The sequence below is a fragment of the Tenacibaculum sp. 1B UA genome (assembly GCF_033978845.1).
Lineage (GTDB): Bacteria > Bacteroidota > Bacteroidia > Flavobacteriales > Flavobacteriaceae > Polaribacter.
Window position 1 is genome coordinate 57,672 of sequence record NZ_JAKVUA010000004.1, and the last position, 57,671, is coordinate 115,342.

At 31.2% G+C, this 57,671-nt stretch carries 46 protein-coding genes and 2 pseudogenes (1 of these 48 only partly in view); 18 read left to right on the plus strand and 30 right to left on the minus strand.

The window, feature by feature from the left end; all coding sequences use genetic code 11:
- Window positions 1–15 precede the first annotated feature (15 nt).
- The 8 genes from MK851_RS05365 to dnaB form a co-directional block, all read right to left on the minus strand.
- Window positions 16–810 carry a patatin-like phospholipase family protein gene (locus MK851_RS05365; protein ID WP_320242094.1) on the minus strand — a complete coding sequence of 265 codons (795 nt, stop codon included), beginning with the start codon at window positions 808–810 and terminating at the stop codon, window positions 16–18.
- 40 nt (window positions 811–850) lie between these two features.
- Window positions 851–1,981, minus strand: coding sequence for an N-acetyl-alpha-D-glucosaminyl L-malate synthase BshA (gene bshA, locus MK851_RS05370; RefSeq protein ID WP_320242097.1), 1,131 nt, complete (start codon window positions 1,979–1,981; stop codon window positions 851–853).
- Between the two features lie 139 nt (window positions 1,982–2,120).
- Window positions 2,121–2,966, minus strand: coding sequence for a transketolase (locus MK851_RS05375; protein ID WP_320242099.1), 846 nt, complete (start codon window positions 2,964–2,966; stop codon window positions 2,121–2,123).
- Window positions 2,967–3,313: 347 nt separating this feature from the next.
- Entirely contained in the window at window positions 3,314–4,225 is a 912-nt protein-coding gene (locus MK851_RS05380; RefSeq protein WP_320242102.1) for a hypothetical protein, read from the minus strand.
- A gap of 87 nt (window positions 4,226–4,312) precedes the next feature.
- Window positions 4,313–5,356 carry a hypothetical protein gene (locus MK851_RS05385; protein ID WP_320242104.1) on the minus strand — a complete coding sequence of 348 codons (1,044 nt, stop codon included), beginning with the start codon at window positions 5,354–5,356 and terminating at the stop codon, window positions 4,313–4,315.
- A 317-nt stretch (window positions 5,357–5,673) separates the two neighbouring features.
- A complete protein-coding gene (locus MK851_RS05390) occupies window positions 5,674–6,933 on the minus strand; it encodes an asparagine synthetase B (protein WP_320242106.1) in 1,260 nt (419 codons plus the stop codon).
- A 17-nt stretch (window positions 6,934–6,950) separates the two neighbouring features.
- Window positions 6,951–7,574: a hypothetical protein gene (locus tag MK851_RS05395; protein WP_320242107.1), complete on the minus strand. Its 624-nt coding sequence runs from the start codon at window positions 7,572–7,574 to the stop codon at window positions 6,951–6,953.
- 71 nt (window positions 7,575–7,645) lie between these two features.
- Window positions 7,646–9,160, minus strand: coding sequence for a replicative DNA helicase (gene dnaB / locus MK851_RS05400; protein ID WP_320242108.1), 1,515 nt, complete (start codon window positions 9,158–9,160; stop codon window positions 7,646–7,648).
- Between the two features lie 127 nt (window positions 9,161–9,287).
- On the opposite strand from dnaB, the gene MK851_RS05405 reads away from it, so the two are divergent.
- The 3 genes from MK851_RS05405 (at window position 9,288) to lysA (ending at window position 13,158) form a co-directional block, all read left to right on the plus strand.
- Window positions 9,288–10,361, plus strand: coding sequence for a DUF3810 domain-containing protein (locus MK851_RS05405; protein WP_320242109.1), 1,074 nt, complete (start codon window positions 9,288–9,290; stop codon window positions 10,359–10,361).
- Between the two features lie 70 nt (window positions 10,362–10,431).
- A complete protein-coding gene (gene pepT, locus MK851_RS05410; protein WP_303508133.1) occupies window positions 10,432–11,670 on the plus strand; it encodes a peptidase T in 1,239 nt (412 codons plus the stop codon).
- 282 nt (window positions 11,671–11,952) lie between these two features.
- Window positions 11,953–13,158 (plus strand): diaminopimelate decarboxylase, encoded by a 1,206-nt coding sequence (gene lysA / locus MK851_RS05415; protein ID WP_320242111.1) that lies wholly within the window; start codon window positions 11,953–11,955, stop codon window positions 13,156–13,158.
- 244 nt (window positions 13,159–13,402) lie between these two features.
- Here lysA and MK851_RS05420 read toward each other — a convergent pair whose 3' ends face one another.
- The 4 genes from MK851_RS05420 to rpsF form a co-directional block, all read right to left on the minus strand.
- A complete protein-coding gene (locus tag MK851_RS05420; protein ID WP_320242113.1) occupies window positions 13,403–16,570 on the minus strand; it encodes a carboxypeptidase regulatory-like domain-containing protein in 3,168 nt (1,055 codons plus the stop codon).
- 106 nt (window positions 16,571–16,676) lie between these two features.
- Complete coding sequence (gene rplI, locus MK851_RS05425) at window positions 16,677–17,123, minus strand: 50S ribosomal protein L9 (protein WP_115901608.1); 447 nt, start codon at window positions 17,121–17,123, stop codon at window positions 16,677–16,679.
- Window positions 17,124–17,138: 15 nt separating this feature from the next.
- Window positions 17,139–17,435 (minus strand): 30S ribosomal protein S18, encoded by a 297-nt coding sequence (rpsR, locus tag MK851_RS05430; RefSeq protein WP_028892048.1) that lies wholly within the window; start codon window positions 17,433–17,435, stop codon window positions 17,139–17,141.
- Between the two features lie 3 nt (window positions 17,436–17,438).
- Window positions 17,439–17,780, minus strand: coding sequence for a 30S ribosomal protein S6 (rpsF, locus tag MK851_RS05435; RefSeq protein ID WP_099214475.1), 342 nt, complete (start codon window positions 17,778–17,780; stop codon window positions 17,439–17,441).
- A 123-nt stretch (window positions 17,781–17,903) separates the two neighbouring features.
- On the opposite strand from rpsF, the gene MK851_RS05440 reads away from it, so the two are divergent.
- A complete protein-coding gene (locus MK851_RS05440; protein ID WP_320242126.1) occupies window positions 17,904–18,800 on the plus strand; it encodes a sterol desaturase family protein in 897 nt (298 codons plus the stop codon).
- A 63-nt stretch (window positions 18,801–18,863) separates the two neighbouring features.
- Here the strand turns inward: MK851_RS05440 and MK851_RS05445 are convergent, their stop codons facing one another.
- From MK851_RS05445 to MK851_RS05455, 3 genes are all read right to left on the minus strand, one after another.
- Window positions 18,864–19,925, minus strand: a complete 1,062-nt coding sequence (locus tag MK851_RS05445; protein ID WP_320242127.1) for a hypothetical protein — start codon at window positions 19,923–19,925, stop codon at window positions 18,864–18,866.
- Window positions 19,926–19,988: 63 nt separating this feature from the next.
- Window positions 19,989–20,768 carry a hypothetical protein gene (locus tag MK851_RS05450; protein ID WP_320242128.1) on the minus strand — a complete coding sequence of 260 codons (780 nt, stop codon included), beginning with the start codon at window positions 20,766–20,768 and terminating at the stop codon, window positions 19,989–19,991.
- Complete coding sequence (locus tag MK851_RS05455) at window positions 20,755–21,315, minus strand: sigma-70 family RNA polymerase sigma factor (protein WP_320242130.1); 561 nt, start codon at window positions 21,313–21,315, stop codon at window positions 20,755–20,757. The genes MK851_RS05450 and MK851_RS05455 overlap by 14 nt, the downstream gene beginning before the upstream one ends.
- Before the next feature lie 332 nt (window positions 21,316–21,647).
- Between MK851_RS05455 and MK851_RS05460 the strand changes: the two genes are divergently transcribed.
- The 4 genes from MK851_RS05460 (at window position 21,648) to MK851_RS05475 (ending at window position 26,247) form a co-directional block, all read left to right on the plus strand.
- Window positions 21,648–23,864 (plus strand): bifunctional (p)ppGpp synthetase/guanosine-3',5'-bis(diphosphate) 3'-pyrophosphohydrolase, encoded by a 2,217-nt coding sequence (locus MK851_RS05460; RefSeq protein ID WP_320242132.1) that lies wholly within the window; start codon window positions 21,648–21,650, stop codon window positions 23,862–23,864.
- A 74-nt stretch (window positions 23,865–23,938) separates the two neighbouring features.
- Complete coding sequence (locus MK851_RS05465) at window positions 23,939–24,388, plus strand: Fur family transcriptional regulator (RefSeq protein WP_115901602.1); 450 nt, start codon at window positions 23,939–23,941, stop codon at window positions 24,386–24,388.
- A gap of 23 nt (window positions 24,389–24,411) precedes the next feature.
- A complete protein-coding gene (locus MK851_RS05470) occupies window positions 24,412–25,683 on the plus strand; it encodes an adenylosuccinate synthase (RefSeq protein ID WP_303508141.1) in 1,272 nt (423 codons plus the stop codon).
- A 33-nt stretch (window positions 25,684–25,716) separates the two neighbouring features.
- Window positions 25,717–26,247 (plus strand): DUF1572 family protein, encoded by a 531-nt coding sequence (locus MK851_RS05475; protein WP_320242136.1) that lies wholly within the window; start codon window positions 25,717–25,719, stop codon window positions 26,245–26,247.
- A gap of 55 nt (window positions 26,248–26,302) precedes the next feature.
- On the opposite strand, the gene MK851_RS05480 is transcribed toward MK851_RS05475, so the two are convergent.
- From MK851_RS05480 to MK851_RS05495, 4 genes are all read right to left on the minus strand, one after another.
- Entirely contained in the window at window positions 26,303–26,908 is a 606-nt protein-coding gene (locus MK851_RS05480; RefSeq protein WP_413788383.1) for an SCO family protein, read from the minus strand.
- Window positions 26,909–27,012: 104 nt separating this feature from the next.
- Window positions 27,013–27,789: a formylglycine-generating enzyme family protein gene (locus MK851_RS05485; RefSeq protein ID WP_303508144.1), complete on the minus strand. Its 777-nt coding sequence runs from the start codon at window positions 27,787–27,789 to the stop codon at window positions 27,013–27,015.
- A 29-nt stretch (window positions 27,790–27,818) separates the two neighbouring features.
- On the minus strand, window positions 27,819–29,273 hold the full coding sequence (gene nirK / locus MK851_RS05490) for a copper-containing nitrite reductase (protein WP_320242140.1): 1,455 nt from the start codon (window positions 29,271–29,273) through the stop codon (window positions 27,819–27,821).
- 141 nt (window positions 29,274–29,414) lie between these two features.
- On the minus strand, window positions 29,415–30,845 hold the full coding sequence (locus MK851_RS05495) for an aspartate aminotransferase family protein (protein WP_320242143.1): 1,431 nt from the start codon (window positions 30,843–30,845) through the stop codon (window positions 29,415–29,417).
- Between the two features lie 138 nt (window positions 30,846–30,983).
- Between MK851_RS05495 and MK851_RS05500 the strand changes: the two genes are divergently transcribed.
- From MK851_RS05500 to MK851_RS05510, 3 genes are all read left to right on the plus strand, one after another.
- A complete protein-coding gene (locus tag MK851_RS05500; protein ID WP_320242144.1) occupies window positions 30,984–32,624 on the plus strand; it encodes an OstA-like protein in 1,641 nt (546 codons plus the stop codon).
- Between the two features lie 5 nt (window positions 32,625–32,629).
- On the plus strand, window positions 32,630–33,808 hold the full coding sequence (locus MK851_RS05505) for an aspartate aminotransferase family protein (protein WP_320242147.1): 1,179 nt from the start codon (window positions 32,630–32,632) through the stop codon (window positions 33,806–33,808).
- 480 nt (window positions 33,809–34,288) lie between these two features.
- Entirely contained in the window at window positions 34,289–34,621 is a 333-nt protein-coding gene (locus MK851_RS05510) for a helix-turn-helix domain-containing protein (RefSeq protein WP_320242149.1), read from the plus strand.
- A 281-nt stretch (window positions 34,622–34,902) separates the two neighbouring features.
- Here MK851_RS05510 and MK851_RS05515 read toward each other — a convergent pair whose 3' ends face one another.
- From MK851_RS05515 to MK851_RS05530, 5 genes and pseudogenes are all read right to left on the minus strand, one after another.
- Complete coding sequence (locus tag MK851_RS05515; protein WP_320242151.1) at window positions 34,903–35,742, minus strand: hypothetical protein; 840 nt, start codon at window positions 35,740–35,742, stop codon at window positions 34,903–34,905.
- A 578-nt stretch (window positions 35,743–36,320) separates the two neighbouring features.
- Window positions 36,321–37,043 (minus strand): hypothetical protein, encoded by a 723-nt coding sequence (locus tag MK851_RS05520; RefSeq protein WP_320242152.1) that lies wholly within the window; start codon window positions 37,041–37,043, stop codon window positions 36,321–36,323.
- Between the two features lie 39 nt (window positions 37,044–37,082).
- Complete coding sequence (locus MK851_RS05525; protein ID WP_320242154.1) at window positions 37,083–37,709, minus strand: hypothetical protein; 627 nt, start codon at window positions 37,707–37,709, stop codon at window positions 37,083–37,085.
- 276 nt (window positions 37,710–37,985) lie between these two features.
- Window positions 37,986–38,160, minus strand: a pseudogene (locus tag MK851_RS15655) (integrase core domain-containing protein); the annotation flags it as partial.
- Between the two features lie 349 nt (window positions 38,161–38,509).
- Window positions 38,510–39,760: a DUF6161 domain-containing protein gene (locus MK851_RS05530; protein WP_320242156.1), complete on the minus strand. Its 1,251-nt coding sequence runs from the start codon at window positions 39,758–39,760 to the stop codon at window positions 38,510–38,512.
- Between the two features lie 716 nt (window positions 39,761–40,476).
- Between MK851_RS05530 and MK851_RS05535 the strand changes: the two genes are divergently transcribed.
- From MK851_RS05535 to MK851_RS05550, 4 genes and pseudogenes are all read left to right on the plus strand, one after another.
- A complete protein-coding gene (locus tag MK851_RS05535) occupies window positions 40,477–42,909 on the plus strand; it encodes a PAAR domain-containing protein (protein WP_320242158.1) in 2,433 nt (810 codons plus the stop codon).
- A gap of 64 nt (window positions 42,910–42,973) precedes the next feature.
- Window positions 42,974–43,903, plus strand: coding sequence for a hypothetical protein (locus MK851_RS05540; protein ID WP_320242160.1), 930 nt, complete (start codon window positions 42,974–42,976; stop codon window positions 43,901–43,903).
- A 117-nt stretch (window positions 43,904–44,020) separates the two neighbouring features.
- A complete protein-coding gene (locus tag MK851_RS05545) occupies window positions 44,021–44,923 on the plus strand; it encodes a hypothetical protein (protein WP_320242163.1) in 903 nt (300 codons plus the stop codon).
- A gap of 47 nt (window positions 44,924–44,970) precedes the next feature.
- A pseudogene (locus MK851_RS05550) lies at window positions 44,971–45,093 on the plus strand (aspartate aminotransferase family protein); the annotation flags it as partial.
- Window positions 45,094–45,137: 44 nt separating this feature from the next.
- On the opposite strand, the gene MK851_RS05555 reads toward MK851_RS05550, so the two are convergent.
- The 4 genes from MK851_RS05555 to MK851_RS05570 form a co-directional block, all read right to left on the minus strand.
- On the minus strand, window positions 45,138–45,635 hold the full coding sequence (locus MK851_RS05555; protein ID WP_320242165.1) for a hypothetical protein: 498 nt from the start codon (window positions 45,633–45,635) through the stop codon (window positions 45,138–45,140).
- Window positions 45,636–45,789: 154 nt separating this feature from the next.
- Complete coding sequence (locus tag MK851_RS05560; protein WP_320242167.1) at window positions 45,790–46,512, minus strand: hypothetical protein; 723 nt, start codon at window positions 46,510–46,512, stop codon at window positions 45,790–45,792.
- 1 nt (window position 46,513) lies between these two features.
- A complete protein-coding gene (locus MK851_RS05565; protein WP_320242169.1) occupies window positions 46,514–47,740 on the minus strand; it encodes a radical SAM protein in 1,227 nt (408 codons plus the stop codon).
- A 215-nt stretch (window positions 47,741–47,955) separates the two neighbouring features.
- On the minus strand, window positions 47,956–48,312 hold the full coding sequence (locus tag MK851_RS05570; protein WP_320242171.1) for a hypothetical protein: 357 nt from the start codon (window positions 48,310–48,312) through the stop codon (window positions 47,956–47,958).
- Between the two features lie 333 nt (window positions 48,313–48,645).
- Between MK851_RS05570 and thrA the strand changes: the two genes are divergently transcribed.
- From thrA to thrC, 3 genes are read left to right on the plus strand one after another with little or no spacing between them, the layout of a single operon-like run.
- Window positions 48,646–51,090 (plus strand): bifunctional aspartate kinase/homoserine dehydrogenase I, encoded by a 2,445-nt coding sequence (thrA, locus tag MK851_RS05575; protein WP_320242173.1) that lies wholly within the window; start codon window positions 48,646–48,648, stop codon window positions 51,088–51,090.
- Window positions 51,091–51,092: 2 nt separating this feature from the next.
- The gene (locus MK851_RS05580; protein ID WP_320242175.1) at window positions 51,093–52,022 is read left to right on the plus strand and encodes a homoserine kinase; all 930 of its coding nucleotides are present in this window, start codon (window positions 51,093–51,095) and stop codon (window positions 52,020–52,022) included.
- Window positions 52,023–52,071: 49 nt separating this feature from the next.
- Entirely contained in the window at window positions 52,072–53,352 is a 1,281-nt protein-coding gene (gene thrC / locus MK851_RS05585) for a threonine synthase (protein WP_320242177.1), read from the plus strand.
- Window positions 53,353–53,402: 50 nt separating this feature from the next.
- Here the strand turns inward: thrC and MK851_RS05590 are convergent, their stop codons facing one another.
- A complete protein-coding gene (locus tag MK851_RS05590) occupies window positions 53,403–56,960 on the minus strand; it encodes an ABC transporter permease/M1 family aminopeptidase (RefSeq protein ID WP_320242179.1) in 3,558 nt (1,185 codons plus the stop codon).
- 3 nt (window positions 56,961–56,963) lie between these two features.
- Window positions 56,964–57,671 carry the 3' portion of an ABC transporter ATP-binding protein gene (locus MK851_RS05595; RefSeq protein ID WP_320242181.1) on the minus strand. The gene runs 174 nt beyond the window's last position, so only the last 708 of its 882 coding nucleotides appear in the window; its start codon lies off the right edge, out of view; the stop codon is at window positions 56,964–56,966.

Here is a 57,671-nt window from a genome sequence, read left to right on the forward strand (position 1 = left end):
TTACACCTCTTTTCTTTATTTTAGTCTTCCATTTATATAATTTTTAGCTGTTTCATAAATAGCATCTACTTCTTTTGTACTAAATCCACTGTATTCTCCTAGAGGAAAACAAATAGTAGCGTATGTTTTAAAAAACTTATGCTCTTCAGAGGATAACATCAGTAGTTTAGATGTATGGGCTAAAACTTTTAAGGTGGTATTCAACTCTTCGCTTGTTTTTTCTGAAGGATACACCACATAACTTCCAATAATGGGATATTCTGAATCTTTAAATGGTGTGGTTGGAAAGTTATCTATAATTCCACCATCAGAGTAAAGCATACCATCTATCCTTATAGGGTTGAATAAACCAGGTAATGCACATGAGGCTAATACTGGTTTTAGTAAATCACCTTCATGAAAATACTGAGTGGTTCCTCTATTTAAATTAGTTGTGGAAACCGTTAAGGGTATCTTTAACTCTTCAAATGTGGGTTTAATTTTGTCTTCTATTAATCTTGCATAATTAGAAGAATTAAAAATTCCTGGTTTAGCTATTGTTATCCAAGAAAATTGAAATATCTCAGTCGTTTTAAAAAAGTTTAATATTTCTTTTGGTCTCATACCAGAAGCATACATAGATCCTACTAAAGAACCTGAACTACAAGCCGAAATAGCATTAATTTTAATATTTAACTCTTCCAGTTTTTCTAATAAAGCAATATGTGCTACTCCTTTTTCTGCTCCTCCACTTAGCACTAAATTTATAGGTACTTTAGTGTCTAAAGTTTTTATTTTTTCAAGAGAACATTGGTACTTTTCTTTAATCATCTTTCTCTATTTATTAGCTTTTTTTAAGATAATATAATTTTTATGCTTCTACTGAACATTTTTTATAGAGTTTCTCATAAGCTGGTAGAATATTATCTAGTGAAAATAGCTTAATATGTTCTTTAGCGTTTTCTTTAAATTTATTTAAAACCACATCATCTTTCAAAATATCAATAGTATTGTTAGCCATACCATCAATATCGCCTAATTCGCTTAAAAAACCTGTTTTACCATTAATGTTTACTTCTGGTAACCCTCCTGTATTAGTAGAAATAACAGGTGTACTTGCCGCCATGGCTTCTAAGGCTGCCAACCCAAAACTTTCCGTTTCAGACGGTAATAAAAACACATCTGTATAGCATAATATTTTTGCAACTTCTGTACTATTTCCCATAAATAGTACTTTATCTTCTATTTGTAATTCTTTAGCTAAATTTTCAGCTTTTAAACGTTCAGGACCATCACCAACCATTAGTAATTTTGAAGGAATTTCTTTTTGAACCTTATTAAAAATTCGAATTACATCATCGGTTCGTTTTACAGGTCTAAAATTACTTATATGTGTTAAAATTCTCTCTTCAGATTGTGCCAACGCTTCTCTTTTACACTCTCCTTCATGCGCCTTGTCATATTTTTCTCCATCAATAAAGTTGTATACTACTTTAATATCTTTTTCAATATTAAATAATCGAAGTGTATCTTCTTTTAAGCTATTGGATACAGCTGTTACTTCATCTGATTTGTTTATACTAAACTCTACAGCAGTTTTATAAGTTGGATGACTTCCTACCAAGGTAATATCCGTACCGTGTAGTGTTGTTACTACTTTTATATCAATACTTTTATCTTCAAGCATTTTTTTTGCCATATAGGCAGCGTATGCATGCGGAATAGCATAATGTACATGTAACACTTCAAGTTCATATTTTTGAACTACTTCTACCATTTTACTTGATAAAGCTAATTCATAAGGCTGATATTGAAATAGTGGATATTCTTCTAAAACAACTTCATGAAAATGTAAACGATGAGAAAAGAAATCTAATCGAACAGGCTGATTGTAAGTTATAAAATGTACTTCATGCCCTTTATCTGCTAATGCCATTCCTAATTCGGTCGCCACTACTCCACTTCCTCCAAAGGTAGGGTAACATACAATTCCTATTTTCATCTGTATCTGTTGATTATTTTTTGAATATGATTACAGACGTAAATTTACGGTATTACTTACTTTTTTTTGTAAAGTTTTTCATAAAAAAAAGCCATTACGTAATTCGTAATGGCGTTTATGGTATTGATTATATCTTTTCTTAGTAATCTCCTAAGGTTTCTGGATTTTGAGCTAAGGCAACCTCTAATTGCTCATCGTTTGGTGCTTTACCATGCCATGCATGTGTATGCATCATAAAATCAACTCCGTTCCCCATTTCGGTACGTAATAATACGCAAACTGGCTTTCCGTTTCCTGTACGTGACTTTGCTTCTGCCATTCCTGCTAAAACAGCGTCTATATTATTACCTTCAGCAATTTCTACAACATCCCAACCAAAAGCTTCAAATTTAGCTTTTAAGCTTCCCATAGCTAAAACTTCATCCGTAGAACCATCAATTTGTTTTTCGTTTACATCTACTGTAGAGATTAAGTTGTCGACTTTTTTAGCTGCAGCATACATTACAGCTTCCCAAACTTGACCTTCTTGTAATTCCCCATCACCATGTAATGAATATACCACTTTGTTGTCGCCGTCTAACTTTTTTGCTTGGGCTGTACCAATAGCAACACTCATACCTTGACCTAACGATCCTGAAGCAATGCGTATTCCTGGTAAATGCTCGTGTGTAGTTGGGTGTCCTTGTAAACGAGAGTCTAATTTTCTAAAAGTAGCTAACTCCGCTACCGGAAAAAATCCGCTACGAGCTAAAACACTATAATAAACTGGCGAAATATGCCCGTTTGATAAAAAGAATAAATCTTCGTTTTTACCATCCATAGAAAAATCAGTAGAATAATCCATGATTTCTTGGTATAAACACGTAAAAAATTCTGCACATCCTAAAGAACCTCCTGGATGTCCTGAATTTACAGCATGTACCATGCGTACGATGTCTCTACGAACTTGTTGTGTAAACTCTTGTAATTGTTGTGTTGTTGGCATTATTGTTTTGTTTTATGCCCACAAATGTAATTGATTATGTAAAAATGAGCAATTACTTTTTTATTTAAGTAAAAAGAAAAAGGGTTCAAGTGAGTTACGTTTTCTTTTTCGTTTAATTTTCCCTTTCTAAATGAATCTTTATTGAACCCTTTATTTACGTGATTCAAATAACTTATTTGTTTGTTTGATACACAAATAGTTGTACTCTGTTTTTATAAAAATCGACTTCTAAAAACAAGCAAAAAATTCATTTATAGATAATTATAAAAATAAGAAAATCATGTCTTTTTGATACTTTTAGATTCTAGTAAAGGTAAAAGACCATAAGTCTTCTTAATTTTTAAGTATTAGGTTAACAATTCTTCTACATTTTGATACTGAACTCCAAAAAGATAGTATTCGTTATTTTTAGGAACTTTTAACGTTATTGTTAAACTTTTGTCAGTTCCTAAAGTGTACTCTATTGTAGCTCCATTTATTTGCTGATAAAAAGGGAATATTACTTGTTCTGGAATAGATGTTAGTAAGTTTACTGTTTCTTCTGTATATGTTCCAGAGATATGAATTTTTATTGTCATATCTGAAACAGCAGATACATAAGAATTAATGTTTTTTAATATTCCTGTTTTGGGATTAAAAACTTCATCCCAAGATATTACAGAGTCATCCCAATTGCTTGGAGTATGATATGCGTATAAAAAAGCAGCAGATGAAAACCAATTTCCAAAGTTAATTTTCTGTGTAGTAGATTTACTAAAAGCTATGCTTACTGTTACAACTGATTTTGCTACTTCATTAGTAAAATTATCTAAAGAGGTATTTACAACTAAAACAGGAAATTCTGGGTAAACAGGAATGCGTATAACTTGTTCGTTTGATTTTACAATAATTTTTGACTGTGAGGAGTTTCCTATTACTCCTTTAAAAGTATTTAAGCTAGGTGTATACTTTGGTATTGTATATGGGACTATCCAGTTTGTTGCGTTATTATAATCATTCAACCCTATTTGAATCGCTAAAGGTTGGTTTATTTGAGCATTTAAAATTCTCCCATACACCTCACTAAAATAATTTAGTGGAAGGGCGCTATCAAAAAACTCAGTTCCTACTGGAATAGTATCTAATAAAACTGAGAAATCAGCTTCGTTTGTGGGTAAATTTGGTAAAGATGCATAGAATGTAAAATTACTTAATTGTGCGTTAAATAACTCTGCCAGTTCGTTTAATACTAAATAATTAAAACTCTCGGGGGACTTCATTATTCATTATTTTAAATTAACTATAATAAATTTATGTAAAAGGTTAAGTAGAGCACATGGTTTTCATGTGCTCTCTTAACTATAAGATTAAATTAATCTTGAAGGTGCTTTTAAAGCATGATTTGTGCTACCACCTGTTACAGCTCTATCTGTTGGAATTACTCCCATACCAAAAATTTGTAAATCTCCTGGTGCAGATGTAATTGTTACAGAAATCGTTTTATCATCATTAAATTTATAGCTAGATGTAGCTTTTGACGATGATCCTGATGTATAGAATGGCCATACATTGGTCTCTGTACTTTTTTCAATTTCTTCAAAATCAGATTGACTATAAGTTGCCCAAGATTTTACAGTAATTGTGTAACCAGAAACAAGTAAAGCTTGGTTGGTTACTCTTTGTAAAGAACCAGATGGACCAAATAAATTATTCCAATCATCTTGATTTTGAAATTGATCAGGATTTTGGTACATATCAGTAAAATAACCAGAGAAAAACCATCCTCCTGCTCTAACAGCTAGAAAAGCATACTTATTAAAATTCATATCTACAGTAATTCTACTTGCAGAAGCTTTTTCATTTAATGATTTTGAAACACTATTAGACTTCTTTCCCCAGAAACCAACTCCTGAAGAACCGTTGCTTTGTGCCCATGAGTTTTGAATATCATCATTAGACGTTTGAGAATCAAAATGAATTGCTGCAGAAGAACCTTTTTCAACTTGTAATTTTAACTCTTCAAAGGCTGGAGTGTATATAGGGTTAGTTCCCATGTTACCTCCAATCCAATTGTTAGAGTTTGTATAATTACTCATTGCTATTTTATACAAGAATGTACCTGTATCTTCTGTTTTACTTAGCATTGTAGCGTAATTACCGCTTAAAGTATTTAAAGGGTTACCTTCATACAATACTCCTACAGATTTTGGGGGAACACCATCAAAATAGTTATATAGTTCTGACGCTGAACTTTGGACTGGTAATACACCTTGTATCATTTGAAAACTTTTGTCACTTAAGTTTAATGATTGACAAAGGGTATTATACATTCCATTAGTTGGAGTTTCCATATTTGCTCCAACTTGTTCTTTTACGACACCATTAGATGGTTCTGTAAGTTTTGTTGCCATGATAATTTAGTTTTAAGTTTAGTTTTTACCTACTCTATTTAGGCTTTTCGGTATACGCCTAAAAATCCAAAACTATTTAACAGATGATCAAGCTATTAAATTAAAGAATGAGGTATGAAGTATAAAGTTGCGCGCTAATCATAAACCATACAATACAAGTTTTGGTTTTACTCTTACTAAATTATATAAATAACAAACGAATCACTTTACAAAAACCTTAAACGTTGTTTATTAATACGTTAAGTAGTATTAAATAGGTACAAGGCTTAACCAAAAACAATATAAGACACTAAAAAACAGATAATTACACATATGGATTATGTTTTCTGTTTTTTCTTTTTAGCTGCAGGAAATAATACATTGTTTAATATTAAACGATATCCAGGAGAGGTTGGGTGTAAGTCTAACTCTGTTTTAGGGTCTCCTACTCTATGCTGATAATCTTCAGGATCATGACCACCATAAAAAGTAAACATTCCTTTCCCTTTAGTTCCGTGAATATAGCGCCCCTCTCCATTGGTTTTATTGCCTCCTAAAACAATGACTGTAGATTTTATTGTATTAGGGTCAAAAGAAGTTGTTTGTCCCATAAAACCTTTAACTAACATAGTATGATTTTGGGTAAGCATTGTTGGAACTTGATCCCATTTTGCCGAAAACTCTTTCAATACAAAATAGTCTACCTCTTTTCTTATTCTTCGCTTACGAGTCATATCTATTGAAGAAAACTCATAGGTAGTAGGGTTACGAATCAATTCAAAATCTTTAAACGCAAGTGTTTTATTAAAGTTAATTTTCGATTGATAATTAGGCTCTGAAGCATCTCCATCAAACATTCCTTCACAAATATCTACCCCATCAGCAGCTAGTGCAATATCAAAGCTATCAGTTGCAGAACACATCGCAAACATAAACCCTCCGCCAACTACATAATCTCTAATTTTTTTGGCTACTGCTCCTTTTTCTTCAGACACTTTACTATACCCTAATCTTTTCGCTAAAGCTTCAGCATCTTTTTTTTGTTGAATATACCAAGGAGCTGTTCTAAAAGCTCCATAAAAACGTCCATACTGCCCTGTAAAGTCTTCATGATGTAAATGCAGCCACTCATACAATAACAATTTATCATTCAACACCTCTTCATCATATATTACATCAAAAGATATTTCAGCATACGTTAATACCATCGTTACCGCATCATCCCACGGCATTTTATCTTTAGGAGAATATACCGCTATTTTTGGTGCTTTTTCTAAAGTTACTGCTTCTTGGTTTTTTGAAGGTGAAGAAATTTCTTCTAAAATTAATGCTGATTTGGCATCTGAAATAATTTGATACGACACGCCACGTATTTTGCATTCTTTTTCTACTGCTTCATTATTTTCAATTAAAAAAGCGCCTCCATCATAATTCAATAGCCATTTGGATTTTAAACCATTTTCTAAGGCATAGTACACAATGCCGTATGCTTTTAAATGATTTTTTTGATTTTCATTGCTCATAGGTACATAAATAAAAGAAGCCCATAACGAGTTTGAAAAAAGGAAAAATGTTAGTATGTAAAGAAATTGTTTCATTTATGAAGTTATTTTGCCTAAAAAGGTTTTCCTAAGTTAGTTAATGAATAAAGCTCTCCTAAAAAAATACCATCCAAAGGACCTGATACTATACTACTTGAAAAACTCATATTATGTAACTCTTTTAATAACCCTAACCTTAGTAGATTATCTATTAAAACTAATTTAATTTCTTCATTAAAAGCTTCTATTTCTTCTTTTAATAAGTGTCTATCTGATTTGTCTAAATCTGATAATTCGTTAATTGATAATAATAATTTTATTTCATCTAAAGAAATTTGATTTAGTATTTGAATAAATATATTATTACTATCAAATCTATTTTCTGGGTTTAAAGAGTTTGAAAGTAAATTAGCCCAACTATTTTTCATTAAATTATCTTCTTCATATGAACTATATTCTAGTAGTGTTGATAAATCCTTTACAGGAATTTTCTTTGGAGTTTCAATGCCTTTTAATTTTAAAAACTCTTTAGCTTTTAAAATTATGCCTACTTTATTTTTAAACCTCCAATACTCTACTTTATCAGTAAGTATTCCTGTTCCTTCAATCAAAGGAGCAGCTATTATTTTCTCAATAAAGTTTAACGCTTTTTCTGCTGCTAAGCCAATTCCATTAATTTTTTCTAACTCATCTTTCATTATAAAACTAAAATACACAATTACTTTGAAGTAATTGTGTATTCTGTAATATTTTAAGTTTTATTTAAATATTAAAATGGAACATCATCGTCACTTGGACCAAAAGCATCTTCTGGTGAAGCAAAATTACTTGATGCTACTTCATCGTTAAATCCTGAGTTCATACTCGATTGGAATTCACTACTAAATCCTTCTTCTAAATCCGAGAATTTTGCCAAATGTCCTGTAAACTTCAAACGAATATTATCCAAACCACCGTTACGGTGTTTTGCTACGATAAACTCCCCTTGTCCTTCACATGGTGAATGATCGTCATCGTCCCATTCAGTCATTCCGTAGTATTCAGGACGGTAAATAAACGATACAATATCGGCATCCTGCTCAATCGCTCCAGATTCACGAAGGTCGGATAGTAATGGACGTTTACTTCCTCCACGGGTTTCAACCGCACGCGATAACTGAGAAAGTGCAATTACAGGTACATTTAATTCTTTACCTAGTGCTTTTAAGTTACGTGAAATCGTCGAAATTTCTTGTTCACGGTTACCTCCTGCTCCCCCAGCTGTCATTAACTGTAAGTAATCAATAATTAATATTTTAACTCCATGTTGTGACACTAAACGACGAGCTTTTGCACGTAAATCGAAAATAGATAATGCAGGAGTATCATCAATAAAAATAGGTGCATCAGAAAGTTTTTTCACTTTCACGTTTAACTGCTCCCATTCGTGTGGCTCTAAATTTCCTTTACGTAATTTTTCTGATGTCAATCCTGTCTCAGAAGAAATCATACGGGTGATTAACTGTACAGATGACATCTCTAATGAAAATACAGCTACCGCATGATTAAAATCAATTGCCATGTTCTTTGCCATCGATATTACGAAGGCTGTTTTACCCATACCAGGACGAGCTGCAATGATAATTAAATCGGAAGGCTGCCAACCTGATGTTAAAGCATCTAGTTTTGTAAATCCAGTGGCCAAACCACTCATTCCTTCCTTGGTAGAAATCTCTTGGATTTTATTAATCGATTGTTGTACTAACGAATCAGCTCTTTCTGCTCCTTTTTTAAGGTTTCCTTGTGTTACTTCAAATAGTTTTCCTTCGGCGTCATCTAATAAATCAAAAACATCTACAGTTTCATCATACGCATTTTCAATAATTTCTGAAGAGATAGTAATTAGCTTACGCTGAATGAATTTTTCAAGAATAATTCTAGAGTGAAATTCAATATGTGCAGATGAGGCTACTTTTTGAGTTAAACCGATTAAGTAAAAATCTCCTCCTGCTAAATCTAATTTTCCATTTTTCTTTAACTGATTTGATACTGAAAGTAAATCAATTGGTTCTGAGTTTTGAAAGAGCGCATAAATTGCCGCATAAATTTCTTGATGTCTCTTATCATAAAAAGCGTCAGGGTGTAAAATATCAATTACTTCATCAATCCCTTTTTTGTCAATCATCATAGCACCTAAAACAGCCTCTTCTAATTCTAAAGCCTGCGGTGGTAATTTCCCTTTTTCTAAGCTTATAATTCTAGCTTTATCTATTTTTGTTCCTCTAAGAGATTGGGTTTTTTCCATAACAGCAAAAGTAAATTTTTAAGATGATATTTATAGAGACTATGCTCAATTTTCTTTATGCACATTTTTTGTAAATAAACTGTTATTAACTTGTTGATAACGTTACAACTTTCTTATTTTTGAGGGCATGCATAACCTAAAAAAATATTTTTTTGTCGCTTTATTTTTACCTATTCAGGTGATTTTAGTACTTTTTTTAAGTCAAAAATCACAATGGATTGAGTTTTATTATAGCAATGGAATTTACCCATATATTTCACAGTTTTTCAGAACCATTCTAGGTTGGATTCCTTTTTCCATTGGGGATGTAATTGGTTTTTATTTACTATACCTTTTATTAAAATCTATCTATTTTTTAATTAAAAAAAGGTTTCAAAACTTCCTTCCTAAGTTAGTAAAATTTATCGCAATTCTGTCTATTATTTATTTTTGTTTTTATGCTTTTTGGGGATTAAATTATTTTAGGGAGCCTTTAGCTAAAAATCTTAAACTAAAACAATCTACCTATACAACTGAAGAATTAATTTCAACTACTAAGAAGATTGTAACAGAATTAAACAAAGTTCATTTACAAATAACAAAAAATGATTCAGTAGCTATAATTGTTCCTTATTCTCAAAGAGAAATTTACAGTTTAGCTCCTAACGGTTTTCAAGAACTATCAAAAACTTATCCTCAATTAGCTTATCAAACTTCCTCAATTAAAAGTTCATTGGTAAGTTTATTTCAGTCATACAATGGAACATCTGGATATTTAAACCCAATAACGGGAGAAGCTCAAGTAAATAATATGATTCCTAAAACTGGTTATCCCGCAACTACTTGTCATGAAATGGCGCATCAAATTGGTTGGGCTGCTGAAAACGATGCTAATTTTGTAAGTTTTTTAGCTTCAATAGCTAATAAAGACTTGTATTTTAAGTATTCTGGATATCGTATGGCTTATAATTATTGTATTGGTCAAGTTTATAAGAGAGATAAAGAATTAGGTAAAGAAATTGCCAAAACAGTAAATAAAGGTGTATATAAGGACTATAAAGCGACTTATTTGCATTGGAAGCAGTTTAAAAACCCTATTGAGCCGTATTTAAAAAAAGGGTACAACTCTTACCTTAAAGCCAATAATCAATCAAAAGGAATTCAATCATACAGTTATGTTGTTGATTTATTAATAGCATATTATAAAAAGAAAGATTCCTGAAAATTTCATTGTATTTCAATTGACAAAATACATTTGAATTGGCTATTTTTGATGCTTTAAAAACACTACGATGAACAAACAACATATAATCGACCGATTTGTAAAATATGTAACTATTGATACTGAAAGTGATCCTAACAACCCTGCATTTCCAAGTACTGAAAAGCAATGGAATTTAGCTAAGGTTCTTGAAAAAGAACTAAAGGAAATAGGAATGGAAGATGTTGAATTAGACGAGAATTGTTATTTAATGGCAACGTTACCTAGTAACTTAAATTACGAAGTACCAACTATTGGTTTTGTTGCTCATATTGATACAAGTCCAGATTTTACTGGAGCTAATGTAAAACCTCAAATTCATGAGAATTACGACGGAAAAGATATCTTATTAAACAAAGAAGAAAACATCGTTTTATCTCCTGATTATTTTGATGATTTACTACAATATAAAGGACAAACTATAATCACTACTGACGGTACTACCTTATTAGGTGCTGATGATAAAGCAGGTGTTACTGAAATTGTTTCTGCAATGGAGTACTTAATCCAACACCCAGAAATTAAGCATGGCAAAATCCGTATTTGCTTTACTCCTGATGAAGAAGTTGGTAAAGGTGCACATATGTTTGATGTTGAAAAGTTTGGTGCAGAATGGGCTTACACCATGGATGGAAGTCAAATTGGAGAACTAGAATATGAAAACTTTAATGCAGCTGGTGCTACAGTTACTATTCAAGGTAAAATTGTACACCCAGGATATGCAAAAGGCAAAATGATTAATTCTATGCTTATTGCTAGTGAGTTTATCAATGCATTGCCTGAAGATGAAGTTCCTGAAAGAACAACTGGTTATGAAGGTTTCTTCCACCTACACCACATGGAAGGTAAAGTTGAGCAAACTACGTTGAGCTATATTATTAGAGATCATGATATGGACCAGTTTAACAACCGTAAAAAAGCGATATTAGATTTAGCTGAAGTTTTAAATGCTAAACGTGGACAAAAGTTAATTAGTGTTGAAATTAAAGATCAATATTTTAACATGAAAGAAAAGGTAACTCCTGTAATGCACATTGTTGATATTGCTGAAGAGGTAATGAAAGATATGGGAATTACTCCGTTAATTAAACCCATTCGTGGTGGTACTGACGGTTCTCAATTATCGTATAAAGGCTTACCATGCCCTAATATTTTTGCTGGCGGACATAACTTTCATGGACGTTACGAGTATGTTCCTGCTGAAAGTATAGTAAAGGCTAGTGAAGTAATTGTTGGAATTGCACAAAAAGTTGCGGTAAAATTTAAGTAATCTTACACTAGCTTTTATAAAATCAAAAACTCTAGCTTCCGCTAGAGTTTTTTTTATGATATTTTACCCCTTAAAAAATATCATTTTGTTTGAAATAAATCCCCTTAATTTTATTTCATAGCAAATATGATTCTTTTGAAAAGATTATATCATAGGAAAATTCCCTTTTGCTTAGACGCAAAACTCCCTAATTTCACAAAAAAACACAAATTTGTGAATTTCTTTCATTTTATTTTTTGTAATCAGTTACCTATATACTTTTGCCCATAAATATTAAAGTAAATGAATAGACAAGACCTTTTAAAGTTAGCCGATAAATATCAGTCACCTTTGTATGTTTACGACACTGAAAAAATTATTTCTCAGTATAAAAAGATAACATCTGCTTTTTCTAAAGTAAAAAACGTAAAGATTAATTATGCTGTTAAAGCTTTATCAAATATCAATATTCTAAAGGTTTTCAACAAGCTTAACAGCGGTTTAGATACAGTTTCTATTCAAGAGGTTAAACTTGGTTTATTAGCAGGGTTTGAGCCTCATGAAATTATATATACACCTAATGGAGTTTCTCTACAAGAAATAGAAGAAGTTGCTAAATTAGGTGTTCAAATTAATATTGATAATCTGTCTATTTTAGAATTATTCGGGCAAAAACACCCTAAAATCCCAGTTTGTATTCGTATTAACCCGCATGTAATGGCTGGTGGAAATAGTAAAATATCTGTAGGTCATATCGATTCTAAGTTTGGAATTTCAATTCATCAAGTACCTCATATAAAAAGAGTTGTTGAAAATACAGGAATGCATATTAATGGAATACATATGCATACAGGTTCTGATATTTTAGATATTGATACTTTTATAAGGGCCACAGAAATTTTATTTGATACTGCACGACAGTTTAAAGACATTGATTTTATTGATTTTGGTAGTGGTTTTAAAGTTCCTTATAAAAAAGACGATATTTCAACCGATATAAATGAATTAGGTAAAAAACTATCTACGAGGTTTAATGAGTTCTGTAAAAATTACGGAAAAGAAGTTACTTTAATGTTTGAGCCTGGAAAATTTTTGGTAAGTGAAGCTGGATGTTTTTTAGCAAAAGTAAATGTTATTAAGCAAACAACTTCAACTGTTTTTGCTGGTATTGATAGCGGTTTAAATCACTTAATACGTCCAATGTTTTACAACTCTTATCATTACATTGAAAACCTATCTAACCCAAAAGGAAGAGAACGCTTTTACAGTATAGTTGGATATATTTGTGAAAATGATACCTTTGGTTCTAATAGAAGAATCAATGAAATAGCTGAAGACGATATATTATGTTTTCATAATGCGGGTGCTTATTGCTTTTCTATGGCTTCAAATTATAATTCAAGGTTTAGACCTGCTGAAGTTATGATTTACAAAGGAAAAGATTATTTGATTAGAAAAAGAGAAACTTTGGACGATATTCTTAAAAATCAAGAAAGTATTACCTTATAATCCTACATTTAAAAACTCTGACCTTAGTAAGGCCAGAGTTTTTTTAAAATATAATCAACCCCTCAAAGACTATATTTTAAAACGTTGTAATTAAAGTCCCCTATCTTTATTTACGTCTACAAATATCACTTATTTATTTCAACAATTTCACAGGAAAAGCACCCTTTATCACAAAATATTCAGGCAAAAAGCAAAAAAACCACTCAAAAAATGAGTGGCTTTATAAGCCTTTTGTTCTTATTTATTAAAATATGTAACGTAATCCTATTTGCATTTGCCAACGAGACAATAAACTAGAGTCAAAGCCAAATGTTTTTATAGAGTTTGGAGTAAATGAATATGTAGGAGTGTTACCTGCGTCTAAACTAACACCTAAAGGCTGTAAATTATTAGGTTGCTGAACCACTCCCCAATCAGAATTTAGTAAATTTCCTACATTTAATATATCAAGACTTAATTGGATTGTATTTTGTTTTTCATCAGAAACATTAAAATTAAAGTCTTGTAATATTTTTAAATCCCATTTGCCTCTCCATGGCGCTAAAGCTCCGTAACGTTCAACATACTGCCCTCTAATTCCTTTTAAATAATCATCTTGCTGTATGTAACTTTCAAAAGCTGCTGCTTGGGCAGGGTCACTAAATTGCATTTGATTTACTTCTGAACTAGTCGGAACATATAATAAATCATTTACAGCTGAACCATCATTATTAATATCTCCTCCATAAGTATAATTAAACCTTCCTCCTTGTGCATACTCAAAGAAAGTTGAGATAGTTGTTGCAAACTTATCTCCTCCATAAGTAAACTTTTTAGAAAGTATACCAATAACTCTATGCGTATCACCATATTTAGAATATGATAAGATGTCGTTATTTGCATTTCCTACAACAGGATTAAATGCAAAAGCATCTCCGGTGATTTCTGCTTCAATTGAGTTTACATCCTGTGCATTTAAGTAATTATAGGCTACACTTGTATACAACCCGTTATCAAAAGTTTTTTGAAGCTTTAAAGAAGCATTCCAAACACGACCTTTATCAGAGTTTGTAAATACGTAAGCATTATTTCCTTTATCACTTCCGTCATATATTTCTCTAGTATCAAATGGCGTATTTAAAGTAGCACTAGGTTCTCTTAATCCCCAGTTTTGTACATGAGCACCATTAATGTCTTTTGTATATGAAATATCTGTAGTTGCTATAATTCCATTTTCAAATTTCCAATCTAAACCTAAGTTTGTTCTCCATACTTGAGGAAATTTAAAATCTGGATCAACCAATTGGAAAAAACCATCATCTGCTCCACTTACCTGATTTCCAATCCACACAAAAGGTAAACGTCCTGTGAATACACCTGAACCTCCACGAAGCTGCATCGTATTATCTTCTTTTACATCCCAATTAAAACCTACTCTTGGTGAAATTAACCATTGATTTGTAGGCATTTTGGTTGAAAGTAATTGTTGTTCTTCACCTGTATTAGGGTTGTAGTACAATACTGAATTATCTCTTGTTGCGCCATTATCAGTATCTATAAATTTCTGAATCAAACTAGAAGTATTGAAATACAAAGGTTTATCAAAACGAACACCATACGTTAACTTAAACTTATCGTTCACTTCCCATTCATCTTGTACATAAAAAGCTAACTGACCTACATTTAATTCAGATAATTTCCAACCGCCGTCTACTCCTACTCCTGCTGCATTTTGAGCATCATATCTGCTTTTTGCATAAGCTAAATTAGTCGCTAAAATACCATTGGGATCAGCTGCATCATTTAAAAAGTTAGCCATATTAGGATATGGTCCTCCAAAACCTGGAATATTAAATGTTCCTCTATACGGAAAGGTTCCGAAATTATCATAAGCCCCTAGATTAAATGAGTTTTCAAATTCAAATTGTTCAAATGAAAAACCAACTGTATATGTATGATCTCCTTTGAAAAAATTCATATTATTAGTCAATTGAAAAACTCGTTGATCTAGTGTATTGTGAATAGAAAAAGGCTCATGACCGGCTATAATATAATTACTACCGCTACCATCTTCAATAGAAATTACAGGTGCAGGTGCAGATAAAGGGTTTCTAAAATCATCAAAATACGTATACCCTATTTGTAACTTGTTGGTTGTTGTTTCTGATAAGTTAGAGTTTAGCTCTAGCTGAAAAGAGTTTAGATTATTATTAATTTCGTACCCAGAATTTTCAAATTGTAAGGTAGAAAAACTAGGTCCTCTATTACCTAAAGCTGTTGGGTGAGCTGGAGTTTCTTTTGAAGCTCTTAAAAAGTTATAAATTAACGCTAATCTATTTTTATCGTTAATATTCCAATCTAACTTAAAAATTCCTTTAGTTGATTCCGAACCATAGGTAAATCCTTTATAAGCTCCTGTATCATATCCTAAATCGGCTAACGCATCACGGACAGCTATCATATCAGATTCTAATACTCTAGATTCATTAATAGTACCACTACCTGTGTTTGGCAACCAACCAGCTGTACCTAAATCTTCTCTATCATCTTTTTCAAAATTTGCAAAGAAAAATAACTTATCTTTAATTAAAGACCCTCCTAAACTAATTCCATATTGACTTTGGCTTAACTTAGGTTTTACGACTTTCTGCCCTTTAATTTTACCTCCAGTCATATCTTGATTTCTGTAAAACCCATAAACTGTACCTGTAAATTCGTTAGTACCACTTTTGGTTACAGCATTTACAGAAGCACCTGTAAACCCTGATAAAGTTACATCATACGGCGCTGTAGAAACTGAAATTTGTTCAATTGCATCTAACGATATTGGTTGTGATCCTGTTTGTCCTCCTGGTGTTGGTGAATCTAAACCAAAAGGGTTATTAAAAATAGATCCGTCTAATGAAAAGTTATTGAACTGATCATTTCTTCCTCCAAATGAATTTCCACTCGCAGTTGGTTCTAAACGCGTAAAATCTGCAGCAGAACGTGATATAGTTGGTAAGGTTTTTAACTGAACAGCACTTACACTAGTTTGTGCTCCTGTTCTATCATTATTAAAAACTTTACTTCTTGAAGAAGAAATAACAACTTCTTCTAATTCCTCTCCATCCTCAGATAAAATACCGTCAATATTGGTTGTTTTACCTAAAGTTAAATAAATGTTGGTTACTTCTTGCGATTCAAACCCTATATAACTAAACGTTACTTTATATGGCCCTCCTACTCTTAAATTAGGTATGGTATATCTACCATTATCTTGAGCTACAGCTCCTGATATAGTACCTGTTGGCTCATGCAAAACGACAATGTTAGCACCAAACAAAGGTTCACCTTGATTGTCTGTTACAACTCCTTTTATTTTTGATGTGGTTACCTGGGAATAGATGGATAAACTCAAAAAAACAAAAGAAAAAATTAGTATTTTTTTCATAATAGTTCTGATTTTGTTTATGTTACATCTCAAATTTAAGCATAAAAAAAATCCGCTCGACCGAGCGGATTTATTCTTTATTAACATGTATTTAACAATTTAGTTACTATTCAGCAACCACTTCAAATACGATGTCAGCTACAACAGCTCTGTGTAAACGTACAGCAGCATTGTATTTTCCTAATCTTTTTACGTTACCTCCAGTAACTTTGATAAATTTCTTATCTACTTCAGTACCTGCTTTAGCTAATGCTGCAGCAACATCAATGTTGTTTACTGAACCAAATAATTTATCTCCAGAACCTACTTTAGAAGCTATTTTGATTTCATAACCTTTAACAGTTTCAGCTATTTTGTTAGCGTCTTCTATTAATTTAGCTTCTTTATAAGCACGTTGCTTTAAGTTTTCTGCTAATACTTTTTTAGCTGAAGAAGTAGCTAAAATTGCATATCCATGAGGTATTAGGTAGTTACGTCCATAACCATTCTTAACAGTTACAACATCGTCTTTAAAACCTAAGTTTTCTACGTCTTGTTTTAATATCAATTCCATGTTTCTACTTCTTTATTATTTTAACATATCTCCAACGTAAGGCATTAAAGCTAAGTGACGGGCTCTCTTAATAGCTTGAGCCACTTTACGTTGATATTTTAATGATGTTCCTGTTAAACGTCTTGGTAAAATTTTACCTTGTTCGTTTACTAAATACATTAAGAAGTCTGCATCTTTGTAATCGATGTATTTAATACCGTTTTTCTTGAAACGACAGTATTTAGCTTCCTTTTTAGTTTCGATATCAAGCGGAGTTAAGTAACGTACTTCTCCTTGCTTGTTTCCTTTTGCTTGTTGTTCTATAGATGCCATTTCTTACTTTTTTGCAGATTTAACACGGTTTCTTCTCTTTTCAGCCCAAGCTGCAGCATGCTTATCTAACTTTACAGTTAAATAACGCATAACGCTATCGTCACGTCTAAACTCTAATTCAAACGGAGCAATTGCATCACCTGCTACTTTGTACTCAAATAAGTGGTAAAATCCACTTTTTTTCTTCTCGATTGGATACGCTAATTTTTTTAAGCCCCAATCTTCTTTAGAAATCATTTCTGCACCTTTAGAAAGTAAATAGTCCTCAAACTTCTTTACTGCTTCCTTTATCTGAGTTTCAGATAAAACGGGATTCAAAATGAAAACAGTTTCGTAATGATTCATAATTAAATTATTTAAAATTTATTTTTAAGCCTGCAAATATACTGCTTTTTAATCCATAAACAAACTCTATTACTTAAATAATTTAATGATTTTGTGTACGTTTGTAACTAAACACCCTTTTTTATGCAAATCCCTGAAATCCCTAATTTGGTTCATTACGCTATTCCCTTTTTTATTTTGACTGTTATTATAGAAATTATATTAACGGTTAAAGTAAAATTAGAAGATTATGAGTTTAAAGATGCAACTACTTCTATTATTATGGGATTAGGTAATGTTTTTATAGGATTACTTACAAAAGGATTAATTTTTGGAGTGTTTTTCTTTTTATATCAATACCGATTGTTCACTATCTCTTTTACTTGGTGGGCTTGGTTGATTTTATTATTTGCTGAAGATTTTGCGTACTACTGGAATCATAGGATTGCACATGAGAGTAGACTATTTTGGGCGAGCCATGTGGTGCATCATTCTTCAACAAAATATAATTTAAGTACGGCGTTACGCCAAACTTGGTCAGGTAGTTTTTATACATTTATATTTTGGGCGCCACTAGCAATTATAGGATTTCATCCATTAATGATAGTTACTCAAATGAGTATTAGTTTATTATATCAATACTGGATTCATACCGAGCTCATTGATAAACTACCTAAATGGTTTGAAGCTGTTTTTAATACACCAAGTCACCATAGAGTACATCATGCTACCAACCCTCAATATTTAGACAGAAATCATGCAGGAATCTTTATTATTTGGGATAAACTTTTTGGAACTTTTGAACCTGAAGTTGAAAAACCGGTATATGGTTTAGTTAAAAACATCAATACTTACAACCCTATTAAAGTGGCTTTTATTGAATGGTACAATATGTTTAACGATGTTTTTACCAGTAAAACTACACTAAGAAAAAGATTACTGTATTTTTTTAAACCTCCTGGTTGGAAACACGACGGTACTGGAAAGCTTTCAATGCATTTACGTAAAGAATGGGAAGAAAATAAAAAAGGAGAAGTTTAAACTTCTCCTTTTTTATTGTCACCTCCAAAGGCATATAATTCCCCGAGGTTTGCCTTAATTTTACTAATTAATATCAAATCGAACTCCTAATGAAATATTTCTTGTATCAGTATCTTTAAATAATGGATTTAAATCATATTTAGCATATAACCCAATTCCTTGGTAAGCAACATAAGCACTTAATCCGTAGTTATATTTATTCATATTAAAATTATTCTTCTGAACTTCTTCAACAGTAACTCCTTGCGCATTTTTGTATTCTAAATATTGGCGAGTTCCTAATTTAAAACCAAAGAAACCTCCTACTCCCACACGTAATCCTTTATCTGTTCTATCGACAACTTCTCCATCAGAATACTTTTTGTTTTTTGAAAAATCAAATTCTAAATGCATAGGAAATGACATTTGTACATGACGTAACCTACTTTCAGAAAGTTGCTCTGGATGAACATTCAAACTCGTTTCTTCTCCATTTACAACATGATATTGATTATTTTCAGCTCTTAAATTATTCCACAGAAAAGATAAACCATATTTAAAATATGTTTTTGATGGTTCTTTCGATAAACGTGTTTTCCAAGTAAAACCTAACTCATAAAAGTGCGATTGCCAAAACTTATAGTCTGAATCGTCTAAAGAACTTAACCTATTATTTGTTACTATATTATTTACACCTAAAGCAAAAACAAACTGTGTTGCGGTCCTTTTTTTTCTTCTTTTCTTTTCTTTTTCTATGTCATCCTTAGAAAAATCTAATTTAAACTTAGCTCCTGCTATATTAAAAGTACTTTCGGTTAAACTTTCTTCATTACTAAATATTTTACCATCAATTTTGTCTTGGACAAGTTGTTGTAGTTTTTGTTCTTGAAAACTAGCTTTTTTCTCTATTTGAGCTGCGTGATAAACCGCTGCTTCTTTTTTTAATGCTGTTGCTTCATTAAAAGATATTGTATTCTTTTCTAATTTTGCATTAATCTCTTTTATTTTAACCTTTAAAGAGTCTTTTTGCTGCTTAGTAATACTATCAATACTCTTTGAAATTTTCTTGACTTCTTTTTCAAATACTTTTTCTTGAGATTGGGCAATAGTTGTTACAAACAACACTAACAATAGTATTCTTTTCATTTTAATAATTTTAAATTGATAATAATTTGGAATGGTTAATTATCGATAATTAAATAAGTGCTTTTATTTATTTCTCTCTACAATTGCTACAGCAATATCGGATATTCTTGATTTTAGTTTTTGCATAAAGTTTCCCTTAAACTCTTCATCATCAATCGTTCTTTCAACTTCAGCTAAAATAATATTTGGATCTATTTTTAAGTTTGACTTTTTCAGTTCATCTTCAATAGTTTTTAACACATCTTCTCTCTTTACTTTATGCTTTGCATAGTATTCTTTAACCTCTTCAGGACTATGTGTTACTGCAAATAGTAAGTCATCGCTATTTACTCTAACTCTTGAATTAAGTTCTTTCTTTTTTGTTTCTATTGGCTTATCCAATTTCCCTACTACTACTTCTTCTTTTGATAGTTCTTCTTTTTGGATGTTTTTAAAGACTTTATCTTCTTCTTTTAAGGTAGAACTCTTAATTACAGTAATTTTCTTCTTCTTCTTTAATTGTTTTTCTTGTTGATTTTCTTCTGTCTGCACTACAGCTTCACCTGTATTTCTAAGGAACTTTTCTATGCCTTTATTATTAATTTTTGGTGTATCAATTGGAGTATCAACTATAACATCTTCAATTGGTGCTTTTGACTCAGAGTCTATAAAATAGAAGGCTACAAGGTTTATTAACAAAGCAAAACCTGCTGCATACCCTAGGTATAAAAACCAATTCCTTTTTTTTGTTACTTCTCTACTATCTAAACGAGTCTCTAACCTTTCCCATGCTGAATTAGATGGTTTTAGTTCTCTGTTTTTAAGCTTTTCAGCTATATGCTTATCAATATTATTGCTTGACATTTCTTACTTTATTAATTTTCTCGTAGCTTGCTTGTAAACATTTACGAGCTTTAAATAATTGTGACTTAGAGGTACTTTCAGAAATTTGTAATTTTTCTGCAATCTCTGAATGTTTATATCCTTCAATAGCATATAAATTAAAAACTAACTTATATCCTTCAGGTAATTCATCTATTAGCTTTTGTATATCTTCTACCGATGTATTTTCAAGACTTTCTGTTGCAGCATCATTAAAAACAAAGTCTTCACCTGATACTTGAACAGGGTTCTTTTTTCGCAAATAACTTATACAGGTATTTACCATAATTCTACGAATCCAGCCTTCAAAGCTCCCCATTTCTTTAAACTTCTCAATATTGGTAAAAACCTTAAAAAAGCCCTGTAGCATTAAATCTTCTGCATGATGTAAATCTTTTACATACTGCCTGCAAACTCCTAACATTTTTGGAGAATGTTGCTCAAATATTAGTTGCTGAGCTTCTCTACTTTGTTTTTTTGCTTGTTTTATAAGCGAAGCTTCTTTGTTATGTAATGAAATAATTTTCAAATCAATAGGTACATTTTTTTATAGCCTTACAAATATAAAGACGACCGAACTTGAAAAAAGGTTGCCTGAAAAATAAAAAAACCTCCGAACTTGTTATAAGACCGGAGGTTCAAATACCATAATTAAATGATATTTCAGGGGGGACTAGCTCTTTTTGTGTCTCCTCTGAATTATGTGGCAAAGTTATACTATATCAACAAATATATTTACAGGAAAAAACCTAGATATACATTAAAAATTCATTTAAAAACATTTTCTTACAAAACTTGCCCAATATAATTCTTTGCACTACTTTTATTATAAACCTAATAAGTATAAAGAGTTTTTATTATATGAATTATAATGCAACGATAGAGGAAGAAAACAAAGAAATAGCAAATAGGTATAAAAACTTATTAAAAGGTACATATCAAACGTTATCAGAAAATGATAAAAAATTGATACGTAAAGCTTTTGATATTGCTGTAGAAGCACATTCTGAACAACGTAGAAAATCAGGTGAACCTTATATTTACCATCCTATTTCTGTGGCAAAAATCGTTGCTGATGAAATAGGTTTAGGAGCCACTTCTATTGCTGCTGCCCTACTTCATGATGTTGTGGAAGACACCCACTATACAATTGATGATATGGAACGCTTGTTTGGTGAAAAAATTGCTCGTATTGTTAGCGGACTCACTAAAATTTCTAATTTAAAAAAGGATCAAGATTTCTCTATACAAGCAGAGAATTTTAGAAAAATGTTACTTACCCTGAATGATGATGTCCGAGTAATACTGATTAAAATAGCTGATAGGTTACACAATATGCAAACTATGGATTCTATGCCACCTCACAAGCAGGTAAAAATAGCATCTGAGACCTTGTATATCTATGCCCCATTAGCTCATCGTTTAGGGCTTTATAACATAAAAACTGAGTTGGAAGACCTAGGATTAAAATATACCGAACCTGATGTTTATAAGGATATTTTAATTAAAATTAAAGATAGTAAAGAAGATCAACAAAAATATATTGATAGCTTTACTAGTGTTTTAAATGAAGCCTTAAATAAAGAAGGCTTTAATTATGAAATAAAAGGACGTTTTAAATCTATTTTTTCTATCCGTAGAAAAATGCGTAAGCAAAACGTAACTTTTGATGAAGTGTACGATAAGTTTGCGATTCGTATTATTTACAAACCTACTTCTGACGATGAAAAGTTCGATGCTTGGAAAATATACTCTATAGTTACTGATTTTTTCAAACCAAACCCTGCCAGATTAAGAGATTGGATTTCACAACCAAAATCAACAGGATATGAAGCATTACACATAACAGTAATTGGACCTCAAGCTAAATGGGTTGAAGTTCAAATTCGTTCTGAAAGAATGGATGAAATTGCTGAAAAAGGTTATGCTGCCCACTTTAAATACAAGCAAGGCTCTGTAAAAGAAAATGGCTTAGAAGGATGGTTAAATCGTTTAAAAGAAAGTTTAGAAAACCAGAGTTTAGACGCTGTAGACTTTGTTGAAGACTTTAAATTGAATCTTTATGCTAAAGAAATTTATGTATTTACTCCAAAAGGAGACCTAAAATCACTTCCTAAAGGAGCTTCAGCATTAGACTTTGCCTTTTCTGTACATACCGATGTTGGATTAAAGTGTCGTGGAGCCAAAGTAAACGGAAAATTAGTGCCATTAAGTCACGAATTAAAAAGTGGAGATCAGGTAGAAGTGCTTACCGCCTCTAACAACAAACCTAATGTGCGTTGGTTAGACTTTGTTATTACAGCTAGAGCGCGTGCTAAAATAAAATCAGCTTTAAAAGCAGAAGAAAAGAAAATAGCAGAAGAAGGAAAAGCTATTTTACAACGAAAACTACGTCATTTAAAAATTAACTCAAATGAAAAAGTTATTCATGAGTTAGCTAGCTATTTCGGCTTAAAAACTAGTTTCGATTTATTTTATCGAGTTGGTAATGGCGCTATAGACAATACACAACTCAAGGAGTTTATTGCTCAAAGAAGTAACCGTATTATGGGCTTTATTAAAAGTACCTTTAGACGTTCTCCTTCAAAAGAAATATCCGAAAAAGAAGAGGTTACTAATAAATATGATGCCTTAGTTTTTGGTAAAGAAGAACAAACATTAGATTATACTCTGGCAAAATGCTGTTCACCTATTCCTGGCGATAAAGTTTTTGGTTTTGTAACTATTAACGAAGGAATTAAGGTACATAAAAACGATTGTCCTAATGCTATTTCGCTACAGTCAAACTATGCCTACAGAATTATACCTGCGAAGTGGATTGATTCTACCAAGCAAGAGTTTACAGTTATTTTACACCTTTCTGGTATTGATAATAAAGGAATTGTTAACAACATTACCAAAATAATTTCTAATAGTATGGATGTGTTTATTCATAGTATAAATATTTCTGGAGATAATGGTGTGTTTGAAGGAAAGCTATCGTTAAGTGTAAAAAATAAAACCCAACTTGATAAATTAATTAATAACATGAAACAAGTAGAAGGCCTTCAAAAAGTTGAGCGTGTTAATACTTTGTAAATTTCGTTTTTAACATCCTTGTATTTTATCAAGAAATAAACGTAAATTTGTCCTTTCGTAAAATTTAAAAATAAATGAGTAATTCAGCCGAAAATCAAGAAATTGTAAAAAAAGTATTCACTTCTTTCTTAGAAGAGAATAAACACCGTAAAACACCAGAACGTTACGCTATTTTACAAGAGATTTACGATGCTGAAGAACATTTTGACATAGAATCTTTATACATTAAGATGAAAAATAAAAACTATCGTGTTAGTAGAGCTACACTTTACAATACGATAGATTTATTGTTAGACTGTGGATTGGTTCGTAAACATCAATTTGAAGGGCAATCAATGGCGCGCTACGAAAAAAGTTACTTCGATAAAAATCACGATCATGTAATACTTACAGATAGTGGCGAAGTAAAAGAATTTTGCGACCCCCGAATTCAAATTATCAAAAAAACAATTGAAGATGTTTTTGATATAGATATTCATAACCACTCACTTTATTTCTACGGAACAAAAAGAAACAACAAATAAAAACACACTTAACAACACACTAAATGGCAGTAGATTTATTACTCGGACTACAATGGGGAGACGAGGGAAAAGGTAAGATTGTAGACGTTTTAACAAAAAACTACGATATAATTGCACGTTTTCAAGGAGGTCCAAATGCTGGTCACACGCTAATTTTTGACGGAAACAAGCATGTACTACATACTATTCCATCTGGAATTTTTCATAAAACAGCTTTAAATGTAGTAGGTAACGGAGTGGTTATTGACCCTGTTATCTTTCAAAAAGAATTAGAGAATTTAGATACGCATAACATTGATTATACTTCTAAATTATTAATTTCTCGAAAAGCGCACTTGATTTTACCAACGCACCGATTATTAGACGCAGCTTCTGAAACTTCAAAAGGAAAAGCTAAAATAGGATCTACATTAAAAGGAATTGGACCAACATACATGGACAAAACTGGTAGAAATGGAATGCGTGTGGGTGATTTAGAATTAGACAACTGGAAAGAAAAATATAGAGCTTTAACTGAAAAGCACTTAAGTATGTTAGCATACTTTGATGTTCAAATCGATTATGATTTAGACGAGTTAGAAGCTGAATTTTCTAGAGGAATTGAAAAATTAAAAACATTACAGTTTATTGATTCTGAAGAATTTTTAAACAGCGCTATTAAAGAAGGTAAAACTATTTTAGCTGAAGGAGCTCAAGGATCGTTATTAGATATCGATTTTGGAACATATCCTTTCGTAACTTCTTCAAATACCACTGCTGCTGGTGCTTGTACTGGTTTAGGAGTTGCTCCTAATAGAATTGGTGAAGTTTTCGGTATTTTTAAAGCATACACTACTCGTGTAGGTTCTGGACCTTTCCCAACAGAGTTATTTGACGAAGACGGAGCTACTATGGCTGAAGTTGGTCATGAGTTTGGAGCTACAACTGGACGTGCTCGTCGTTGTGGATGGTTAGATTTAGTTGCGTTAAAATATGCTGTTGATGTAAACGGTGTTACACAATTAATGATGATGAAAGGTGATGTTTTATCTGGTTTTGACACTTTAAAAGTTTGTACTTCTTACAATTACAAAGGTGAAGAAATTTCTCATTTACCTTATAATATTGAACCAGAAAACGTAAGTGTAAACTATACTGAATTCAAAGGTTGGGAAGATGATTTAACAAAAATGAATTCTTCTGATGAATTACCTCAAAACTTATTAAATTACATCTCGTTTATTGAAAAAGAAACGGGTGTACCTGTAAAAATAGTTTCAGTAGGACCTGATAGAAAACAAACAATTAATAGATAAAAATTTAAAGGAGCTCAATTGAGCTCCTTTTTTATGATGATAAAAGAATATTTAGAAAATATCACTACTCAATTTAAATCATATAAAGAAGTAGCTGATAAAGCGATTGCCCAACTAGAAGAAAAAGACGTACACTGGAAATACAATGAAGAAAGCAATAGTATAGCTGCTATTATTGTGCATGTATCAGAAAATATGTTGTCGCGTTGGACAGATTTTTTTACTTCTGATGGAGAAAAAGAATGGAGAGATAGAGATGCTGAGTTTGAAACTCATGATTTATCAAAAAAAGAATTGATAGCTCAATGGGAAAAAGGATGGGATTCCCTTTTTTCAGCGTTAGATTCATTAAATGAAGAAAACTTCAATCAACCTATACTTATAAGAAATAAACAAGTTAAGTTAATTGAAAGCACTACAAGGCAAATAGCTCATTACCCTTATCATATTGGTCAAATAGCCTATATTGGTAAAATGATTTTAAATGACAAATGGCAAACGGCTTCGATTGCCAAAGGAAAGTCTAAAGAGTTTATACAGACTCAATTTGACAAAAACAAATAAAAAAAACGTCTTTTAGAAATTTCTAAAAGACGTTTTTAATTAGAAAACATGGCAGCTAATTTTTTACTGTTTCCAAAATACTTGCTACTGTTTCTTTGTTATCTACCCCCAAACCTTCTTGTTGATGCACTAACTCTCCTTCTGGGTTAAATACACTTATAATATTTGAGTGTGAAAAATCTAATGGAGAAATTTGTTTGTATTTCACAGCTAGTACATTCGCAAACTCTCTAACTGATTCTTCTGTACCTTGTAAAAAAGTCCAATGCTCATCATCCATAAAGTTTTCTTTCGCAAAAGCCTTTAATCGTTCTGGGGTATCGTTTTTAGGGTCTATACTAATTAAAACGTATTGTAAGTCTTCGTTATATTCTTTAGGTATTTTAGCCTCAATATTACGCATATCAGCAACCAATCTGGGACAAGCAGCTTTACATGTAGTATAAATCATTACCATTACCAAAGTTTTCCCTCTTAAATCTTCTAAATGAATCCTTTTATTCTCTTCAGTTTTCCATTCTGATGTTAAATTGAATATAGAACTTTCAGAAATATCAGTAGCTAGTTCTTTAGCATCATTTTGATTCTTTTGTGCTAAATCCATTTTACAAACAGGGCAACTCCCTCCTTCTACATACATTTTATCTCCCTCACAAAGCATAGGACATTCATATACAGTTGCCAAATTCGTATTGTTTTTCTCTTTTTTACAAGAACTTAATAACGTAATTGAAAAAAGAAATATCATTATATATTTTACTACTTTCATTGTGCTGTATTTTTATCTTTTACACATCTAAAACCTAAGTTTCGCATTGTGTATTTAGCTTTTAAACTTCCACGGGTAGCATAGCGCATAAAAGCTGCATAATTCATTAAATCTGTCGACCCAATTGCTGCACTACCGCAGAATAAATTACTATCATTATCAACATCTTTTCTAGATTCTCCTGACACTAATACCGAATTAAAATCGGATGTCCATTCCCAAACTAAGCCATGCATATCATACACTCCCCAATAGTTTTTAAAAGTTGAACCTATAATATTATTAAATGTTCTTGGTTTTTCATACCATCCTAAAATGTATTCATTGTATGTTTTTAAGGTTCTTGCATCTGCTAATTTTTGATTAGCCATTCCTACATATTCCCATTCATCAACTGTAGGCAAACGTTTTCCTTTATTTTCACAATAACATTTGGCTGCAAACCATGAAATATTGGTAACCGGTGATTTTAATTTAAGATTACCTCCTATTTCAGTATCATTTTTCCAATTAATAAGGTAACTTTTATCTGCAAACAGCTTAATTACTTTAGATTTTCTCCATTTTGGATTTTCTTTTACAAACTGTAAAAAGTCTTCATTAGTTACAGGATGTACATCCATAAAAAAATCTTGAATAGTTACTCTTGCTGAATCTCTTCCGTACAAAGGAATATAATCACCTCCTTTAATGGGAACCATTTTAGATTGACAATTCATATTGGAAATGCCTAAGAAAAATATACAAATTGTCAATCTTAAAATAGTTTTCATTTCTTTTAATTTAGAGTTTAACTATGCTTTTAATGAGCACTTCTTACTTCTAAGACAGTATTTACACTAACATTTGTTTTATTGTTACCCCAAGAATTGTAAACATAAGTAAGAACATCTGCTACTTCTTGATCGTTTAAAGCTTGTTTGGTCATTACACTATTATACTTTTGACCATTTACTGTTATTTCTCCTGTTTTACCGTGTAAAACAATATCAATAGCTCTCTTTACATTAGCATTTAAATAATCTGATTTTGCTAAAGGAGGAAATGCATTTGGAATTCCTTCTCCGTTCGCTTGGTGACATGCAAAGCAGGTTTTTGTATAAATTTGTTTTCCGTCTGCTATTTTTTGTGCTAATGATTTATCATGTGGTTTTGCTACAACCTCTTCTTCTTTACCATTAGGCATTTCTTGAATAGTACCTCCTTCAGGATTGTAAATTCCCTCTTGTTTTACTCCTGAATAAATTTTCTTTTTCTCTTCACCTTTTACTTTCAACATTCCTAAAGCTCCTTTGTTAAAAGCTCTAAAAATAGCATGGTCTACTAAAATAAACGTCCCAGGAACATCTACTTTAAAATCCACAATAGCAGCCCCACCTGCTGGTATTGATGTTGTTTGTACATCTTTATTAATTACAGAACCTCCTTCAATATGAACATTGTCAAAAATTTCACCAATTACGTGAAAAGACGACGTTAAATTAGGTCCACCATTACCAACAAATAAACGTACTGTTTCTCCTACATTAGCAGTAATTGCATTATCACCCGTTAAAGCTCCTACGCTTCCGTTAAACACTACATAATCGGCATCTTCTTTTACTGCTTTTCTCATATCAAAAGCCTGTAAACCTGGTTCTCCATTCTCTCCCTTTGTATAGAAATCACCTTGCATAATATAGTATTCTTTATCTACTTTTGGTAGTCCTCCTTCTGGTTCCACTAAAATTAAACCATACATTCCGTTAGCAATATGCATTCCTACAGGCGCAGTAGCACAGTGATACACATATAACCCAGGGTTTAAAGCTTTAAATGAAAATGTTTTTTCATGACCAGGAGCTACAAAAGAAGAAGTTGCTCCTCCACCTGGACCTGTTACTGCATGTAAATCAATATTATGAGGTAATCTATTATCTGGGTGATTTGATAGTGTAAATTCTACTTCATCTCCTACTCTAGTTCTTATAAAACTTCCTGGAACTGAACCACCAAACGTCCAGTACACATATTCTACACCATCTGTCATAGTTCCTTCTTTTTCAAGAATCTCCATGTTTACTAGTAACTTTTTAGCAGTTCTGTTACCTACAGGCACTGGAACATGAGGTGGAGCTGTTAATTCTGCTTCTATAGTTCCTTTAATTACTATACCTGAAGCATCTTTCATGGCTAAGCCTTCAGGTTTTTCATTTTTACAGCTTGTTATTAAAAACATAGCTGCTAAAATCATTGAAATTGTTTTCACTTGTTTCATTTCTCTCTATTGATGTAGTTATTAATACCTTTTTAATAAAAGACTTTTTTATCTTTTATTAAACAAAACTACTAACAGAAAAGCTTATGAAATATGATTTTTATCATGAAAACAAAAAAGGAGCTTTTAGCCCCTTTTTAATTATTTATCTTTTAAAATTTCTTCACCAAATTGGCTACACAGCTCCAAGGTTTCATTAATATCTCCCATTGTCGTTTTAGGGTTAATCAAACACATTCTAAGCACTACCTGTTTATTCAATATAGTAGTTACTAAAAACGCTTCTCTAGAGTCCATTATCTTTTGAGAAATTTTCTGATTTAATTTATCAATTTCTTTTTCTGATAAATTCAACCCGATAGGGTTATATCTAAAATTAATTACTGCTAAGGTTGCAGGAGAAATAATTTCCCAGTCTCTACTCTTACGTAACATTTTCTCTACATCATCAGCTAATTGAATGTTGTAAGTAACAGCTTCTTTAAAAGCGTCTAACCCATAAGTTTTAATAGACATATAAAACTTCAATGCTCTAAAACGTCTTGTTAACTGAATTCCGTAGTCGTAAAAATTAATTTCCGATTCGTTTCCTTCAATGTCTCTTAAGTACTCTGGCTTTTCACTAAAAGTACCACTTAACCAAGAAGCGTCTTTTACTAATAAACAACCAATTTCATAAGGTTGATAAAACCATTTATGCGGATCTACAGTAAGTGAATCAGCTCTTTCAATTCCTCGTAAAGCCTTTGCTCCTTTTTCAGCCAAAATTGCTGCTCCACCATATGCTCCGTCAATATGAAACCATAAATTTTCTTCTTCACAAATATCTGCTATTTCATCTAAAGGGTCTACAGTACCAGTATTTGTAGTTCCTGCAGAAGCGATATAACAAAACGGTTGTAACCCTTCTAATCGGTCTTTTGCAATCGCATTTTTTAGTTTGTTAATACTAATTCTAAACTCTAAATCAGTGGGTAAAACTCTAATTTGCTCTTTTTTAAACCCTAAAACACGAATTGCTTTAATATTTGAAGAGTGTGCCTGATCTGACAAATAAATTATGGCTTTAGAGAAATCATCACCACATTTTAAACGTCTAGCAGTAACCAAAGCTGTTAAGTTTGCCATAGAACCACCACTGGTAAAAATTCCTCCTCCTTTTTCAACAGGGAAATTATACATTTTTAGTAACCAGTTCATTGTTACAATTTCTAACTCAGCTGCTGCAGGAGAAACCATCCATCCACCAGAAAAAATATTGAATCCTGTTGCCAAACTATCTGCCATAGTACTAATAAAGTTACTAGGGCCTGGTACAAATGAATATGCTTTAGGGTGAGAAATAACGGTACTATTAGGTATTACATTATCCATCACAAAATCTAACACTTTATCAGCAGGCATACCAGCATTTGGAGCTTCTTGTAAGAAAATACTGTCCATTTCTTTTCTAGAGGCATTGGCTACAGGCTTTTTTTGCTCTAACGTAGCCCAATGTTCTGCAATTATATCAACAATTTTATATCCGTAAGATTTCATCTCTTCTTTTGATAAATCAAAATGAGCGCTCATATCTTTATAATTTTTTAATTTGTTACAAAATTAACCATTTACTAAGTGACAATCTTTTATTTATCTTGATAATTTTATTTCTTTATTAAGATTTTAGCATGTTCTTTTCATTATTTTTGTGCATTAAATCGTATTATTTTGAAAAAACTATTCCTATTAATTTTTATATTATTCTCTGTTGTAAGTTTTTCTCAAACAAAAAAAATAAAAATACTTTCTACTGAAATAAGTACTGCTGATGAAAGTAAATATCCAGGAGCTACTATACTGATAGGAAAAGTTAAAATGTCACACGAAGGGGCTACTCTAGACTGTAAAAGAGCATTACTTTATAAAGACAAAAATTTATTTAAAGCTATTGGTGAAGTAATTATTGAGCAAGGAGATAGTATTATTCAATACAGTGATTTTGCTACCTATAACGGAAACACTAAAAAGGCAAAATCTTGGGGAAATGTAGAAATAAACGATAAAGAAATGACGCTAAAAACTGATACGCTTCATTTTGATAGAATTAATCAAATATTATACTACCCAAACGGAGGAACTATCCGTGATACAAAAAACACTCTAAAAAGTGTAAAAGGAACTTATCTATTAAGAGAAAAAAAGTTTACTGCTAAAACAAAAGTAACAGTTGTAAACCCTGAAAATCATTTAGAATCTAACCATTTAGATTATTATACCAATACTAACTTAGCTTATTTATACGGGCCAAGTACCATTACTAATTTAAAAGATAGTACTAAAGTATATTCTGAAAGAGGTTTTTACGATACGAATACCGATGTTTCTTACTTTGTTAAACGCGCAAAATTGTTCTTAAAAGAACGAACCGTTTCTGCTGATAGCTTGTACTACGATAAACGTAACGGTTTTGCCTCAGCAACCAACAATATAAAAGTAGTTGATACCGTTCAAAATATGATAGCAAAAGGAAATTATGCTGAATTATACGAACTCAAAGATTCATTGTTTATAATTGATAGAGCTGTTGCTATTTCTGTATTTGAAAAAGACTCTATGCATGTTGCGGGCGATAAAATTTTATTAACAGGTAAACCTGAAAAACGAATTGCTAGAATTTTTAACAACGTAAAAATATTCAAGTCCGATTTACAGGGTAAATGTGACTCCATTCATACAAGTCAAGAAACAGGATTAACTAGAATGTTTAACAGACCTATCCTGTGGTCTAATAATAGCCAAATAACAGGTGACAGCATTCAGTTAGTATCTAATAAAGAAACAAACAAACTTGACTCTTTAAAAGTATTACAAAATGGTTTTATGATTCAACAAGACTCCGTTCATACAGAAAACTTTAATCAAATTAAAGGAAGAAATATTTATGGTAAGTTTGAAAAAGGAGAATTAAGAACAATGTTAGTTAAGGGTAATGCAGAATCTTTATACTACAGTAACAACGAAAAAACACAAGAATTAGAAACAATTACCAAAGAAATAGCAAGTGATATTGAGTTTATTTTAGAAGATGGAGAAATAATACAAACTAAATACTTTAAAAAATCTGAAGGAAAAACTTTTCCTCCTTCTGAATTCCCTTCTGACGAAAAAAAATTCAAAGGCTTTTTATGGCGAGGAGATGAACAACCCTTAACTGTGGAAGATATTTTTATAAAAGACGCTACTTCTACTGTTCCTTCAAAAAGAAAAAAACAACCTGATGTTGTAAAAGAAGCTAAGGAAATGTTTATCGAAGAAACTTCAAAAAATAAGAAAGAACAAAAAAAGCTTAATCTTAAAAAATTAAAATAATTTCTGTGAAAGACGATTTTTTTAAATACCAAGGACAAACAACCCCACATCCTTTAGCTATTGAAATTTCACACGCCAAAGGAAGTTATATTTATAATAGCAACGGAAAAGCGATGTTAGATTTTGTTGCAGGAGTTTCTGCAAATAGTTTAGGACATAACCACCCTAAGGTAAATGAAGCTATAAAAAATCAATTAGAGCAGTATACACATGTAATGGTGTATGGAGAATTTATTCAAAAACCACAATTAGAATTGTGCAAAGCTTTGGCTGCTACCTTACCTCCTAGCCTATCATCTGTTTATCTAGTAAACTCAGGTACCGAAGCTACTGAAGGTGCTCTAAAATTAGCCAAACGTTTTACAGGCAGAAGTGAAATTGTTGCCGCTAAAAATGCGTATCATGGAAATACACAAGGTGCTATGAGTGTTTGCGGTGCTGAACAACAAAACCGAGCATTTCGTCCGTTAGTTCCAGGAAGTAAGTTTATTGAATACAACAACGAAGTAGATTTAGAAAAAATCACCTCTAAAACAGCTGGTGTTATACTAGAAACCATCCAAGGAGGTGCAGGATTTATCGAACCTAAAAATGATTATTTAGCAAAAGTAAAACAACGCTGTGAAGAAGTTGGCGCCTTGTTAATTTTAGATGAAATTCAATCAGGAATTGGACGTACAGGAAAATTTTGGGGATTTGAAAATTACAACGTCACTCCAGATATTATTATTACGGGTAAAGGTTTAGGTGGCGGAATGCCAATTGGCGCTTTTATTGCTTCTTTTGAAGTAATGAACTGTTTAAAAGAGCATCCGAAATTAGGACATATTACTACGTTTGGCGGCCATCCTGTAATTGCGAGTGCTGGATTGGCGACCGTACAAGAAATCACTTCCTCTAACTTAATGGAAGAGGCCTTACGAAAAGAAAAAATTATTCGCGATGCCTTTAAGAATCATCCTACTGTCAAAGAAATTAGAGGAAAAGGATTGATGATTGCTTTATTAGTAGATACTCCTGAAGCAACCTCACAAGTTATTTTAAACTGTTTAAATAAAGGGCTAATTTTATTCTGGTTACTTTTTGAAGGTAAAGCCATTCGTATTACGCCTCCTCTAACCATTTCTGATGAAGAACTAAAAAAAGGGTGTAATCTTATATTGAGTGAATTGGATAAATTGTAGCTCACTAAAAGTTAAACACCCAAGAATTAATTATTAATAAGTAGAAACTTTAAACAACTATATTATTAGCTGAAATCCATCTTTTTTGGTATAGACTAGCCAAAAAATATTAGAAACATCTACATTAATTGGATGTTCACTTTTATCAAAAGCTTTAATTATTAGTTTTTATTAAATAGGATTCATTATCAATTTTGATATAAGCCATAGCTCCTTTTCCTTTTGTTAGCTTTCCTAAGTTAGAACTTCTTAGTTTTTTAATACATTTTTATTTTGTTTTTATATAACTATTAATTTTATAGTAACAAAATTAAATACAGTAGTTAAATGTCATAATAACAACCTAAAAATCAAAATACTAACAACAGGAATAAACAATTAATTAACAACTTTTCAAACAACACACCAAAACTATAAATAGTATAGTTTCATAATTAATTATAGTTTTGTAATTTTGTAATATAATTAATAAAATGTTTCATGCATAAATTTAATGGAAGAGAATATCCTTGCTGTGCAAGCCTTACAATGGGAATTATTGGCGGAAAATGGAAAACAGTAATTTTATACCACTTAATAGATAAGACTTTACGTTATAATGAGTTAAGAAAGGAAATGCCATCTGTAACCGAACGAACTTTAAGCTTACAGTTAAAGACTTTGGAAGAGGATGGAATAATTAAAAGAAAGGTTTATACCTCTAAACCTCCTTTAAAAGTTGAATATTCATTAACTGACTTTGGCAAAACTTTAATTCCGTTAATTAAGTCTATTGCTGATTGGGGAGATTCTGTCATTGAAAAATATTCCTAGCTCATATTTTTCAAAACATCTCATAACACTTTAATAAACAAATTATTAAATTAAAAAAATGACTTAGTTAATAACTAGCTATAAATTATATATAGTTTAAATTAGGCAATGTTTTGTGTTAATTAGAATTCTAAAAAGTTTATTCAATTACGTTGTTGTTAAACTCTTACTTTACTTCTTTAGCTTTTCTAATTAACACAAAACTTTATCTATTTGTCTTGTAATTTTAATCAATAAAATAATACTTTAATTAAACTTCTAGTATTTTTATTTACAATTTACTAGTTGTAATATGTTATTTCAAAAGTAAAAACAGTTGTTATAGTTGCCCCACTAAATATTTCTGTAAGTAATTCTTTAGTTTTATTTCCTCTTTGGTCATACTCGTATTTTATAGTTTTTACCTCTTTTTCTTTCTCAAAAAAGTGATGTTCTGTTAATAGACCATTTTTATACGCTTTAGTTTCTTTACTATCTAATTTGTTGTTTACAGTAACAGTTATTTCAGTACATTGATTTAAGTTGTCGTAGCTATAGTGTTCTGTAAAGCCTACGTTATCATTTTTTATAGTATTAGAGTGCTTCATTTTTACTAATAATGCATCTTTATAATCATAACTTATATTGTTGCTGTAGTTTTTACCATCTTCATTATAGCAATCTTCGGTTATAGAAATTAGATTGTTATTTTGGTTATAGGTATAAGTTTTTTCACAATATGAATTAAACAAATAGTTATTATCTTTTGAGTATACAATTCTATCGTTTTTATCTGTTTTTTTAGTGAATATTCCTATCAATTCATCATCTTCAAAAACCTTGACTTCTATTTCGTTATCTTTGTAATTATATTTTTTTGTTTCCACATACCCATTTGGTGTCTGTGTAGTTTCAATTTCAGTATTTAATTTATTATTTACATAATCATATGTTGTTGTACTATAAACCTCACCACGGTCATAAATTACTTCTTTCAATAAAAATCCTTTTCCATTAAACTCCTTTTCTTTAAAAAGAATAGGAAATTCGTCCTTATCTATTACTTGTCTTAAGGTTTTCACTTTCTTTACGTTTCCTTTTAAATTCAATTTTTCTAAATCGGTTAAACCAGTTCTGTTCATAATATTTTTTTGGGCGTTACAAATAGTTGTCACTAAAAATAAACATGTTAAAAGTATTTTCATAATGTAGGTATTGTTGTTTTTAACTAATCTATTACTCCTTATTTATTAATTAAAATAGTATACAAAAGCAGTAATAAATGAAATGGCTAATATAGTACTAAAGAGCCAAGACCATTCAAATTTTTGAGTTTTATAAAGTTGTATTGAAGATTGTATGCAAGCTATTAAAGCCAATAGTGTAGCAATTAAGAATATGACTATACTTAGGTTAAATAGATGATCAAACTTTGAACTCCAAAAAAAATAGCTTAGTTTAACATATATCATTAAACTGGCTGTAAATATTAGTAGTAAAGAAATTGCTAATAGCTTTTTTATACTCATTTTTAAGGTTGTTAAGGCTTTTATATATAATACTTTTGGAAAAAGACAGTAGCTTTTTGAGTTAATACAAATTCAAACTTATATAGTTTATTTTAATTGTTTAAAGCCGAATTTAAAATTTTTAGATTGTTAAATATAAAAAATGTAGGTTATACATTTATTAATTATGCTTAGCATTTGGTTTTAAAATATTATTCCCTTTTAGCGTTTTCAATAAGGCTCTTAAACTCCTTTTCTGAGATGATTTCAGTTAATTCAAATTCGTTTTTAATAGAGGTATACTCGCCATTATCCTTGACCATACGGCTTTCTACATATTTTACAATTCCAACACCCTTAGCGTAATACGTATCATTGTGATAGCCTATATGTCTACCTTGATCACGATAATATATAGAGTATTGATCTAAAAATTCTACAGTTTTGTATACTGTTTCTGCAATATTTACTTTACTCAAACGTATTTTTATTCGTTCTTTTTCAAATTTTGTTTTTCCGTTTCTTGGATCTTCATATTCTAAGGTATATTTATAGGCAGTATCATCATTTTTCCATTTATAAACATCATTATCAGTTATTGTTGTTTCAACCCGTAAGGTGTCGCCAGATTTATATTTATAAAAGTCAGTATAATGCGTAATTATAGAACCTTGACTATTAAGTTTTTCTTTAATGCTATTGTAACGCCATAAATTATATGAGTAAGATTCTGTTAGTACGGTATTTTCTTTTGGGTTAATAGTTACTTTTTTATACTCAATATATTCAGGGTTATTGGTGTGAACATATTTATAAATTTTCACAGTTTTTTTTGTGCCTATTGGATAGTAATAGTCTTTTAAGTTTTCTTGTGCAAAGCCATTAACAGTGCTAAGTATTATAATTGATAGTAAAGCAAATATTTTGTTTGTCATTTTTAATTTGTTTTTAGTTATAACCAAAATGAGTTTTAACTACATAGCGAGTATATTTGAATTAGTTTTTAAGATATAGAAAAGTAGAACAGCAATTAATAGCACTATTAAATATATCCATTTTTTAGTACTATTATTGTTTTTTATAATATGTGAAGCAGTCTTTTTTTGTGGGGTATTATTACTATTAAATCTATCTTTACTATTAGCTGAAGAAATTTCTTTTTTACTAGCATATTCCTGCGTAAAATTTATTTCAGCCTTACCGTTACCACCCATTTTCTCATGTAACTCCTCTACAATTTTCTGTGCCGTTTTTAAATCGACATTTAAACTTTCCTTAATTTGTTTTATTTGGGCTAATTTATTGTCAGATTTAAATGTGAAGGCATCTTTATTGGTAGTTAAATTTTTATTTATAATGAACGTTGGTTCTTCGTTAATAGTGATGGTTTCTTCTGCAGAAAAATCTTTTTCGGCAATATCTAATACTTGATGATCATAGTAGTTAGGGTTATCATTCAAATTTTCAACAATACTATGGGCGTCTTTTAAGCCAATATTGGTTTTTGATGTAATATGTTTAATTGCCTTTAATTTACTTTTAGATATTAATTCAATTAAGTCTTCTTTATTAAATTGTGTGTTATTAATTGTAATATGCATGAATGTTGCTTTAGGGTGGTGTTAATTTTATATGTTCAAGTTTTTTTCTTGCTTGCAAAGTTCATTATACCTTCTTTAAAACTAAGAGCTATTAATCTGTCATCTAAAGACCAATTATAGATCGTGTTTTTTTCTGTAAAATTATCTTTTTTAACAAAAGCCTCGCCGTATTCTTTATTTAAGGCATGTAATGTAAGCTTCCCTAGATTAAACCTGTTTAATTTTCCAAAAATACATTTTTTTGCTTTCTAACACCTCTTGGGTTAACTTCAGAGGTACATACTTGTTTAAAACTCCACGCCTGTAAGCACCATTGAAACGTTCTATAAAAGCACTTTTAAGTTGGTTTTCTAGGTTGTATATGTTTAAATTCTATATGATGTATTCTTTTGTTTTCTAAGACGTCAGTTACAAAATCCATACTCCAAGTATGGTTTAATACCTTTTGAACGCTATTTGTAAAATGCAGCAGTACTTACGTCGTGATTACGACTTATCTAGTCAGCACTCTTGCCGTTGTCGAATTCTTTTAAAATCTGTGCAGCTTGTTGGGGTAAAAATTTACTTTTTCTGATAATACTGTTTAAAGTTAAGATTATTATTCTAATTTAAAACAGAGTTCGGTTTTAGAGGAAGCTTACATTACCCCTCCACTCACCATTTCTGATGAAGAATTAAAAAAGGATGTAATCTTATATTGAGCGAATTGGATAAGTTGTAGTTTATCAATAATTTAACACCCTAAAATTATTATTGTGTAAAAATGAGCAATAAATTATACACCGTGTTGGCAACGGGTTTTATTTATTCATAATTTTTCCGATGAAATCATTCGGCATGGTTGGACCTGAATCATCTTTTAATAAACCTGTTTCAGCTCTACTAAATAAAGATTGCAAAATCAATTTTCTATCTTCATCATTAATTGTAGAATCTTTCTCGGCAAGCAAAGACAAATAGAAAAAGGTTAAAGTATGTCTTTCTTCTGCATCTCTTGCCAAGTGAAATGAACTGAACATAACTTTAGTAATTGCTCTGACCGTAAATGCTATAAGTGAAATAAGCGTTATGAATACAAGCGACCATCTAATTATTGCAGCTTTATTTTCAGAAAATACTGTTTCGAAAATCCATTTAGGGGAAATTATTAAAATTAAGGCAAGGAAAAGTGATGAAAGACCAACTACCCACAACAAAATTCCTTTCATTTTATTAGCATCTGTATAGTATTTCGTTGATTTCCGTTGCCAGTATCTTGCAGGTTTAGAAAGTTGTAACTTTCTAAAATATGTTTCCTCTAAATTTGAAAGTTTTTCTTTAGAATCTGAGTCAAAAGTATTGAAGCTCGTTTGTGCTTTACCATACCATTCCTCAAAAAGCTCTTCCTTTTCCTTTTTTAAATCATCTATTTGCTTAACATAACTTTCATAGTCTTGATTTGCATTGGCTAAATGTTCAGTTAGTTGTTTTTCAGATTCTGAAAGTTGATTTCTAAAATCATTTCTGATTCTACTAATAGATGATTTTTCCTTATTCCTTCTATTGACTATTTCGGTATGGTCTTTTAGTTGAAATTCGTAAGCCAATAACCCTCCAGTAAAATTGTCTTTTGTGTTAAAATTGTATTGACCAATAATGTAATGATATGCTCCTACAACATAGTTTGGAAATTTTCCTTGAAGTTCAACTAGGAAGTCAGTTACAGGTGAATCGTAAGTAAAAAAGTGACTATTACTTTGTAATTGTTTTATCTCGTTACGCCAATAATTGTTTAAAGTGCTTTCTGGCTGTTGATGATAATTACTGATAAAGTTATCTAATCGGTTTTTTAAATTGGTAAAATGTTGTTTGGATGTATTCAATTCTCTTGGGATTGTTCCAAGTTTTTCCCAACCTTCTATTTGTTGACAAATAAATTTATGAATTGAACTAAATCCCTCAAATTTCTGTAAAAAATTGATGTGAGGATATTGAATTGTAATCTCAATCGAATTAAACCAATTAGGTTCTTTCGATTCAGTAATTTTATTCCTTACTTCAATTGTCGTCATATGTATGTTTTTTTCAGCTTGTGGCTAACTTAGTCTATATGCGTAATAAAATTACTTATATATTCCTTTTACGGTAGGATATGCGGAACTTTTAGCAATTTTATTAACACCTTCAAATATAAAGAAATAAGATAAAAAAGTTGCCCTTTTTTATCGGGATTGCAAACGAAGTCTAATAGGGCTGTCTTGTCTCTTCAGTAATAGAAGGAACTTTAAACAAGTTGACACACTTTATTGAATACTCCCACGGCATGGGTCGCTGATATCACGGCATGCTCCGTTAACACTACGGCACGGGTCGCTAATATCACGGCATGCTCCGAAGACACCACGGCACGGGTCGCTGATATCACGGCATGCTCCGTTAACACCACGGCACGGGTCGCTGATATCACGGCATGCTCCGTTAACACCACGGCACGGGTCGCTGATACTACGGCATGAGTTGCTACTATCACGGCACGATTAGTTAATGCTTTTCACTACTATGTTATTATTTTTTTCTTGGGATATAAGCTAAAGGTATTTTCATTGTTTTTTATAACATAATTTATGCACTTAATTCAATGTTAAACAACAAAAGATATATCATTCCTTTTCTAGCTGTAACTCCGGCTTCTTTTGTTGGTACAACAAATAATCTCACTCAAAAAAACCATAAAACACTGATAATTAACACTTTTTTATTATTTTAGTTCGCGAAAAATAAAAAAGCTATGTCTAAAAAACCAGTTGTAACTCTAGGTAGTAATCACCAATGTCCAATGTGTAGTGGGTCTACACCTCATGTTGGAGGACCTGTTACCCAAGGAGAGCAAAATATTTTAATTAACGGTAAACCTGTGGCAACTATTGGTAGCATGTGTACATGTAACGCAGGTATAGATACTATAGTCACTGGAAACCCAAGTATTCTTGCTAATGGTAAACCTATAGCATGTATAGGTGATATGACTGCACATGGGGGAGCTATTACTTCTGGAGAGAATAATGTTCTTGTTAGTAGTAGCTTACCGCAATCAACTGTAGTGATGCCTATTGATCAAATTCCATTTCCTGATATTAGTTTTAAAGATAGAATTGGGGCAGCTTTTACTGGTAACACAAAAATGCTTAAACAAGCTGAAGCCAATCAACAAAAAATAAAAGAACTTGCTGAACAACAAGAGCAAGAAAAAAAAGAAAAAGAACTCCCAAAATTACAAGGTGAAATTATTTTTATAAATGGTTATTTAAGCGACTTTAAAACAAACAGCGAGTCACACTGGAATGCTATAATGGATTTAAACCCTGATAAACCTGGTTGGTTTACCTCAAGAGGTGAAAATACTAATGAATACAAACGTACAGATCATGATGATTATTATACTGCCGAACAACGTGAAAAAGACCTGCACAAAAGTAAATTTAGAAAAATAGTTGAAGAAAAGTTTAGAAACCCTAATACGTTAATTTTTAAAACTCCCGAAAGTAAATATTATGGTTACTGGAATGATATCGCTAATGACTACAAAGCTACAGAAACCTACGCCAAATACTTTAATGCAGATGGTAGAGTGCACTACATAAATGGTTCACATGGGCTAGGAAGTAGCGGAGCACATAGAGTTGATCATGGTATTGCTTTAGGCTATGAATGGGCTCGTTATAATTGGAAGCTCATCAAAAAAGAAAAAGTTGATGCTAAAAAAGAAGAAAAACCCGAAATAGAAAGCCACTCACCTCATTATAAACCCGTAACTATTGTTGGTCATAGTCAAGGTGCTTGTATGGCTGCTGGTGTAAAACTAGGGATTATAAAACTTGCTAATGAAATGGGATGGGATAAAGTAGCCATAAATACCATTTTTTTAGGAGTGCATCAACCTAAAGGGTTATATGGGAAAAACTACGATAGTCTTATTAAGAAAAAAACACAAGAGTACATGGTTTACAAAAATGCTGTACTTAGAGGAAAAAATGAAGATAGCGGGCATAAATTTTTAAGTGCAATTTCTGAATTATATAGTCCTAAATATAAAAAGGTTTTTAACAAACGAGGTTTATTTGAACATGTAAAAGCTATTTGTTACGATTGGAACGCTTATAAAAGTAGAGCTCTACAATTTACTTTTCCAAACGACAGAGGTGATTTAGTAACTATAGATGGAGATATACCAGAAATAAAAAGTGCCTGCCACCCTAAAAGGGATAAAACGTTATTTAGTGCTGAATATTTTCATAAACAAGATAGTATTCCTTCATATTACCAAACACAACAAAATAAAAAAATCATTGATTTGTCTATGTATGGAGCTGAAAGTGGCTATGTAGTTATTCCTCCTTATGTAGCTGAAGAACGTTACGATTACGATGCTATAGAAAAGTTAGACTCCCCCACTATAAATCAACAAATGCACGGTGTACATTGGAAAGGTTATAGTAGAGTAGCCATACGTTGGGGTGTAGCTATGAATGCCTTTAAACTAGCTAAATCAAGCTATCAAGAGTATACTAACCATAAATTTACCGCAGACGCTGTTGGTGATCTTTTAATTGGGACTTATACGTTTATAGAAAACAATCATAAAAAAATAGCGTTATACAAAAAACTAATTGCTAATTATAAAAACAAAACGATTAAAACTAACCTTACTAATTTGTTTGAAGGACATTTTAAAACTCCTATTAAAATACCAAAACATTTAACTCGTAAATGGAGGTATTCTAGCGACGAAAAGTATGCTATCATTCTATATAATTTAGCCTATGTAACTTATCAAAATATGCTACTACAATACGCTCCCCTACAAAGTGCTGATTTATATGCTCACTTTGCTCCTGTGGGACATATTTTACACACAAAATTATTACAAGACAAAAGTGGTAGTTTTAATGACCAGTACGGTAATACTTCTATATTTGAACGTATAAAAAATGCTGGAAAAGATAAATTCTATAGAATGAAATATAAAGTAGAACTTGGAAAAGAGCTTACAGATGAAGAAAAACGAAAACAAGAAAAAAAGAAAGTTGAAGAACTAAAAGATAAACTTATTGATTCTTCTATTGCTGACACAGAATATATAAATAATGTTATCAAAGCATACGTACACAAAAAGAAAAGTTATGAATCTAAGTTATATGATGAAAGTAAAAATAAAAATTAGTGCTATTTGTTTGCTTCTGTTAACTAGTTGTAATTATTTAAAAAAGAAAAAAGCTATACAAAAAATGGAAAAGGAATATACAGAATATCAAGATTTACATAAGCATCAAGGAACAGAAAATTATGATGTAATTACGTTGTTTAATGAACACTCTATAAGTGAAGAGAAATTAGCTGAACAAAAACAACTATTTTTATCTGTAATAGGTAAAGAAAAAGAAAAGTCTAAAAGAATAAAAGTAGATTTTTTCGGAAACCTATTAGGCACAGGTTTATCTTCTGAAACACTAATAGATGGTACTATGTCTGGGTATAAAACATATGGAAACTGGCTCATTAATAATGATACTACTTTAAATAAATATATAGACCCTTTTTTAAATAAAGAAATTAAAGATCCTTTAGATTATAATTTCAAAAATGTAGAAAAAAGAGAATGGTTACAAAAGTTCAAAGAACTATATTTAGATGCCTCATATGTACATATTGACTCATATGATTATTATTTTAAAATCAAAGAAAAGTGGTATTTAATTCAAACTTATAAAAAAGCAAAGGAGTTAAATATTGATATAAAAAAACAATATCCTTCCAAAATAGCTCCTGAAGAAGTACGCATGGTAAAAATTCCTGAGGTCTTTGATAACTTATTAGAAAACAAAACCCTACAATTAGCTGAATATGTAGAAATGGACAAACAAAAAAGTAGTGGTTTAAACCCTATTAGTTTTTCTTCTGGTTATTACATGTTCGAATTACATTTACCACAAGGTGATATCTTAAAATTTAGACGTTATGGTGCCATGGGGTTTAATGCTGATATGAATATATATCAAATACCTAAAGAATTAGGTGGTAGCGACGAAGTTTTTTTTATAGAACAATTACCAAGACAAACTTATCCTGATAAATCCTTTGCTGGTTTTTATGCCATACGTCCTAAAAATTATAAAGAGTTACCTGAATACAAAGCTTATTTAGAAAAAGAAAAATAGAAACCAATAAATAGTATACTAAAATTATAGTAACCTAAAAAATTGTCTTAGTAAAATTTAAAGAGTTGTATAATAAAACTCAATTCATAGATTAGTTGAGCATAATAAACCTAAAAAATGAGAACATTAATTACACAATTTTTACTGTTATATTTACTGTCTAGTAATATTTCTTATTCACAAGAATTACACACTAGAAATACCAATTGGAAAAAAGAAAATTTAAAAAAACATGTTAAGTCTTATACAGAAACTAGTAATGTAGCAATAAAAAAAAATGGAAATATTATTCAATCTCTAGAGAAAACTTATTCATCAGGAAAAGAGAAATTTGTATTTAATAAACAAGGAAGCTTAACGGAAATATTTTTTCACCGTTATTCATCTAAAGTTCCATATCGCCAGTGGACATTTAATTATGACAAACAAGGAAATCAAATAAAATTTAGAGAGTGCGAAATTAATATTCAACTTCCAGAAAAATGTATTACTTCAAAATACGTTTACAAAAAAACAGGCAATCAAACAGAAATTAAACTATATGAAATTAGAGAGTTTTTTCCTGAAGCAGATGATGGTGAATATGTGCATAAAAAATGGATTTATACTTATAATACAAAAGGTTATTTGATAAAGGCAAAAGAATATTTGGGCAAAAAAAATTTAAAAGAAACAATATCTTATACCTATGATAGTGAAAATAATTTAATAGAAGAAAACCACGTTTATAATGGAAAAGAACATTCTAAAAACACTTTTAAATATGATAGAAAAAATAATGTTGTAGAACAAAAATATTGGTGCGAGGATAAAGATTTAAATAAAACAATTACTTATTCTTACGATGATAAAGACAATGTAATAGCAGAAATTTTTAGTTCTTACACAGGAAATAAAATTTATAAAAAAAACACTTATAAATACAAATATGACAGAAATGAAAATTGGAAAGAACGTATAAAATATAAAAACAGTGTTCCAATACAGGTTTCAAAACGAATTTATAAATATTTTGATTAACTTCTTTGTATTACACACCTAAGAAACACGTTTTTATTTAGCTTTAATTGATTGTATTCTGGCTCCTTTTCGAAGGAAGAGCCATTCGTATCACACCTCCACTAACTATTTCTGATAAAGAACTTAAAAAAAGGTGTGATCTTATTGTAAGTGAGCTGTATAAACTATAGTAAAGTTTGACTCAACAGCTTCTTATATCGTTGTAAGTAATTTTCTATTCATTTATTGGAAATTGAATTTCAATTGCTTCTGCTTCTCCTATTTTGTTTGGCCCCTCGTGAATCCACCATTTTCTTCCTATATTCATGTATTCGTCTATTGGTTGTTTTGATAAAAATCTAATCAAAACTTCTTTAGTTTCTCCTGGTAAAATCAATTCATTTTCGTCAAATTGAATATCTCCCACGTATGAATACTTAAACTGTCCGTTTGATTGATATTCAAAAACATGATTAGGTCGATATCCGCTTTTAATCCCTGTTTTTCGACCACCCTCTTCTGTAGATATTAACTTTAGTTTTGCTTTTACATGAATTAATTCAGGTGTTCCTTCTAAATCAAAATCTGTTATACTATAATCAGTGTATTTTCCAAAAGCGTGTGTATCAAAAACTTTTCCGTAACCTAAATTCAACCACCTTTTGTAAATTAATTTCCCATTAAAATACAAATAAAGTTCATTATCATTTTTTATTTCTTTTCGTATAATCATAGTTTAGTTAAATTACCTAACAGCTTAGATTATAAATATTCGCGTAATTTATAATCTTTTTAAATTTGTAAGTACACACCAAATTGAAAATCCATGAGAATTTTTCGTAAGTAGGCGAGAACAAGCAATTACTTATAGCCATTGTTAGCTACAGTTATTTTAATAAATATTGAAATCCAGAAATAATACTTTCTATAAATGGAATAGCAAATGTTATTAAAGAGATTATTAGTAATATTTGAATAGCAAATCTAATACCTAATTTTGATGCTGAAAATCTAGCAAAAACTTCCCAAAAAATTTCTCTAACTGCAATTTCGGTTAGTGGCTCATTTTCTTTATTGTCCGTTAATATAGGCATTGAAAATTTATATTCTTCATCATTATGTTTAAACATCAAATAAGTTTGTTTATTCTCAACAATAACTTCTTTGTCCTTAAATCCTGATATATCATTAGTCTTTTTAATATATTCTTTTTTTGCCATCCTTCCTACAAATTTATCGATATCTACATACTTACTTTTTATAAGTTTTTGAGATTCCCAAACTATCCATCGAGGTGAATGTTCATACTCTTTGTAATCTTTTAATGAGAAATATCTTCTTACAAAAGTTGGTGCAAAAATTAAATACAGTATATAAGCTATAACAAATGAAAGAGATGAAACCCATAATATTTCCCATTTAAACGGTAACGCAAGATTAACAGTATAAGTTTCACATTGACTTAATTGAATTTTAATTTCTTTTGGCAAGTGTTCTGATAGTTTTGCAAAAATTGGAACTAATGCAAACCAAGTAACAAAGTACTTGAAAATTGTAATACTGAAAAAGTCTCTAAACCATTGCCAGTTTAATATTTTATCCTTCATCATACTATATATTTTCTTTACCAAATTTAAAAATTTTATTTCCATTCGAATCTATCTTATTGGCATATTCTACATTATAATATTTAGATGGATTGAAAGAAGAATTTAAATCATTCCATCTTGATTTAATATAGTCAAACATAGTATTTGAATTTTCATTTTTTTGAATTCTACTTTTTGAATTCACATATTTATCAATAGAACCTTTTGAGTTCCATTCATCTTCAATACTATCTAGCCTAATTTCATTTTCATTATTTAAGTATGATTTACGAATAGCATAAGATATTTGTGGTTTATACCAATTCTCAAAACCTTCAAAAATATCTACACCACTACAACAACAATTGTAGGTTGAAAGATATTGAAATTCATTATCTGCAAGCCCTATACTTATATTTGTGTCTTTTAGTGCATCTTTTAACTTATTAATATTTTTTATTTTTTCTTCAATTGGTAGAATGTATTCTCTTCCATTTATTATAGCACCTTTTTCCTTATAAGTTTTATAAATACTTTTTCCTGTTATATTTTTAAATTTTTCTTCAATATCAGAGTTTTTTTCAATAGGTAATTTTAAATGTTCAAATCCTATGTGTTTAATATCTGTTTTAATTATTTGTTCAACAAAATAATTGATATCATCACTAACTTCTAATATGAAGGGTTGCCATCTTAAAGTAACATTAATTTGGTTTTGTTGTAAAAGACTAATGCAGTCAAGAAGTTTTTTAGGGTTAGGAGAATTAGGTTCTAAAATTTTTGAGTTAGCAGAGTCAAGAGTAGAAATTGAAACTTGTATTACTAGGCTTTTATAGTTTTTAAATAAATCTAAATATTTATCAGTTCCAATTAAATCGGATTTAGTACTTATAACAACTGGATAATCAATAGTTTTTAGATATTTTAGAACTTTATAAGAAGAACCATAAATTTTCTCAATGGATTGAAAGGGATCACTCATTCCACCAAAGTGTACTGGCTTTCTATTTTTTATGAATTCCGAAATAATTCCAGAATTTTCATTTTTTATTCCATTTTTAAATCGAGTAATAATTGATTCAGGATTTGCTAGTTTAATTTTTTTAGATTCAATATTTCCTCCTCTTATTCTCGCGAAACAATACCTGCAACCTATGGCGCAACCAGCATAAGTATCTAATCGAAAGGGTAATCCGCAAAAGCTAAATTGACTAGTAATGCTTAAGGGATTTTTGTAAGTATATTTCAATTATAATTTTGTTTTTCCTAATTGTAACTAACTTGTTTATATAGATGTAAAATATATCGTTATACACCTGTTTTGATAGTTTTATAGTTGTTTATACTTTTACGAACTTACTAATAATAATTAAATTTTCTTACGGAATACCATAAGCTCAACTATTTAGATACTAAAAGTAGTTTTAGTTGTTATTAACAATCTCTGATACCTTATTTAGAAAATCAAAAACCAAGTTGACACACTTTATTGAATACTCCCGTTATTGAGTCGCTGATATCACGGCATACTCCGAAGACACTACGGCACGGGTCGCTACTATCACGGCGTGCTCCGAAGACACTACGGCATGGGTCGCTACTATCACGGCATGCTCCGTTAACACCACGGCATGGGTCGCTGATATCACGGCATGCTCCGTTAACACCACGGCATGGGTCGCTGATATCACGGCACGGGTCGCTGATATTACGGCGTGCTCCGAAGACACCACAGCATGGGTCGCTAATATCACGGCATGCTCCGAAGACACCACGGCATGGGTCGCTAATATCATGGCATGCTCCGAAGACACCACGCATGGGTCGCTGATGTTATTCTTCTTATTTTTTTAGCAAAAAGATTATGTTATGTGTACTATCCAAATATTTTTTTTACAAAAAACAACAACTTTTCTTGTTTTTTAGAACATAATGTATACATTTGGCTCAATGTTTAACAACAAAAGACATATCATTTCTATTCCAGCTGTAACTACGGCTTCTTTTGTTGGCACAACAACTACAATTATTATTACAACCCTTTAGGGGTTATTTTTCTACATATCATTTCCGTATATATTTATTTTTTCAAAAGACTTGAAAACAGATAAATAGCTTAAAAAATCTTATTTTTAATTTATTATTCATTTTAAAATGAACGTTTTAAAATTTGGTGGTTCCTCAGTAGCCAACCCTCAAAACATAGAAAAAGTAGTACAAATCATTGCCAATGCGTCTGTTAACAGTCCACTTATTGTGGTGGTTTCTGCTTTTGGAAAAACAACGAATAAACTCATAGCTTCGGCAGAACAAGCTGCTCAAAACAATGCTAACTATCTTGAAAACTATAAAGAAGTTGAATTAGTACATTTTGAAGTAATTGAAAAATTAGTTCCTGAAAATCAACAAGAAGAAGTTAAAACCTATATAGCATCCCTTTTTAAACAATTAAAAACCTTGTTAGAAGGTTGTTTGTTACTAAACGAAATTACACCTAAAACGCTAGCTACTATTAGTGGTTTTGGTGAATTGTTATCTTCATACATTATTGCAAGCATAGCTAGTAAGCAATTAGATGTAGTATATAAAGACAGTAGAGAATTGATCATTACTTCCAACGCTTTTGATAAAGCACAAGTTGATTTTCAACTAACCAACTCCAATTGTAAAGCCTATTTTGAAAATAATAAGCATCAAGTAACTTTGTTACCTGGATTTATAGCTCGTACAAAAGAAGGGAAATCAACTACTTTAGGACGTGGAGGTTCCGATTATTCTGCGGCTATTTATGCCGCTGCTGTCAATGCTAATGAATTACAAATATGGACAGATGTTAGTGGAATGTACACTGCGAATCCGCATATGGTAAAACAGGCATTTCCTATTCCTCATATTTCGTATCAAGAAGCTATGGAATTATCACATTTTGGGGCAAAGGTTATCTACCCTCCTACGATTCAACCGGTGTTGGAAAAGGAAATTCCTATTCGAATAAAAAACACCTTTGAACCCGAAAATGTTGGAACACTCATTTCAAAAATTACCGAAAACGGAAAACCTGTAAAAGGAATTTCTCATATCGAGAATATTACATTGCTAACTTTAGAAGGAAGTGGCATGGTGGGCGTTTCTGGCATTTCTAAACGTTTGTTTGAAACTTTATCTACACACAATATCAATGTGGTATTAATTACACAAGCTTCGTCTGAACACTCTATTTGTGTAGGTATTTATGATGAAGATGCTGAAAAAGCAACCTTAAAAATTAACGAAGCCTTTGCTTTTGAAATAGAACGTCATAAAATAGATCCGATTATTGTAGAACAAGGCTTGGCAATTATTGCTTTGGTAGGTGATAAAATGAGAAATCACCAAGGTTTAAGCGGACAAATGTTCAGCTCTTTAGGCAAAAACAACGTGAATATTCGTGCTATTGCTCAAGGTGCTTCAGAGAAGAACATTTCTGCGGTTATCGACAGTTCTGATGCCAAAAAAGCATTGAATACCCTACATGAACAGTTTTTTGAAGAAAAAGTAAAACAATTAAACTTGTTTGTTACGGGTGTAGGAAATGTTGGGGAACGCTTTTTAGCGCAAATACATCAGCAGAAGAAATACTTAAAAGAACAGTTAAAACTGAATGTACGTGTTATAGGGATTTCCAATTCAAAACAAATGGTTTTTGATGAAGGTGGTATCAGCTTAAAATCGTGGAAAGAACAATTACAAAAAGGAGAAACAAGTACTTTAGAGCGATTTTTTGAAAGAACAAAAGCGTTAAACCTTCGTAATTCGGTTTTTATTGACAATACGGCTAATCAGAAAGTTTCTGAAATATACGAACACTATTTAGCCAACAATATTGGGGTGGTTACTTGTAATAAAATAGCCTGTGCTTCTGAATTAGACAATTATAAAAAGTTAAAGCACATCTCTCGAAAGTACAGCGTTCCATTTTTGTTTGAAACCAATGTTGGGGCTGGTTTGCCTATTATTGATACGCTTAAAAACTTAATTGCTTCTGGTGATCGAGTACATAAAATACAAGCCGTGTTATCAGGTTCTCTAAACTTTGTGTTCAATAATTTTAATGAGAATACTTCATTTCACGATGTGGTACGACAAGCACAAGAACAAGGATATACCGAACCGGATCCTAAAATTGATTTAAGTGGTGTGGATGTAGCCAGAAAAATATTAATTCTTGCACGTGAGAGTGGTTATGATTTGGAACTTTCTGATATTGAAAACAATTCGTTTTTACCTAAAAAGAGTTTAGAAACTACCAATAATGATGATTTTTATGCTTCTTTAACCGAGTTTGAAAGCCATTTTCAACAAGTATACAAAGAAGCTGCTGACAAAAATTGTCGTTTAAAATATGTTGCTGAATTTAATGATGGAAAAGCAAGTGTTGGCTTGCAGCACATTCCGTTTGATCATCCTTTTTATAATTTAGAAGGAAGCGACAATATCGTATTGTTTTTTACAGATAGATATCCTGTAAATCCTCTACAAATAAAAGGAGCTGGTGCGGGGGCTGAAGTAACTGCTTCAGGAATTTTTGCTGACGTAATACGAATTGGAAATAATATATAAAAATGAACTATTTAAAAATATTTTCACCAGCAACCGTTGCCAATGTTTCCTGCGGATTTGATGCTTTAGGCTTAGCGCTCGAAACGGTTGGTGATACGATGACTTTTACCAAAACAATTACCAAAGGTGTTAAAATCACAAAAATAACTGGAGCTGATTTACCATCTGACCCACAAATAAATGCTGCGGGAGTGGTTGCGCTAGCGATGTTAGAAAAGCATCCAGTTGATTTTGGTATCGACATCACCATTCACAAAGGATATACTCCTGGAAGTGGTTTAGGAAGTAGTGCTGCCAGTGCTGCGGGAGCTGCATTTGGTGTAAATCAGTTATTAGGAAATAGCTTCTCTCCTCTTGAGCTAACACAGTTTGCGATGTTAGGAGAAGAAGCCACTTGCGGAACTCCGATAGCTGATAATGTTTCTGCGGCTATTTATGGTGGTTTCACCTTAGTGCGTAGTTACAAACCTTTGAGTATTGTAAAGATTCCTGTACCTGCTGATTTAAGAGTGGTAGCCATTCATCCTCAAGTTGAAGTAAAAACCAAAGATGCCAGAGCTGTATTACCCAAAGAAGTTCCTTTAAAAGATGCGGTTACACAATGGGCAAATGTAGGCGGATTGATTAGCGGATTGCATGCCAACGATTATCAATTAATCGCCGATTCCTTAACCGATATTATTGTTGAACCTGCTCGTAAACATCTGATTCCTCATTTTGATGAAGTAAAACAACAAGCAATTAAAGCAGGAGCTTTAGGAGCAGGAATTTCAGGTTCTGGCCCTACAATTTTCACTTTATGTAAAGGAGATGCAACTGCCGAAAACGTTTATAAAACTATTCAAAACACGTATCAAGACAAACAAATTGATTTTAACATGATTCTTTCTAAAATCAACACCGAAGGAATTAAAATTTTAGAAACTAACTAATATAAAATGTTCACTAAGCGTTGTCGAAGTGAAAAACAAACACAAAATTATGAACTATTATAGTCTCAATCATACATCACCTAACGTTAGCTTTGAAAAAGCTGTTGTAAACGGATTAGCTCCAGATAGAGGATTGTATTTTCCTGAAAATATTACGCCATTACCTAAAGAATTTATTGATAATATTGGTGAGTATTCTAATGAAGAAATTGCTTACGAAGCCATTAAACAATTTGTAGGTGATGAAATTCCGCAAGGCATTTTACAAAAAATCATCAAAGAAACCATCAATTTTGAGTTTCCTGTGGTATCTATTGAAGAAAATATCGGTACACTAGAATTATTTCACGGACCTACCATGGCTTTTAAAGATGTAGGTGCTCGTTTTATGGCACGTTGCTTGGGGTACTTTAATCGTGATAAAAATCAACAAGTAACCGTATTGGTAGCTACTTCAGGCGATACTGGAGGTGCTGTTGCTAATGGATTTTTAGGAGTGAAAGGTGTAGATGTGGTCATCCTCTACCCTAGCGGAAAAGTAAGTGATATTCAAGAGAAGCAATTGACTACTTTAAGACAAAACATTACTGCTTTAGAGGTTGATGGTGTTTTTGACGATTGTCAAGACATGGTTAAAACTGCTTTTTTAGATGCTGAAATCAATCGTACGCTAACCTCAGCAAACTCTATTAATATTGCTCGTTGGTTGCCCCAAATGTTTTACTTTTTCTTTGCCTATAAACAAGTGTATAAACAACATAAAGAAGTAGTTTTTTCAGTACCTAGTGGAAATTTCGGAAATATTTGCGCAGGAATTATGGCGCAAAAACTAGGGTTACCTATCAAACATTTTGTGGCTGCTACCAATGTAAATGATACGGTTCCTAATTATTTAGCAAGTGGTGAATATCACCCTAAACCATCTAAAGCGACCATTTCTAATGCCATGGATGTTGGAAATCCGAGTAATTTTATCAGAATTCAAGAATTATTTAATAATGATTTAGATACTTTAAAATCAGTACTCTCTTCTTTTTCTTTTTCTGATGATGAAACTTGTGACGCTATGAAAAACATCTATAAGAACTCAAGTTATATTGCCGATCCACACGGAGCTGTTGGATATTTAGGGTTGAAAGAATATGGGTTACAAAACGAGTTTGGAATTTTCTTAGAAACTGCACACCCTGTTAAGTTTTTAGATGTTGTTGAAGATGTTTTAGCTGTAAACGTTGAAATTCCACCACAAATAGCTTCGGTAATAGATCGAAAAAAAGAAGCTATACAAATTAGCTCTTATCAAGACTTAAAGAGCTTTTTAAATGCTTAAACAGAATTTTAATTAAAAATCGCCTCAATTAATGAGGCGATTTTCTATTCTTAGAAACTAAACACATTGTCTCTTAAATTTTCATCACTTCTAGTTCCATAAGGATCTATCGCTATATACTTAGGTTTTTTGTTTACTATAAATCTAACTTGAGTACGTTCTTTACTTAATTGTTTAGACTCATAGTGTAATACAGTATTATTGTCCTTTACAAGCGACGGATGCGTTGTAAAGATTCCTATTTTAATAGGCTCGTTAATACCTATTTCTTTAATATCTCCGTTTGATAGTGTTTCAAATCGTTTCGCTTTTATTGTGGCGATAACTTCATAGGTTCCATCAGGCAACTCCTTATACGAACTTTTTTCTACAACTATATCGTAAGTTATTACCTTTTTAAACCAATCATTTACCAATTGGTGATATTCTTTGGGAGTAATTTTATATATTTCTTCAAGTAATTCTATAGTATGTGCTTTAGGAGAACTTTCAAATCTATGTCGATGTGTAATAGTTTTTAATATTTTATTTACTTGCTTCTCTCCTATCAAATCTCTTAATGCCATTAATACGGTATAAGCTTTACCATAAGAAATATACTCTTCATCTAATACTTTATAAATTGGAGGTTCAATGTTTTCACCAAATGCTCTTCCTAAAAAATATCTTCTTCGTGCATCTTCAGCTAACTCATATAAAACACCTTTTCCGTACATCTTTTCTAACACGACTGCTTCTGTATATTTCGCTAATCCTTCTACTAATAAAGAACCACCCGCTACTGGCTTAGCTATTAATGTATGCCCCCACCATTGATGTGCTACTTCATGAATTGTTCTTTTAGCGACTAAATTAAAGGTATTTTCATCACGAACATCTGACAAGTATAAACGATCTTCTGTCATACTAATAACCCCTGGATGTGCAAATCCACCAAATCCCCAATGTGAAGGAACTTCTGCGATTCGAACATGTTTAAAATTATACGTTCCAAAATTTTCTTGACAATATGCTAAGGTTTCTTTTGTACTTTTCTCTATTTCATCAATATTAAAATCGTGACTAGCGTTGTAATATTGTTCTATAGAGATTCCATTATATATTGCTTTTCTAGTTGTATAATTTGCAGAAAAATAGGCTACTATAGGTAATATTTTTCCTTTTGATTTGTAGTGGTAATAGTTTCTATCTTTTTCTGACCAAGTTTTAATTAAATCTCCTGAACTTATGGCTATTTGGTCTTTATGTGTAGAAACAACTGTTTCAAAACGCACTTTTTCAATTTTAATGTCTTCTAAGGCTATATGCACATCTGAGTTATCATCCTCATCTCTTTCTGGTAATCCTCTTTTTTTACGTTCTGTTTTATCCAAAATTTCAAATCCAGAAGCATACCCTATAATAGGCTCAAAATTTCTAAAAGTTATATAGCTACCGTTATTAACAATACTTTTGTCTTCTTCATATCCTTTTAGTTCTTTTTCTATAACAAAAGTATAAGCTACAGAATCGTTGGGTTGGATTTTCTCTTTAAATTCAAACACATAGGCTCCATGTATAGTATCTTTTGTTGATAAACGAGCTCTTTCTAAATGAATTTGTTTTATAGGTATTCGTTCAGTTATTAATAATTTAGATACTGCTTCATTATTTTTATTTTTTAACACATAATTTGCCTTGACGGTATACTTTCTTTTCTTCGGAAAAATAGCTACTTCTGTTTTTTGAGAAACTGGATATAGCTTTTCTAACGTTTGATAATGCTTATACTTACGTTCGTAATCTTCACTAAGATTTAAGTTATCATCATTCGTATGATAATCTGAAAGAACATTGGTGTTGTAAAACACTAAGCTTCCTGCTCCAATAACTAACAAAGAAAAGCTTAAAAGCAATATCCTCTCTGTTAAGTTATAACCTTGCTTTAGTTGCTTTATTTTATACGAAAAACCTTTTACCATTCCTCTATTCCAAACTTTAAAAGCTATTAAAACAAATAAGACTCCTATCCCTAGCCAATACAACCCTAAATGATTAAACTGTGTAGCATTGCTATTATACGTAGTCATATCTCCCAAGGCTACTCTAGGCATAAAACCAATACTTGTTAAAGGGTGTTCTAAACCTAAAAGGTTAGCTTTCATACTTATTATAACTAACAAACCAAAAGCTCCCATTCCTACATACTTACTTTTAGCTATACTATTTATAAACACGGCTAGCATAGCGTATATGATAAGCTGTAAACCATAATAATAAAATACAGAAGCATACATACCAATGTTTATACTTTTAAAACCTAAACTAACTTGAAAAGTAATACACATAAATATTCCTAAAGCAATTAATAATATGGGTAATAATGATAAACTGATAAACTTAGCAGCAAAAAACACCCAATTTTTAGTTGGAGTTGCACCGATAATTAAATTAAAATTTACACTATGCTCTCTCCATACAATCTCAGAACCGTAAAAAATTAGTAGCATGAGTCCAAAAAGTGTTAGCGGGCTTGTTATTAATTCTATTAATTGGTTAGTTAAAGGATATATACTTACTCCATATTCACTTCCTTCAACAACAGTTGCATACAGCTCTGAAAAAACAATTAGTAACCACATAGCTACAATTACTAAAAAAGGTAAACTTTTAAACACACTGTTTAGCTCTAAACGTACTAATGACAAAAGTCCTTTTATTTGTGCTGTAAAATTGTATGTTCCTTCTATTCCTTTATAGGGAGTTAGCTGTTTTATATTATTTTTTAATGTTTTTTGTTTCTTTACTTTCTTCGTAATTTTTCTAAAAGAAAACCTTTTATAGGTAAGGAACAATATTCCAAGAGAAAAAGCTATCCAAAGTATTCTATTCCATAAAAATAATCCTGAAAAAGAAAGTAACTGCGTATTCTTCTGATGAGCTGTCCAATACTGAGTTTGCTCAAAAAAAGCGGCTACCCCAAAAGAGTCTACAATTGCTGCTACAGACATCATTTCTGGTGATGCTGGAACAGATTGTGCTAATAATGGTGAGTTTAAAAAGATAGAACTCACAAAATATAACATGTAAATAAATACAGCACTTGCATAGGTGGCAATACTGCTCTTGGTAAGCGTGCTTACAGAGGATATTAAAGAAGTGCAGATAAAAATATTAGGTAACACTAAATACAACCATGGTTGTAGATAATTTAATAAATTAAAAGCTCCTAACCTTTCAGCATCCAAACCAGAAAAATAGTTTCCAAAAATATACCCAATAACAAAAGGAGAAAAAGCTATGACACTAAAGATTAAAGTCCCTAAAAAACGACTCCAAAAGTAATGATGTTTTGTTATAGGCGAACTATAAATTAAGCTTTCCATGTTGTGTTGCTTATCTCTTATGATAGCTGTTACTGCAAAAAACATGGTAATAAAAACACTACCTAATGTAAAAAGGCCTGTATGAAAATACACTTGATAAACGGAATTAAAGTTTACTCCAGTAGGCGCATAACCTTGACTTCCTGTAAAATATCCTAAACCTAAAAATAAGACTGCAAATATTGGGAAAGCTCTTTGTTTTAACTGATAGTAAATTTCAAATTGTAATAATTTCTTAAACATAGATTAGGCGTTTTTTTGATGAAATAATGTAGCGAAATAGTAGTCTTCTAAGTTTGGATTGATTCTTTCAAATCCATTAGATAAAGTGGTTTCTGAGAAGACTCTTATTTGTGTTTCTCCTGATACTAATTTGGTTGAAATAACATCATAGACCTTTTTGTAATGTTCAATATCACTTTTAGCAATAATTTTAGTCCAAATACTATCTTGTATACCGGCTACTAATTCTCTTGGATTTCCTTGAGAAATAATCTGCCCTTCTGATAGAATTGCCATTTTAGTACATAAGTTTCTAACGTCTTCTACTATGTGAGTAGATAAAATAACAATTACGTTCTCTCCTATTTCACTTAAAAGGTTTAAAAAACGATTGCTTTCCTCAGGGTCTAATCCTGCTGTCGGTTCATCAACAATAATTAGTTTTGGATTTGCTAATAAAGCTTGCGCAATTCCAAAACGCTGCCGCATTCCTCCTGAAAATGTATGTACCGATTTCTTCCTGTGCTGGTAAAGATTTACTTGCTGCAATAAAGAGGTTACTTGGTTTTTACGCGTTGTATTGTTTGTAACTCCCTTCAAAATAGCTAAATGGTCTAACAATTTTTCAGCTGATATTTTAGGGTACACACCAAACTCTTGTGGTAAATAACCCAAATCTTTTCTTATTTCATGAGGAGTATTAATAATATCACAGTCATTAAATACAATTTC

What these genes read in the sequence shown, in the direction of transcription:
- MK851_RS05365 (WP_320242094.1), bottom strand. Translation starts at nt 810, where the DNA reads ATGATTAAAGAAAAGTACCAATGTTCTCTTGAAAAAATAAAAACTTTA.
- rpsF (WP_099214475.1), bottom strand. Translation starts at nt 17,780, where the DNA reads ATGAATCATTACGAAACTGTTTTCATTTTGAATCCCGTTTTATCTGAA.
- MK851_RS05560 (WP_320242167.1), bottom strand. Translation starts at nt 46,512, where the DNA reads ATGATGAAGGATAAAATATTAAACTGGCAATGGTTTAGAGACTTTTTC.
- MK851_RS05375 (WP_320242099.1), bottom strand. Translation starts at nt 2,966, where the DNA reads ATGCCAACAACACAACAATTACAAGAGTTTACACAACAAGTTCGTAGA.
- thrC (WP_320242177.1), top strand. Translation starts at nt 52,072, where the DNA reads ATGAACTATTATAGTCTCAATCATACATCACCTAACGTTAGCTTTGAA.
- MK851_RS05580 (WP_320242175.1), top strand. Translation starts at nt 51,093, where the DNA reads ATGAACTATTTAAAAATATTTTCACCAGCAACCGTTGCCAATGTTTCC.
- MK851_RS05535 (WP_320242158.1), top strand. Translation starts at nt 40,477, where the DNA reads ATGTCTAAAAAACCAGTTGTAACTCTAGGTAGTAATCACCAATGTCCA.
- pepT (WP_303508133.1), top strand. Translation starts at nt 10,432, where the DNA reads ATGAACAAACAACATATAATCGACCGATTTGTAAAATATGTAACTATT.
- MK851_RS05520 (WP_320242152.1), bottom strand. Translation starts at nt 37,043, where the DNA reads ATGACAAACAAAATATTTGCTTTACTATCAATTATAATACTTAGCACT.
- MK851_RS05465 (WP_115901602.1), top strand. Translation starts at nt 23,939, where the DNA reads ATGAGTAATTCAGCCGAAAATCAAGAAATTGTAAAAAAAGTATTCACT.
- MK851_RS05395 (WP_320242107.1), bottom strand. Translation starts at nt 7,574, where the DNA reads ATGAAAGATGAGTTAGAAAAAATTAATGGAATTGGCTTAGCAGCAGAA.
- bshA (WP_320242097.1), bottom strand. Translation starts at nt 1,981, where the DNA reads ATGAAAATAGGAATTGTATGTTACCCTACCTTTGGAGGAAGTGGAGTA.
- MK851_RS05380 (WP_320242102.1), bottom strand. Translation starts at nt 4,225, where the DNA reads ATGAAGTCCCCCGAGAGTTTTAATTATTTAGTATTAAACGAACTGGCA.
- MK851_RS05540 (WP_320242160.1), top strand. Translation starts at nt 42,974, where the DNA reads ATGGAAAAGGAATATACAGAATATCAAGATTTACATAAGCATCAAGGA.
- MK851_RS05495 (WP_320242143.1), bottom strand. Translation starts at nt 30,845, where the DNA reads ATGAGCGCTCATTTTGATTTATCAAAAGAAGAGATGAAATCTTACGGA.
- MK851_RS05445 (WP_320242127.1), bottom strand. Translation starts at nt 19,925, where the DNA reads ATGAAAAGAATACTATTGTTAGTGTTGTTTGTAACAACTATTGCCCAA.
- MK851_RS05525 (WP_320242154.1), bottom strand. Translation starts at nt 37,709, where the DNA reads ATGCATATTACAATTAATAACACACAATTTAATAAAGAAGACTTAATT.
- MK851_RS05485 (WP_303508144.1), bottom strand. Translation starts at nt 27,789, where the DNA reads ATGAAAACTATTTTAAGATTGACAATTTGTATATTTTTCTTAGGCATT.
- nirK (WP_320242140.1), bottom strand. Translation starts at nt 29,273, where the DNA reads ATGAAACAAGTGAAAACAATTTCAATGATTTTAGCAGCTATGTTTTTA.
- lysA (WP_320242111.1), top strand. Translation starts at nt 11,953, where the DNA reads ATGAATAGACAAGACCTTTTAAAGTTAGCCGATAAATATCAGTCACCT.
- MK851_RS05390 (WP_320242106.1), bottom strand. Translation starts at nt 6,933, where the DNA reads ATGAAACAATTTCTTTACATACTAACATTTTTCCTTTTTTCAAACTCG.
- MK851_RS05405 (WP_320242109.1), top strand. Translation starts at nt 9,288, where the DNA reads ATGCATAACCTAAAAAAATATTTTTTTGTCGCTTTATTTTTACCTATT.
- MK851_RS05530 (WP_320242156.1), bottom strand. Translation starts at nt 39,760, where the DNA reads ATGACGACAATTGAAGTAAGGAATAAAATTACTGAATCGAAAGAACCT.
- MK851_RS05570 (WP_320242171.1), bottom strand. Translation starts at nt 48,312, where the DNA reads ATGCGTGGTGTCTTCGGAGCATGCCATGATATTAGCGACCCATGCCGT.
- dnaB (WP_320242108.1), bottom strand. Translation starts at nt 9,160, where the DNA reads ATGGAAAAAACCCAATCTCTTAGAGGAACAAAAATAGATAAAGCTAGA.
- MK851_RS05440 (WP_320242126.1), top strand. Translation starts at nt 17,904, where the DNA reads ATGCAAATCCCTGAAATCCCTAATTTGGTTCATTACGCTATTCCCTTT.
- MK851_RS05545 (WP_320242163.1), top strand. Translation starts at nt 44,021, where the DNA reads ATGAGAACATTAATTACACAATTTTTACTGTTATATTTACTGTCTAGT.
- rplI (WP_115901608.1), bottom strand. Translation starts at nt 17,123, where the DNA reads ATGGAATTGATATTAAAACAAGACGTAGAAAACTTAGGTTTTAAAGAC.
- MK851_RS05420 (WP_320242113.1), bottom strand. Translation starts at nt 16,570, where the DNA reads ATGAAAAAAATACTAATTTTTTCTTTTGTTTTTTTGAGTTTATCCATC.
- thrA (WP_320242173.1), top strand. Translation starts at nt 48,646, where the DNA reads ATGAACGTTTTAAAATTTGGTGGTTCCTCAGTAGCCAACCCTCAAAAC.
- MK851_RS05515 (WP_320242151.1), bottom strand. Translation starts at nt 35,742, where the DNA reads ATGAACAGAACTGGTTTAACCGATTTAGAAAAATTGAATTTAAAAGGA.
- MK851_RS05555 (WP_320242165.1), bottom strand. Translation starts at nt 45,635, where the DNA reads ATGATTATACGAAAAGAAATAAAAAATGATAATGAACTTTATTTGTAT.
- MK851_RS05470 (WP_303508141.1), top strand. Translation starts at nt 24,412, where the DNA reads ATGGCAGTAGATTTATTACTCGGACTACAATGGGGAGACGAGGGAAAA.
- MK851_RS05510 (WP_320242149.1), top strand. Translation starts at nt 34,289, where the DNA reads ATGCATAAATTTAATGGAAGAGAATATCCTTGCTGTGCAAGCCTTACA.
- MK851_RS05480 (WP_413788383.1), bottom strand. Translation starts at nt 26,908, where the DNA reads ATGCTTTGTGAGGGAGATAAAATGTATGTAGAAGGAGGGAGTTGCCCT.
- MK851_RS05460 (WP_320242132.1), top strand. Translation starts at nt 21,648, where the DNA reads ATGAATTATAATGCAACGATAGAGGAAGAAAACAAAGAAATAGCAAAT.
- MK851_RS05590 (WP_320242179.1), bottom strand. Translation starts at nt 56,960, where the DNA reads ATGTTTAAGAAATTATTACAATTTGAAATTTACTATCAGTTAAAACAA.
- MK851_RS05475 (WP_320242136.1), top strand. Translation starts at nt 25,717, where the DNA reads ATGATGATAAAAGAATATTTAGAAAATATCACTACTCAATTTAAATCA.
- rpsR (WP_028892048.1), bottom strand. Translation starts at nt 17,435, where the DNA reads ATGGCATCTATAGAACAACAAGCAAAAGGAAACAAGCAAGGAGAAGTA.
- MK851_RS05385 (WP_320242104.1), bottom strand. Translation starts at nt 5,356, where the DNA reads ATGGCAACAAAACTTACAGAACCATCTAATGGTGTCGTAAAAGAACAA.
- MK851_RS05450 (WP_320242128.1), bottom strand. Translation starts at nt 20,768, where the DNA reads ATGTCAAGCAATAATATTGATAAGCATATAGCTGAAAAGCTTAAAAAC.